The organism is Streptomyces sp. NPDC002669 (assembly GCF_042889165.1).
Lineage (GTDB): Bacteria > Actinomycetota > Actinomycetes > Streptomycetales > Streptomycetaceae > Streptomyces.
In genome coordinates this window covers 336,880-392,040 of the sequence record NZ_JBIAQQ010000005.1, presented here as the reverse complement: position 1 = coordinate 392,040, position 55,161 = coordinate 336,880, and the positions used below count along the sequence as shown (strand labels likewise).

Sequence of the window (55,161 nt, the reverse complement as noted above, 5' to 3'; positions counted from 1 at the left end):
TTGAACTCCGGCATCATGCGGCGCAGCAGGGCCGCGCTGCGCGGGTGGCGGACGTCGTGGACGTCCGAGACGTGTATGTCCAGGGCGTCGACGCTCGGGAAGTCGTTGTTCTGGTTCACGAACGCGGCGAACTCCTTGTACGCGATCTCGGCGAACTCGGCGTCCTCCTGGGCCCACTCGGCCGCGTCCGTCCCGGACTCCCGGGGCTGCTCGGCGGGCTGCTCCTCGAACTGTCCCTCGAAGTGCTCCTCGAAGTGCTCTTCGAGCTGTTCCTGGACCGGATCCCGGCCCGGCTCCTGGGGCGGGTGGCCCTGTGCGCCGGCGGGCCGGTGTTCCGCGGTGCGGGGGGCGGGGACGGCGCCGATGGTGCCCACGTTGCCCAGGGGGCGGGTGCGGCCGCCGGGGCCGGACGGCACCATGACCGGACCGGGCTCCGGGCCCTCGACGTATTCGGGGTCGTACGTGCCCTCGTACGCCTCGTTCGGCCCGCGGGACGCCGTGAACCAGGGGTTTCCCTGCGGGCCGGGGCCCTCCTCCTGCTGTTGCTGCGGGTGTTGCTGCTGCTGGTACTGGTACTGCGGGTCGTACTGCTGCTGCTCGTGCTGCTCGTGTTGTTGCTGCGCGTACTGGTGTTGCTGTTGCAGTTCGTGCTGGGGTGCGGGGGCGGAGGGGAGCTCGGGCTGGGACTCGCCCGACGCGACCTGGGCCGGTGCGGGTTCGGGGGCCGGGGCCGGGGGCAGCAGGGCCGGTTCGATGCCCGCGGCGGCGAGGCCGGCCGGGGCGGTGTCGGCCAGCGGCACCCCGTACTTCGCCAGGCGCAGCGGCATCAGGGCCTCGACGGGCGACTTGCGGCGCCAGTTGCGGCCGAAGCGGGCCTGGAGGCGGGCCTGGTAGATCAGCCGGTCCTGTTCGAGCTTGATGACCTGGTCGTAGCTGCGCAGTTCCCACAGCTTCATCCGGCGCCACAGCCGGAACGTGGGGACGGGGGAGAGCAGCCAGCGGGTGAGGCGCACGCCCTCCATGTGCTTGTCGGCCGTGATGTCGGCGATCCGGCCCACGGCGTGCCGGGCGGCCTCGACGGCGACCACGAACAGCACCGGGATGACCGCGTGCATGCCGACGCCGAGCGGGTCGGGCCAGGCCGCGGCGCCGTTGAAGGCGATCGTCGCGGCGGTCAGCAGCCAGGCGGTCTGGCGCAGCAGCGGGAACGGGATGCGCAGCCAGGTCAGCAGCAGGTCCAGGGCGAGCAGTACGCAGATGCCCGCGTCGATGCCGATCGGGAAGACCAGCGAGAAGTCCCCGAAGCCCTTCTTCTCGGCGAGTTCGCGCACGGCGGCGTACGAGCCCGCGAATCCGATCGCGGCGATGAGCACCGCACCGGCGACCACGAGACCGATGAGTATCCGGTGGGTGCGTGTCAGCTGCATCGCGGCCACCCGCGTTCCCTCCTCGTTCCCCGTATTCGATGGATCCGACGTGCCGGACGTACCCGATGTGTCAGATGTGTCGGATCTGCCCGACGTTCTGTGCGGACGTCCTGTTCATCGGTGCCCGCGGCGCCCTCCGGCGGGCACAGCCTGGCACATCGGGGTGCGGCGTGTTGCGCGGGGAGGGGCGGGAGCCCGGCCCCCGAGGGAGGGCCGGGCTCCGTGGAACCGCTCGTGGCCGGGGGATTCGGGCGCCCGGCCGGCCCGTCGGGAACGGCTCAGGTGGTCTTCCTGGTGGACGACTTGTGGGCCGAGGTCTTCCGGCTCTTCGGCTTGTCGTCCGAGTCGTCGTCGTCCTTGCCCGAGGAGCCGCCGGAGGTCGTGGAGCCGTTCGGATCGGCCGACTTGGAGGGTTCCGCGTCGGCGGCGGAGACCGCGGCCACCGCTTCCTTGGCGGCCTTCTCGGCACCCTTCACGATGTCCTCGGAGGACGGGGCCTTCGCGCCCGCGTAACCGGCGCCGTTGTAGGTGAGGGTGACGACGACGTTCCCCGTACGGGCCACGACCGTCGCGTACTTGAAGTCCTCGCTCGTCTTGGTGAGCTCGTAGGTGACCTTGGTGGCCTGCTCGCCGATGCCGTTGGCGGCCGCCTCGGCGACCTTCTTGGCGCCCGCGGTGTCCTTGGCCTTGGCGACCTGCTTCTCGAAGTCCTGCTGTGCGCGCTCGGCGCCGCTGCCCAGGGCCTGGTCGGAGTCGAAGCGGGTGAAGCCGACGTCGAGCCAGCGGTACTGGGAGCCCTTCACGCCCTTGTCGTCGAGGCCGTTCCACGAGCAGCCCGTGCGGTACGAGATGTCGCTGGAGGTGGCGGCCGTGCCGTTCTTGGACTTCGCTTCGGGCACCAGGGAGGTGATGGTCTTCTTGGTGATCGACTTGCACGGGTCGGGCAGCGCGGCGAACTTCGCGGGCTCGACGGTCGGTTCCTTCTTCTCCGGGGCCGTCGAAGCGGATGCCGAGGAGCCCGACTCCTTCTTGTCCTTGTCGCCGGAGTCCGACGAGCAGCCGGCGACGACGAGCATCACCGGAACGGCGGCGCAGGCGAGTATGCGGGTGAGTCGCGGGGCTGAACGGTGCATGGTTCCTTCACTCGGGTGGCGCGGCGGGCGGGCTGCCGGGCGGTCGGGCGGTCGGTCGGCCGGTCGGGCGGACCGGAGGTTCCGGAGGGCCACGGTACGACGGACCGGGGCCGGATGCCGCCTCGGCCGAGGACGCGGAGGCCGTGGGCGGGGCCGGTCGGGAGGCTCCCGGGGCGGGGCTACTCGTCGAACTCCTCGACCAGGTTCCGGGCCAGTGCCTGCGCCTTCTCCTGCAGTTCCTTGCTGTCGGGGACCACGGTGGAGACGGCCGGCTGCTCGGTGTACTCGACGGTCACGATGACGTTCGATGTGCGAAATACCACGCTGACCGTGCGGTGCCGCGCGGTGGAACCCGCCCGGGTGAGCAGATCGTTCAGGAACGCGCTGTCCCCGAGGTCGTCGAGCGTGCGCGGCTGGAGGTCCTCGCCGTCGCTCCCGTCGTCCCCGGCTCCGGCGGTGTCGTCGCCGTCGCTCTTCGGGTCGTCGCTCTTCGGACCGTCGGTCTTGGCGTCGTCGGTCTTCGGGTCGTCGCCGTGGGCGTCGCCCTTCCCGGCGGGGGAGTCGTCCTCGGAGGGCGGGCCGGCCAGGGGGTGCGAGGCCGCGCCGGACTCGGGGCCGGAATGGGGCCCGGCGGCGTCCGAGGCGTCGGCGTCGTCCGAGGGGGTCTGCTTCTTCGCGTCGTCGGGGCTCGCGGAGGCGGAGGGCGAGGAGAGGCCGGCGGCGGTCACCTTCTTCGTGTACACCTCGTCGGCGCGGTCGTCGTCGCTCACCGTGGGGTCGTAGGACACGACGCGCTCGAAGTCGATGAACAGGGTGCGCGAGGAGGAATGGTCCTCCGACTTCCAGCGGCAGCCGACCCGTCGGTCGGTGTCGTAGGTGACGGTGGCGGTGCCCTCGTACACCTTCTTCTGCTGTTCCTCGGAGAGTTCGGCGGAGCCCGGGAGCAGGTCCTTGAGCGTGGACGGCGCGACCGCGCGGCACGGCTCGGGGAGGGTGCGGTACTTGCCGGGGGCCGCCACGGCCTCGGTCGCCTCGCCCGGCTTGCTGTCGGCTGCGGAACCACCGGTTCCGGTGTCGGCGCTGCAACCGACGACGAGCGCTGCCAGCAGTGCGGCGCCGGGTACGTAGGCCATTCGTCGCACGGCCCTGGGCTCCCTTCGTGCGAAAAACGGTTGCCGCTCGATGGCGACCGGTGGAGACAATGTGTATCGCACGCGCCGCTGTGAATGCCGGTCGACCGACTCGTTTGCCGACCTTGGCACCGGTTTTGCGCTTTCAGACTTTTCGGGGGAATAGAGGGGCTATGTCGTATGTAGAGGTACCGGGCGCGAAGGTCCCGATCCGCATGTGGGCCGATCCGGCCTCGGTCGAGGACTCGGCCATGCAGCAGCTGCGCAACGTGTCCACCCTGCCCTGGATCAAGGGGCTGGCGGTCATGCCGGACGTCCACTTCGGCAAGGGCGCGACGGTCGGTTCGGTGATCGCGATGCACGGTGCGGTCTGTCCGGCGGCGGTGGGCGTGGACATCGGCTGCGGGATGTCCGCGGTGAAGACCTCGCTGACGGCCAACGACCTGCCGGGCGACCTGTCCCGGCTCCGGTCGAAGATCGAGCAGGCCATTCCGGTGGGTCGCGGGATGCACGACGACGCCGTGGACCCCGACCGGCTGTACGGCTTCCGCGCACCGGGCTGGGACGACTTCTGGGCGCGGTTCGGCGGTGTGGCAGAGGAGGTCCGGTTCCGTCGGGAACGGGCCACGAAGCAGATGGGGACGCTCGGATCGGGCAACCACTTCATCGAGTTCTGCCTCGACGAGTCGGGTTCGGTCTGGCTGATGCTGCACTCCGGGTCGCGGAACATCGGCAAGGAACTGGCCGACTTCCACATCGGCCAGGCGCAGAAGCTGCCGCACAACCAGGACCTGATCGACCGCGACCTGGCGGTGTTCATCGCGGACACCCCGCAGATGGCGGCCTACCGCAACGACCTGTTCTGGGCGCAGGAGTACGCGAAGCACAACCGCGCCATCATGATGGCCCTCTTCCAGAACGTGGTCCGCAAGGAGTTCAAGAAGGCCAAGGTGACCTTCGAACCGGTCATCTCCTGCCACCACAACTACGTGGCGGAGGAGCGGTACGAGGGCATGGACCTGCTGGTCACGCGGAAGGGCGCGATCCGTGCGGGCTCCGGGGACTTCGGGATCATCCCGGGGTCGATGGGCACCGGTTCGTACATCGTGAAGGGCCTCGGCAACGAGAAGTCCTTCAACTCGGCCTCGCACGGCGCGGGTCGGAAGATGAGCCGGAACGCCGCGAAGCGGCGCTTCTCGACGCGCGACCTGGAGGACCAGACCCGGGGCGTGGAGTGCCGCAAGGACTCCGGCGTCGTGGACGAGATCCCGGCCGCGTACAAGCCGATCGAGCAGGTCATCGAGCAGCAGCGGGACCTGGTGGAGGTCGTCGCCAAGCTCAAGCAGGTGGTGTGCGTGAAGGGCTGAGCACCGGTACGGGCGCCGCGCCGGGTTCTTCCGAACCCCGGCCGCGGCCCCGGTCCCGGGCTCATGGTGGGCCCTGTCGCGCATGTCGGCTCCGGACGCGGGTGGTGTGTCCGGGGCCTTCCCGCGTTCCGGTGCTCCGGTGTTCCGCGTGTCCGCGGTCCTGTGTTTCTGCGTTTCTGCCGGGGTGGTCCGTTTCCCGTCGGGGTCAGCCGGTGCGGTGGACCTTGGAGTTGGACGCCTGGGCGCGGGGGCGGACGACCAGGAGGTCGATGTTGACGTGGCTGGGCCGGGTGACGGCCCAGGTGATGGTGTCGGCCACGTCGTCGGCGGTGAGGGGTGCGTCGACGCCGGCGTACACCTTGGCGGCCTTCTCGGTGTCGCCGCGGAAGCGGGTGGTGGCGAACTCCTCCGTCTTGACCATGCCGGGGGCGACCTCGATGACGCGGACCGGGGTGCCGACGATCTCCAGGCGGAGCGTCTCGGCCAGTACGTGCTCGCCGTGCTTGGCGGCCACGTAACCGCCGCCGCCCTCGTACGTGCCGAGGCCCGCGGTGGAGGAGAGGACCACGATGGTGCCGTCGCCGCTCGCGGTGAGCGCGGGGAGCAGGGCCTGGGTGACGTTGAGCGTGCCGATGACGTTCGTCTCGTACATCTGGCGCCAGTCGGCGGGGTCACCGGTGGCGACGGGGTCGGCGCCGAGCGCTCCGCCCGCGTTGTTGACGAGGACGGCGAGGGTGCGGAAGGCCGTGGCGAACTCGTCCACCGCGGCGCGGTCGGTGACGTCCAGGGCGTAGGCCGTGGCCTGGTGGCCCGCCTCGTTGATCTCCTCGGCGAGCGCCTCGATGCGGTCCTTGCGGCGGGCGGTCAGTACGACGCGGTAGCCGGCGGCGGCCAGTTGGCGGGCGGTCGCGGCGCCGATGCCGCTGCTCGCTCCGGTGATGACGGCGATCGGGGTGGCGGCCATGGCGGACTCCTCGGGCGGACGATCTATGACGCGGCCAGGATAGGCAGGCGCGGATCGGTGGTCCGAAACGTGTCGGTGGGTGGACACGGGTCGGGGGCGGGCGGCGGGGATGGGCCGGACGAGGGGAAGGCGCGCGCCGAACCGATCGGTAAATAAGGATAATTCGGGTCGATCTGTATCTTCGGGGCATGGTAGTGACCCGTAGAAAAGCCGCGGCGCTGGTGCTGGTCGCGATGGCGACGCTGGGCGCGGGCGCCGCACCGGAGGCCGATGTGTCGCACCACGGGCATGTCCTGCTGTGGGGCTCGGGGCTCGGGGTCTGGATGCGGTCCGAGAACCGCGGCCCTTCGAACCTGGCGGACGTGACCGTGCGCGTGCGGACGTCGGTGGCGCTCGTCGGGCGGCAGGAGATCCCGGAGAACTGCATGCAGACCGGGCGGCAGACCGTGCTGTGCCGCACGGGCGAGCTGCGCGCCGACCGGGCGGAGGAGGCGGGGCGGCGGCAGTTCGCGTTCGAGCTGCAGCTTGCGGGGAAGCCGGACGAGGTCGTCGTACGGATCGACACGCTGTGGAACGGCGGGGCGACCGACCGGAACCCCCGCAACAACGACCACCGGGTACTGGCTCCGGCCACCGGCGACGAGTACGTCTTCTGACCCGCGGACGCCGCCCCGGGCCAAGTGCCCACCGGCCGCCCGCCGGGCCCGGACGTCCGCCGGCGCCGGGCACTCGTCGGCCGAGGGGGCGCCCGCCGGGCCCGGCCGCTCACCGGACCCCCGCCGGCCCCGGGTGCTCACCGGGCCCCGGCGGCCGTGGCGGCCGGGGTCAGCCGGGTGAGCGCGGTTTCCAGGGCCGCGGGGTCGGCGTGGTCGCTCGCCCAGGCGATGTAGCCGTCGGGGCGGACGAGCAGGGTGGTGCCGCGCTCGCCCTGCCAGTGGGCGTGCACCAACGGGGCCGGGGATGCCGGGGCGGTGGCGCCGGCCGGGGTGACGAGGACGAACGCGCCGTCGCGCAGCAGTTGGTACAGGCGGCCCTCCCGCAGGCTCAGATCGGGGGCGCGCTTCGAGGTGAGGGGGTGCGCGCCGCGCGGGGCGGGGTAGGCGATCGAGATGCCGGAGACCATGCCGATGAGCTTGTCGGAGGCGGGCCGGATGCCGGACAGCATCGTGGCGGCGGCGGTTCTGGCCGCCCGCTGGAGCGGGGTGTGGGCCATGGCGAGGCGGACGATCGCGCCGCTGGAGCGGAGCACTCTCGTGCCGACCGGGTGCCGCTCGGCGTGGTAGCTGTCGAGGAGCGCCTCCGGGTCGGCCGTGTGTCCCCGCAGCACGGCGGCGAGCTTCCAGGAGAGGTTGGCGGCGTCCTGGAGGCCGGTGTTCATGCCCTGGCCGCCCGCCGGTGAGTGGACGTGGGCGGCGTCGCCCGCGAGGAAGACCCGGCCGGTGCGGTAGGCGGGCACCTGGCGTTCGTCGCTGTGGAAGCGGGAGATCCAGCGGGCGTCGTGCATGCCGTAGTCGGTACCGAGGGAGCGGCGGGCGATCTCACGCATCTCGTCGAGCTCGACGGGGTCGCTGTCGGCGGCCTGGTGCGTGCGGTCCCACCCCATCACGCGGTACCAGCCGTCCCCGAACGGGACGATGAAGGCGAAGGTGTCTCCCCCGCCGCTGACCGTCAGGACGGAGGTGGGCTCCTCGGCGAACCGGACGTCGGCAAGGACGATCGACCGGATCACGGACTTGCCGGGGAAGGGGAGTCCGAGGGCGTGGCGCACGGGGCTGCGCATCCCGTCGGCGCCGACGAGATAGCGGGCGGTGAGGGTGGACCGGCTGCCGTCCGGCTCGCGCAGTTCGGCGGTGACGGACCCGGCGTCCTGGTGGAGCCCGGTCAGCTCCGTCCCGTACCGGAAGCGGACGCCGGCGGCGCGGGCCCGGCGCTCCAGCAGGTGCTCCACCTCGTACTGCGGGGTGATCAGCACGAAGGGGAAGCGGGTGCGCAGCTGGGAGAGGTCGATCGAGAGCGCGCCGAAGAAGCGCAGCGAGGTGATGGGGGTGCCCCTCCCGATCAGCTCGTCGGCCAGGCCGCGGCCGTCGAGCAGTTCGAGCGTGCGGGCGTGCACGGCGAAGGCGCGCGTCATGTTGTTCGTCCGGTGCGGGCGGCGCTCCACGAGCGTGACGGAGACGCCCTGGGCGGCGAGGTCCCCCGCGAGCAGCAGGCCGGTGGGGCCGGCGCCCACGACGAGCGTGTCGACGATCTCGGGTGTGGTGCTCGGGTTGGTGGTCATGGCTGCCTCCTGGGCCCGTTCATCAGCAGTGGCCGGTGGTCGCCGGCCGTCACCTTCGTGCCAACAGGCGTTGGTCAACGCTTGTTGGCAACGGTAACTCCGGCGTGACTGGCATGTCAACGCTTGTTGGCCTACATTTGTTGGCATGACGAAGCCCGCCGCCGCCCCCCGCCGTTCCGACGCCACCAAGGCCGCGATCCTCGCCGCCGCGCGCGAACGGTTCGCCGCCGACGGGTACGAGCGCGCCACCATCCGGGCCATCGCCCGGGACGCGAGCATCGACCCGTCGATGGTCATGCGCTACTACGGCAACAAGGAGGGGCTGTTCGTCGCCGCCTCCTCGATCGATCTGCGGCTGCCCGAGCTGGGGGCGCTGCCGTCCAAGCACGTCGGCGCGGCCCTCGTGGCGCACTTCCTGGACCGCTGGGAGGGCGACGACGTGCTCACGGCGATGCTGAGGGTCGGCGTCACCAACGAGGCGGGCGCGGAGCGGATGAGAGAGGTCTTCGCCCAGCAGATAGGGCCGGTCACCCTCGGCGTCTGCCCCGATCCGGCCGAGGCGTCCCACCGCGCGGCGCTCGTCGCCTCGCAGATACTGGGGATGGCGCTCACGCGCTACGTGCTGCGGTTCGCGCCCGCCGCGGAGATGTCGCGCGAGGAGGTGATCGCCTGGCTCGCGCCCACCATCCAGCGCTACCTGACCGCCGAGAAGCCGTAGGCTCCGTCCGGCGGACGCGCCTCGGCCCGGCCTGCTCGGGGGCGGTCCGTTCGGGCCCGTCTGGCGGGGAGGGGCGGTGCCCGATTCGTACACTCTCTGCATGTCGCAGAAGTCCCAGCCCCGCCGTCGTGCGCTGATGGCCGAGCTGACCGTCGAGTCGCGGCGGCACATGGCCGCGTACGCGCTCTTCAACCAGGCCGTCGCGGACCACCTGAGGCTCCACCCGACCGATCTGCAGTGCATCAACCTGCTCGGACTGGAGGCGGCCCCGGTCACCACCGGCCGCATCGCGGAGCTGACCGGGCTCACCACGGGGTCGGCGACCCGGCTGGTGGACCGGCTGGAACGGGGCGGCTACGTGACGCGCGAGCGCGACACGGTCGACCGGCGACGGGTGCTCGTCGCGCCCGTGCCGGAGCGGATGGCGGAGGTCGGCGCCGTGTGGAAGCGGCTGAGCGGCGCCTGGGCGGAGATGTTCGAGACGTACGACGACGACGAAGTGGCCCTGCTCATCGGCCACATGCGACGGACGATCGAGCTGAGCGCGCGCCAGGTCGAGGTGTTGCGGCGGAGCACCGCAGCGCCGGACCGGGCGGACCCGGCGTGCGGGGCCGACGTGCCGGATCCGGAGGGCGGGGGCGGGGGCGTCAGGCGTTGTCCGCAGGAGTGACGGAGGCCGGGGCGAACTCCTGGAGCGCCTTCGTGACGATCGCCTCCAGCCGGGTGTGGTGGGCGCCCCGCCAGTAGACGCGGTCGCACTCCGTGCACTGCGCGAAGACGTCGTACGACTGCCGGGTGCCGTGCTCCAGCCGGCCGCTGACGGTGTCCTTGTCGGCGCTCTTCAGCGGGCCGTTGCAGGCGGTGCACCTGGTCCACGGGGCCAGGTGCGGGGCGAACCGTTCCAGCACGTCGCGGAGTTGCTCCTCCGGATGGTTGCTGTAGACGTACGCCCCGGCCCAGAGCTCCCGTCGGTGCAGCAGTCCGCGGTCCCGGGAGAGCAGCACGCGGCGCTCCCGCGCCGAGCGGGTGGCCAGCGCGGGGTCGCCGATGTCCTCGCTCTCGTACGCCGCGTCCACGCCGAGCAGCCGCAGGCGCCGGGCGAGCGTGCCGAGGTGGACGTCGAGCAGGAACCGCAGCGGGGCGCCCGGGACGTGCTGGGGGCGCTCCACGGCCCGCACCTCGACCAGTTCGCCCGCCCTCGGGATGTGCGAGACCGGAACCGGGCGGCCGTCCACCAGGATCTGCCCGGCCTCGGTGAGCGGGATGCCGAGCGACTCCACCACGTGGCCGAGGGTGGAGGAGCCGTCGGTGACCACGGACGTGCGCCCCCGGCGGCGTTCATGAGCGACGAAAAGGCGCAGTTCGGGGGCGACTTCGAGGTGGATCTCCGGTCCGTTCACCTCGTCAGCATGTCATCGGGCCGGGCGGATCGGCCAGGGATTTCGGGCCGGCGGGCGCGCTGGGATCCCCTGGCGCTCCGGGTGCTCCGGCGCCCAGGGCGCTCCGGTGGCCAGGGGTCCCGGCACGCCCGGGTGCTCCGGTGGCCCGGGACGCTCCGGTGGCCCGGGTGCTCAGGGGCGGAAGGCGTCGGCGTGTTCCTCGGCCCAGGCGGCGAAGGTGCGGGCCGGGTGGCCGGTCAGCTTCTCGACCTCGTCGGTCACCTCGGCCGGGGAGCCCTCCGAGGCCGCCATGTACGCGAGCAGCGCGTCGGCGATCGGCTCGGGCACGAACGCGGCCACGGACTCCTTCCACGCCTCCCCGGACACGGCGTTGACGGCGATGGGGCGCCCGGACGCCGCCGCCAGGAGGTCGATCTGCTCGGCGGCGCTGAGCGACTGGGGGCCGGTCAGGTGGTACGCCGCGCCCTGCAGGCGGGGTTCGGTGAGAACGGCGAGGGCCGCCTCGGCGATGTCCCTCTCGTGGATGGGGCTGCTGTGGCTGCGGGGGTGGGGAAGGTCGACGGAACCGTGCTCCCGTACCGCGCGCGACCACTGGTGGGCGTTGGTCGCGAAGGCGCCGGGGCGGAGCAGCGTCGTGGTGAGGGGCGAAGCGGTCAGGGCCTGTTCCACCGCGTGGTGGGAGGCGGCGATCGGGTTGTCCAGGGCGTCGGGGGCTAGGACCGAACTGGAGGAGAGCAGCACGATGTGCCCGACCCCGGCGGCCTCGGCCGCGGCGAGGAAGGCGTCGATGCCGGAGGGTTCGGCGTAGAGGAAGACGGCGTCGACCCCGGCGAGGGCGGCCGCGAAGGTGGCCGGGTCGCCGAGGTCGCAGGCCACGACCGGCACGTCGGCGGGCAGTGCGGCGGCGCCCGGGCCGGAGAGCCGTTCGGGCGCGCGCGAGGCGGCGCGGACGGAGTGCCCGGCGCGGAGCAGCAGCGGGACGAGGGCGGAGCCGACCCGGCCGCGGCAGCCGGTGACGAGAGTGAGCATGGCGGAGGAACCTCTTCTCTGAGGATGTGACTGCGATACGCATAAGTTGTGCGACGCAGATAAATATCCTGGGGGAGCCCCCGGCCGTCAAACGTTTTCGGGGCGTGGCGGACGCACGGGCAGGAGCGGAGGAAGGGGCAGGAGCGGGGGAGAGGGGAGGCGGAAGCGGAGGTGGAGGCGGGTGTGCCTACAGTTCCCCCATGTCCCTCACGAAGATCATCGACCTCGAACCCGGCGACGCCCGACTGGCCGACGGCCTGCTCCCCGTCCTGCGCGAACTCCGTCCCCACCTCACCGAGGACCTCTTCCGGGAGGTGTACGAGCGGGGGTACGGGCAGGGCCTGCGGTTCAGCGCCGCCTACGACGACCGGGGCGTCTGCGTGGGCGCGGCCGGGTGGCGCGTCGTCGACAACACCAGCCAGATCCGGAAGCTGTACGTCGACGACCTGGTCACCACCGAGGGCGCTCGCTCCACCGGGGTCGGCCGGAAGCTCCTCGGGTACCTGGAGGAGCGGGCAAGGGAGGCCGGCTGCCGGTACCTCAGCCTGGACTCGGGCACGCACCGTACCGACGCCCACCGCTTCTACCTGCGGGAACGGCTGGACATCGTCGCGTTCAACTTCGACAAGGCCCTCGCCTCCGACTGAGTGCCGTGCGCCGGGCCGGTCCACCGGGCTGAACGGTTGGGCCGGGCCACCGGCCGGAACGGGCGGCCCGGGTCCGGCCGGTGGTGCTCAGTGCGGTGCGAACGCCGTCGGTGACACCCCGACCGTGGCCGTGAAGTCCCTGATCAGATGGGCCTGGTCGCTGTAGCCGAGTTCGGCGGCGAGCGCCGCCCAGTCCACTCCGGGGTCCGACTCGGCCCGCTCCAGCGCCTCGTGGATCCGGTAGCGGAGGATGACCCACTTGGGTCCGACGCCGACGTACGTGGAGAAGAGCCGCTGGAGGGAGCGCGGGGACAGCCCTCCGGCGCGGGCGAGTTCGTCGACGCGGCGCACCGTGCGGTCCGTGCGCACCAGGTCGACCAGGGCCATCGCGCGTTCGGCCTGCGGGTCCGGCCGGGGCGCGAGCGCCAGCAGGTACGCGTCGAGCGCCGCCACCCGCGCGTCCTCGTCCGCCGGGTCGAGCACGGCCGACGGCGGGGCGGGCGGGGCGAACACCTCGTCCGCGGGCAGCCGTTGGCCCGTCCACCGCGCGACCGGCTGCTCCGGTGCGAACGGCCGGAACCCGCCGGGCCGGAACTGCACGCCGCAGACCCGGCCCCGGCCCTCCAGCTTCTGCGTGAAGAGCTCCAGCCCGATCCCCGCGACCTCCACGAGGTCGGCCTCGTGCCCGTACCGCTGGAAGACCAGGTTCACGGACGGGTGCGGCACCAGGTGGGAGGCGTACGGCTGTGACAGGTCCCAGTCGATGAGCCAGTAGTGCTCCAGGTACGGCCGGAGTGCGGCGGCGGGTTCGCGGCGGCGGAAACGTACCTGTGCGAAGAGTTCGGGGGCGTCGACGATGCCCCGGGTGTCACGTCGAGGACCGGCCATGACGGCGATTTTATGGCGGCCCCGTGGCGTGTTTCGCGCTGTGCGGGTTTTTCGTGGGGCGATGGCGCGTTTCTTCAAGCGCCGGGCCGTCGCGGCGTGCAGGGTCGGCGGATGAAGAAGATGAGCGAACTGCTGGAGACGGCCGCGGCACGGGCCGTGCCGGTGCTGAACGGGATCGACGACAGCAGCCTCGGAGCGCCCACGCCCTGCGCGGAGTACGACGTACGGGCGTTGATCAACCACCTCTTCCACGTGGTCGTCAACTTCCAGGCCCTGGCGGCCCGGGAGCCGGTCGAGTTCGGCGAGGCGCCGGACGCCGTCACGGGGGACTGGCGGGCCCGCTTCGGCGAGGAGACCGACCGGCTGGTGGCGGCCTGGGCCGTGCCCGGTGCGGACGAGGGCACGGCGGGGACCATGGAGCTGCCGGCCAGGACCGTCGGGAACATGGTGCTGGGCGATCTGACCGTCCACGCCTGGGACCTCGCGCGGGCCACCGGCCAGGACTTCGCGCCGGACGCGTCGGTGCTGGACGAGATCGGCCCCGCGCTGGCCGCGATGGCGCCGATGGGCAGGGAGGCGAAGGTGTTCGGCGAGCCGCACCCCGTGCCGGAGGGGGCCGGACCCTTCGAGCGGGTGCTGGCGCTGACCGGCCGCGATCCGCACTGGCGGGCGCCCGGCGCGTGATGCGGTGACGCGCCCCGGGCGTACGGGCGGCGCCCCGCACGCCCGGGAGCGGGTCGGGGAGCGGCCTGCCCGTACGCCGGGGGCGGAGCGTGTCCAGACCGGTCAGCGGCTCCACACGTGCAGGGCGTCGCCCGATTCCGAGACCGTGTACCAGGTGCCGTCGCCCAGGGCGGTGGGTGCGCCGGAGACCGGGAAGGGGTACGCGAGCTGCGCGGTCACCCGCATCTCCTCCCCGGCCGTGCTCACCAGCCAGTGGCGCGCCTCGCCGTACTCCTCGTCCCGTTCCGACGTACCGACGACGACGGTCTCCTCGTCGAGGAAGCCGCACTCGTAGTCCCAGAGCGCCTCGTCGGCGTCCTCGTCGTCGGGGTCGGCCCCGGGGTGGCGCGGGACGGCGTGCTCGGTGTCGAGTTCGGCCAGGACGGAGCCGTCGTCGACGCGGTGCACGCCGAGGGTCTCCTCGTAGTGAGTCACCGTCAGGAAGCGGTCGCCCGAGGGGCTCACCGCCGTCAGGATGCGCTCGTCGTTGCAGAACCGCTGGACGGTGAGCTTCTCGCCGTCCCACCTGCCCCACAGCAGCGGCACCCCGTCCTGCCCCTCGCCCACGGCCAGGCCCATCCGGGCGGGGTCGGGGTGCGGGACGTGGTCCGAGCCGGCCGCCACCGTCTCCGCGTCCGCCCGGCCGAGGATCCGGCCGTCGGCGGCGTCGATGACCAGCCACTCGTCCAGCGCCTCCGGGTCGGGCCCCGAGGCGGCGACGGGGCCGCGGATGTGGGCCCACACGAGCGTGCCGTCCGCCGAGAACACGGCCGAGCCGCTGTCCGGGTACCGGTGCCGGGGATCGGTCGCGTACTCCTCGAACCCGGTGTGGAGCGTGCGGCAACTGCCCTCCCAGCAGCCGTGCGCGATCTCCCAGCGCACCGCGCCCGCCGGGTCCACCGCGCGCACCGCGTGCACCCCGGCGAAGACCGCGAGACCGGCGTCCGGCGCCACCGCGAAGGTGCCGAAGCGGCGGGGCCAGGGCGCGGGGAAGCGGACCGTCGCGGCGTCCGTCGGGGCAGCTGCTCCCGGCACGTCCGCCGCGTCCGGGGCGACCACGACCAGTTCGGTGTCGCCGCGCTGGACGAGCAGGCGCCGCCCGTCGCCGGGCCCCCCGCCGGGCCACCGGACCAGGTGCGGGACGTCCGCCGCGTCCCGCTCCCGCTCCAGCGGTGCGGCGAACGTGGTGACAAGGCGTGCGGTGGCGACGTCGACCATGGGCCGGGCCTCCCTCTCGTGCTTCGGTGCCGCGCCGGTACGGGGGGAGGGCCGCGCGGTCGGGCCGGCGGTCACGCGCGGCTGCGCCGCGACCGGGTCGCACCCGAACTTCCCCACCGTTCCCCGGGCAGCCGAGTGGTCAAGTGTTCGACGTAGTATCCCCGCCGGTGATCCTGCGGTCGGCCCGGGTCAGCGGGAGCGGGCGTCGGGGACGACGGCGACCGGGACGGGCGCGTAGTGCAGCATCGCGTGGCCCACCGGTCCGAGGCGGAACCCGTGCCACCCGGTGCTCCGGCGGGCCCCGACGACCAGGAGTTCCGCGCCCTCGGCGGCCTCGATGAGGCTCTGGTGCGTCGGCCCCCGCACCACCGACCGGTGGATGACGACGCCGGAGGAACCGGTCGGATCCAGCCGTTCCAGCACCTCCTCCAGGTGCTCCTCGGCCTCCCGGTGGCAGGAGGCGGCCGGGGAGCCCGAGATGAGCGGGTGGCCCATGGGCCCGTGGGCGGGGCTGCGCCAGACGCGTACGGCGACCAGCTCGCCGCGGCGGACCGCCGCCCGCTCCAGCGCGAAGACGGCGGCCGGTGCGGGCGTGACGGAATCGCTGATCCCGACGACGACGCGGCCGGGGTGCGCCGGGGGCCCGGACGGGTGCGCCGGGACGACCACGACCGGGCACCGGGACCGGCCGGCGAGCGACAGGCTGACGGACCCCAGCAGCATTCCGGCCACCCGGCCCCGGCCGCGCGACCCGAGGACGACCAGGGCGGCCTCCCGGCTCTCCTCGACGAGCGCCGTCACGGTGTCCTCGGCCAGCACGACGGCCTCCGCCTCGACCCCGGGGCCGAGCCGCCGGGCCCGCTCCGCGGCCTCGGCGACAAGACGCCCGGCGATGATCTCCTCCGAGGGGCGCTCGGTGTCGAAGACGTCGTGCACGCCCTCGTAGCGCTCCCACAGGGACGCGTGGACGACCCGCAGGGGCAGCCGCGAACGCGCCGCCTCCGCCACCGCCCAGTCCAGGGCGCGCAGACTCCCCTCCGACCCGTCCACCCCGACGACCACGGGGAGCGACATCGCTCCCACCGCCTTCCCTGCTCGGCTCTTCGGCGCTCTCGCGTCCGGCTGCCCGGCGTACCGCTACGGATCGATCGTCAGCACCTGGTCCATGGGCCGGCGCGGGGTGCGCGGCCCCGTGGGCCCGTACCCCAGCCGGACGATCATCTGGGCGTGGCCCGAGCCGTGCACCGGGTCGCGCAGCAGCCAGCGCAGGTCGGGCCATTCGAGGGGCTGGGTCGCGAACGACGTGGACACGTCGTGGAGCGTGGCCGTGAGCAGCATCCGCTCCAGTGCCTGACCGGCGCGGAGCCAGTCCACGGCGTGGTCGCCCGCGGTGGACAGCAGGGCCAGCTGCGGCCGTTCCTCGAACGGCACGCGGGCCCGGCCGGGCTGCGGGGCCGTCCCCAGGAAGTCACGGGCGGTCGCCCGCGCCGAGGCGTCGCGGGGGCCCATGGCGTAGTCCGTGATGCCGTCCACGGGGGCCTCGGCCCTCGTGTCCCGGGTCCAGCTCCGCTGTTCCGCCTCCCGCGCCGGGTCCTCGCGGGAGTAGCCCTCGGCGTCCCGGATCAGGTCCAGCACCTCCTCCAGGTGCGGGGAGGCCAGGAACGTGAAGTCCGCGCCCTCCGCCCGGGCCGCCCCGACGAGCAGCTCCCGGATGTCCGGCGGGATCCGCTGGTCGTCGAACGGGTAGCGGCTCGTGTGCCGTTCCCGGATCGCGGGGTACAGCGCGGCGAGTACCACGTCCCCGTCCCCGTCGGCGCGGGGGTCGAGCCGTACGGTGGCCAGCACCGCGGGGGCCGCCGGGTCGGGCAGCAGCGCGGTGACGGCGTGCAGCCCGCGGTGCGCGGCGGACACCCGCAGGTTCAGCAGCGCGGCGCCGCAGCCCACGTGCAGCGCCCGGGTGGCCGGGTCCTCCTCGGGCAGCGCGCGGTCGAGATCGGCGAGGAGCGTGACGGTCCGGTCCGCCCGGGTGGCGCGGAACCGCCAGGGCTGGACGTTGTGCATGGACGGGGCGGCAGCGGCGTCGGCGACAAGCCCGGTCAGCGTCGCGTCGTCGAGTGACTGGCTGGACATCAAGGACTCCCCGGGATCGGGAACGGTCGATGCCCCTCCAGCATGGAACAGATGGGGGACGGACGCGGTCCGAGAACACCGCGAAGGGCGGGGCCCGGGCCCCGCCCTCATTCGTTGTGCGCCGTGAAATCCCAGGTCAGGGCCATACCAGGCAGTACGCCTGGTGTCCGGCGTCGTGCAGCCGGTGGGAGAAGTCCTGCCATTCGTGGAGCAGCCGGTAGACGTTGAACGCGTCCTGCGGGCCGCCGCGGTCGGGGACCGTGGACCAGATGAACGCCGCGGCGCCCACCGACTCCTCGCCGACGCCGCGCAGCGGGTCGACGACCGTCATCGGGAGCTTGACCACCGCGTAGTCGGGGTGGAGCACGACCAGTTCCAGCGGGGGGACCCGGTGCAGGGGTATGCCCTGTATCCCGGTGAGGACCATCGCCGCCACCGTCTCCGGCTTGATCTTGGTGAACATGCCGCCCATGCCCAGCTCGTCCCCGCCGAGTTCCTCGGGGCGCATCGAAATGGGCACGCGTGCCGCGGTGGCCCCGTCGGGGGCACCGAAATACTTGTAGGTCACCCCCACCCGGCCACCACTCCTGCTCCCGACCTCGCCGTCCTGCGCACCACCGGACCGTATGGCCTGCTCGCGCTTCGCCTCACGCCGGTGCCGACCCCGCCGGGCAGGCTCGGGCCCCAGGTCGCCGGTCCCCTCGCCCACTCCGCCACCGCGATGCATATCTCATCCACCCGACTGCTACTCAGGAGACACAGCCCCTACTCAGGAGGCACAGCTCTGCCGCGCAACCCGATCATCGTGTCAGTGACCTCCCCCGCGGACGTGCGGTGAAACACCTGTCCGCAAGTCCGTCCGGGGCTCTGACACCATGGCGTATGTGAGCTTTCCCTATGACGCCCCAGTTTCGCAGACGCTTTTCGACCGCGCGTCCCTCGTGACGCCCGGCGGCGTGAACTCTCCCGTCCGTGCTTTCCGGGCCGTGGGCGGTACGCCCCGGTTCATGGTGTCCGGTACCGGTCCGTACCTCACGGACGCCGACGGCCGGGAGTACGTCGACCTCGTGTGCTCGTGGGGGCCGATGATCCTCGGCCACTCCCACCCGGAGGTCATCGCCGCAGTCCAGGAGGCCGTCGCCCGCGGCACCTCGTTCGGTACGCCGGGCGAGGGCGAGGTCGCGCTCGCCGAGGAGATCGTGGCCCGGGTCGAGCCCGTGGAGCAGGTGCGGCTGGTGTCCTCCGGCACCGAGGCGACCATGTCCGCGATCCGGCTGGCCCGCGGGTTCACCGGCCGGGCCAAGGTGGTGAAGTTCGCCGGCTGCTACCACGGCCACGTGGACGCGCTGCTGGCCGCCGCCGGGTCCGGGGTCGCGACCTTCGGCCTCCCGGACACCCCGGGGGTCACCGGTGCGCAGGCCGGCGACACGATCGTGCTGCCGTACAACGACCTGGACGCCGTCCGCGAGGCGTTCGCCGCGCACCCCGGCGAGATCGCCTGCGTGATCACCGAGGCGTCGCCGGGCAACATGGGCGTCGTGCCGCCGCTGGACGGTTTCAACGCCGGGCTCAAGGAGCTCTGCGCCGCGAACGGGGCGCTCTACATCTCCGACGAGGTCATGACCGGTTTCCGTACCTCGAAGGCCGGCTGGTTCGGTGTCGACGGGGTGCGGCCCGACCTGATGACCTTCGGCAAGGTCATGGGCGGCGGCTTCCCGGCCGCGGCCTTCGGCGGGCGCGCGGACGTGATGGCGCACCTCGCCCCGGCCGGCCCGGTCTACCAGGCGGGCACCCTCTCCGGGAACCCGATCGCCACCGCCGCCGGTCTCGCCCAGCTGCGGCTGCTCGACGACGCGGCGTACGCCGGGGTGGACGCGGTCTCCGCGGAGATCCGCGGGCTGGTCGGCGAGGCGCTCGCCAAGGAGGGCGTGGCGCACACGGTGCAGGCGGCGAGCAACATGTTCTCCGTCTTCTTCACCGACCGGCCGGTGCGGAACTACGAGGACGCGAAGCGGCAGGATGCCTTCCGCTTCACCGCGTTCTTCCACTCGATGCTGTCGCAGGGCGTCTACCTGCCGCCGTCGGCCTTCGAGTCCTGGTTCGTCTCCACCGCCCACGACGCGCGGGCCGTCGAGCGCGTCGCCGCCGCCCTGCCCGCCGCAGCCCGGGCCGCAGCGGAGGCCACCGCATGAGCGAGAACGCGAGCTCCGGCGGCGGTCGCGAGGGCAAGGACATCACCGTCGTCCACCTGATGCGGCACGGCGAGGTGCACAACCCGGAGGGCGTGCTGTACGGGCGCCGCCCCGGCTACCACCTCTCCGAGCTCGGCCGGCAGATGGCCGACCGGGTGGCCGAGCACCTGGCGGGCCGCGACATCACACACGTCGTCGCCTCCCCGCTGGAGCGGGCCCAGGAGACGGCCGCGCCGATCGCCGGGGCGCACGAGCTGGACCTGGCCACCGACGAGCGGCTCATCGAGGCCGCCAACGTCTTCGAGGGCAAGACCTTCGGCGTCGGGGACGGCGCGCTGCGCAAGCCGGACAACTGGAAGCACCTGACGAACCCGTTCCGGCCGTCGTGGGGCGAGCCGTACATCGAGCAGGTCGTGCGGATGATGGGCGCGCTGGACGCGGCGCGCGACGCGGCGCGCGGTCACGAGGCGGTGTGCGTCAGCCACCAGCTGCCGATCTGGATCGTGCGCAGCTTCGTGGAGCGGCGGCGGCTGTGGCACGACCCGCGCAAGCGGCAGTGCACCCTCGCCTCGCTGACCAGTTTCACGTACCAGGGCGACAAGATCGTGTCCGTCGGGTACTCGGAACCGGCGCGGGACCTGGTGCCGGCGCATCTGCTGGCCGGGGCGAAGCCGGTGAAGGGCAAGTCGAAGGCGTTCGGCGCGTAGCCGTCCGACGCGCAGTCGACCCACCGGCCGGGAGGCCGGACGGAGCGGGGGGGGGGGGGGGGGGGGGGGGGGGGGGGGGGCGGCGGCGGCGGGGCGGGGGGGGGCGGCGCGGGCGGGCGGCCGGGGGGGGGGGCCCGGGCGCGGGGGGCGCGGCGGGCGGGGCGGGGGGGCCGCGCGCCCGCCCCCCCCCGGCCGGGGGGGCGGGGCGCGGGGGGGGGGGGCGGGGGGCCCCCCCCCCCCCCCCCCCCCCCCCCCCGCTCCGTGCTGTTGCCTCGCGCAGCCCCGCCCCCCGACACTCTGCTAGGTCATGCGTTCGAGCACGGTCCGGGTCTGGTCACATAAAGAATCATGTGCTAATTCACGGAACCCCCGTGTTGGTTCCGCCATCTAAGCCTTCGCCAGTTTGTATGGACTTGAGGCAAAACGACCGCAGATGGGGTAATCATGCGCGATATCAGCCGAAGGGGTCTGCTCGGGGCCGGCCTCGGAGCCGCCGCCGCTGTCGGGGTGGCGGGCTGTGGCACCTTCGGCTCCTCCGGCGGGAGCCAGTCGGGAACCACGGGGGAGAGGGGGACCGACGGGAACCCCCGGGGGACCGGGCCCGCGGAGAAGGACGTCCGGAAGATCGGGGACGGTTCCACGGCGGACACCGGCAAGCAGCCGCACCAGCCCGCCAAGCCGGTCCCGCTCGAACCCGGTCAGACGCCGCCGCAGTTCGTGATCTTTTCCTGGGACGGTGCGGGCGAGGTCGGCAACGGGCTCTTCCCGCGCTTTCTGGAACTCGCCAAGGACCATGACGCGGCGATGACCTTCTTCCTGTCCGGGATCTATCTGCTGCCCGAGTCCAAGAAGTCCATGTACCGGCCGCCCAACAATCCGATCGGCGCCTCCGACATCGGTTATCTCACCGACGACCACATCAAGGAGACGCTGAAGAACGTCCGCCAAGCATGGCTCGACGGGCACGAGATCGGCACCCATTTCAACGGGCATTTCTGCGCGGGTTCCGGATCGGTCGCGAACTGGTCGCCCCAGCAGTGGCGCAGCGAAATCGACCAGGCGGTCTCCTTCGTCACCGAATGGCGCACCAACACCGGCTGGAAGGACCTCGACCCGCTGCCTTTCGACTACCGGAAGGAACTGGTCGGCGGACGCGCCCCCTGCCTGCTCGGCCAGGACAACCTGTTGCCCACCGCGAGCAGGCTCGGCTGGCGCTACGACGCCAGTTCGCCCGGCGGAACCCAGGTCTGGCCCAAGAAGCGCGAGGGTGTCTGGGACCTGCCGCTCCAGGCCATGCCCTTCCCCGGGCACACCTTCGAAGTCCTCTCGATGGACTACAACATCCTGGCCAACCAGTCGCTCAATTCGACCAAGGGGATGCCCTCGCGCTATCCCGGATGGCGCGAACAGGCCACCCAGTCGTATCTCGCCGGATTCAACCGCGCCTACACGACGAATCGCGCACCCTTCTACATCGGAAACCACTTCGAGGAGTGGAACGGCGGCATCTACATGGACGCGGTCGAAGCGGTGATCAAGAAAATCGCCGGGAAACCGGACGTGCGCCTGGTCTCCTTCCGGCAGTTCGTCGACTGGCTCGACGTACAGACCCCGGCCGTCCTCGACAAGCTCCGTTCCCTGGGAGTCGGCGAGGCACCCGCGGGCGGCTGGAACGCCTTCTTTAAACAAGCCTGACAACGGGCTTTACGGGCACCGAGGGGGGTGCCCGAGATCGCCTGAACCGCCATGCGAAACTTTTCACATGAGCCATGGCCGCGCACCCCGACGCCGCTTCACCCTGCTCGCCGCCCCCGCAGCGGTCGTCGCCCTCGCCCTCACGCTGACCGCGTGCGGCGGCGACGACAACAAGACCGGCGGAGGCGGCAACACGAACTTCGTCACGGGAAGTGGCGGAATCTCCACCGTGGCCAAGGGTGACCGCGTCGCCGCCCCGAAGCTGGACGGCGAGACCCTCGACGGCAAGCAGCTCGACGTCGCCGACTACAAGGGCAAGGTCGTCGTGCTGAACATGTGGGGCTCGTGGTGCGGGCCCTGCCGCCTGGAGGCCCAGTACTTCTCGCGGGTGTCCAAGGAGACGAAGGACAAGGGCGTCCAGTTCGTCGGGATCAACACGCGGGACGCCCAGAAGGGCCCCGCGATCAGCTTCGAGAAGGACTACGGGGTTCCCTACCCCAGTCTCTTCGACCCGACGGGCAAGCTCATGCTCCGCTTCCCCAAGGGGACGCTGCGCCCGCAGGCCATTCCGTCGACCGTGGTCCTGGACCGGGACGGGAAGATCGCCGCCCGCTCCCTGGCCGCGCTCGACTCCGAGCAGCTGCACAAGATGATCGACCCGCTGATCGCGGAGAAGTGACCAGGTGATCGCCCTCGCCGTCGCCGGCCAGAACGAGACCGTGATGAGCGGGGCCCTGCTCGTCGCCCTGCCCATCGCCGTGCTCGGCGGGCTCGTCTCCTTCTTCTCGCCGTGCGTCCTGCCGCTCGTGCCCGGCTACCTCAGTTACGTCACCGGCGTGAGCGGCACCGACCTGGCGCAGGCCCGGCGGGGCCGGATGGTCGCGGGCGCCTCGCTCTTCGTGCTCGGCTTCACCGTCGTGTTCGTCTCCGGCGGCGCGCTCTTCGGCTTCTTCGGCCAGACCCTCCAGGAGAACAGCGGGATCCTCACCAAGGTCCTCGGCGTGCTGATGATCCTGATGGGCGCCTTCTTCATGGGGCTGATGCCCTGGATGACGCAGCGCGAGTTCCGCATCCACAAGCGGCCGGTGACCGGTCTGGCGGGCGCCCCGCTGCTGGGCGCCCTCTTCGGGATCGGCTGGACCCCGTGCCTGGGCCCGACGCTCAGCTCGGTGAGCATCCTCGCGATGGAGCAGGGCACCGCCGGACGCGGGGCGATACTGACCGTCGCGTACTGCCTCGGCCTCGGCATCCCCTTCGTCCTCGCCGCCGTCGCCTTCCGCAAGGCGCTCGGCGCGTTCGGCTGGGTCAAGAAGCACTACGCCTGGGTGATGCGGATCGGCGGCGGAATGATGATCGTGACCGGCCTGCTTCTGCTCACAGGTGTGTGGGGCACGATGATGCAGCAGGTGCAGGGCTGGTCCGACGGCTTCACGGTGGGGATCTGAGTTCCATGAGCAACACCAAGTCCAACCCCGCCCCGGAGCGGGAGCGCCGGGACGAGGAGGGTTCCTCCGAGTCGGGCGCCGCCGGAGCCCGGCTCTCCACCGCCCCGCGCGAGGAGAACGAGACCGGTCTGCCCGCGATGGGCGTCATCGGCTGGGCCCGCTGGTTCTGGCGGCAGCTCACCTCGATGCGGGTCGCGCTGATCCTGCTCTTCCTGCTGTCGCTCGGCGCCATCCCCGGCTCGCTGATCCCGCAGAACAGCGTGGACGAGCTGAAGGTGGAGGCGTTCAAGAAGGCGCACGCCACCCTCACGCCGGTCTACGAGAAGCTCCAGTTCTTCGACGTCTACAGCTCGGTGTGGTTCTCCGCGATCTACATCCTGCTGTTCGTCTCGCTCATCGGCTGCATCGTGCCGCGCACCGGCCAGTTCGTGGGCCAGCTGCGCAGCCGCCCGCCCGGCGCCCCCAAGCGCCTGACCAGGCTGCCCGCGTACACCACCTGGCGCACCGAGGCCGATCCCGAGCAGGTCCACGGGGCCGCGCTCGCGATCATCCGGAAGCGCCGCTACCGGGTGCACGCCGTGGACGGCGCGGTGGCGGCCGAGAAGGGCTATCTGCGCGAGGCCGGGAACCTGATCTTCCACGTCTCCCTGATCGTGATGCTGGTCGCGTTCGCCTGCGGGCAGCTCTTCAAGTCCGAGGGCGGCAAGCTGATCGTCGAGGGCGACGGCTTCGCCAACACGCTCACGCAGTACGACGACTTCAAGTCCGGCTCGCTGTTCGACAACGACTCGCTCGCCCCGTTCAGCTTCACGCTCGACAAGTTCACCGGCACGTACGAGCGCCGCGGCCCCCAGCGGGGCACGCCCCGGACCTACGAGGCGCACGTGACGTACGCGGAGGGCGCGTACGGCAAGCCGAAGAAGACCGTCATCAGGGTCAACGAGCCCCTCGTCATCGGCAGCACCAAGGTCTACCTCAACGCCCACGGCTACGCGCCGGTCGTCTCCGTCAAGGACGGCAAGGGCAAGGAGGTCTACCGGAACGCGGTGCCGCTGCTGCCGATCGACAACAACGTCACGTCGAGCGGGGCGATCAAGGTCCTGGACGGCTACCGCGACAAGAGCGGCAAGAAGACCCAGCTCGGCTTCCAGGCGTTCTTCGTGCCGACCTTCGCGGGCAACGGCAAGGGCACGATGTTCTCGCAGTTCCCGGCCGCCGACTTCCCCGTACTGGCCCTCAACGGCTTCCACGGCTACCTCGGACCCGACTCCGGACTGGCGCAGAACGTGTACCAGCTCGACAAGACCAAGATGACGGAGTTCAAGGACGCCGACGGCAAGCAGCTCAAGCAGCGGCTGCTGGTCGGCGAGACCATGAAGCTGCCCGACGGCGCCGGCTCCATCACGTTCGAGGGCCTCCAGGAGTGGGCCAGCTTCCAGATCACCGAGCAGCCGGCCAGCGGCTGGGCGCTCGGCGGTTCGGTCGCCGCGATCGCCGGACTCGCGGGCTCGCTGTTCATCCAGCGGCGCCGGGTCTGGGTGCGGGCGGTGCGCGGCGCGGACGGCGTCACCGTCGTCGAGATGGCGGGCCTGGGCCGCAGCGAGTCCGCGAAGCTGCCCGAGGAACTGGCCGACCTCGCGGTCGAGCTCGTCGCCTCGGCACCCCCGGCGCCCGACCCCGAACCCGGTACCGACGCCGAGTCCGGCACCGCATCCGAGTCCGAGTCCGAGCCCGGTTCCGGGTCCGAGTCCGGAACCGACCCCGACGCCGGACCCGAATCGGATTCCGACGCCGTCGAAGAATCCTCCGAAGATCCTGCCGAAGGGGCTGAGAAGTGAATCTCGCCGCCGCTACCAACGAGAACCTGGCGCACACCAGCAATGTGCTGATCTATTCGGCGATGGCCGTCTACACCCTGGCCTTCCTCGCACACATCGCGGAATGGGTGTTCGGCAGCCGCAGCAAGGTCGGCCGCACCGCCGCCGCCCTGACCGGGGACAAGGCCGCCGCCCCCCAGGTGAAGGTGCAGGTCGCGCAGAAGGGCGGCGGCACCGCCGTACTGGACCGCCCGAAGATCGTCACCCGCGCCGCGGCCGGTTCCCGGGACGTCCCGGACGGGCCCGGCGCGGCCGGCGGCACGTTCAAGGGCGACCTGTACGGGCGGGTCGCGGTCTCCATGACCGTGCTCGCCTTCCTCGTGCAGGCCGGCGGCGTCATCGCCCGCGCGATGTCCGTGCAGCGCGCCCCCTGGGGCAACATGTACGAGTTCTCCATCACCTTCTCCACGGTGGCGGTCGGCGCGTACCTGGTCCTCCTGGCCCTGGGCAAGAACGTCCGCTGGATGGGGCTGCTCCTGGTCACCACCGTCCTGCTGGACCTCGGCATCGCGACCACGTGGCTCTACACCGACAGCGACCAGCTGGTGCCCGCGCTGCACTCGTACTGGCTGTGGATCCACGTCTCCACCGCCATCTTCTGCGGCGCCGTCTTCTACCTCGGCGCGGTCGGCACCCTGCTCTACCTCTTCCGCGACAGCTACGAGAACAAGCTCGCCAACGGGGGCGAGCCCGGCGCGTTCGCCCGCTCCGTGCTCTCCCGGCTGCCCGCCGCCGCCTCGCTCGACAAGTTCTCGTACCGCATCAACGCCGCGGTCTTCCCGCTGTGGACGTTCACGATCATCGCGGGCGCCATCTGGGCGGGCGACGCCTGGGGCCGCTACTGGGGCTGGGACCCCAAGGAGGTCTGGTCCTTCATCACCTGGGTCGCGTACGCCTGCTACCTGCACGCCCGCGCCACCGCCGGCTGGAAGGGCCGCAAGGCCGCCTACCTGGCGCTGATCGCCTTCGGCTGCTGGCTCTTCAACTACTACGGCGTGAACATCTTCGTCACCGGCAAGCACTCCTACGCGGGCGTCTGACCGGCCCGCCCCCGCAAGGGCTCCGTACCCCGTACGGGTGCGGAGCGCCCACCGCGGGGCCACGCTGGAACCATGACCGATGCGACCCCCGTCATCGAGTACGGCACCAGCGAGACCCGCGGTGACCTGCACGTCCTGCGGTTCACCCTACGGCTGCCCCACCCCGTTCCACGGGTGTGGGCAGCCGTTGCCGATTCCGGTGGACTGAGCGGCTGGCTGGCCGGGGCCGAGCCGTTCCAGCGGCGCATGGGCGGCGCGATCACGCTCCACCGACTGAACGCCGAACGGGGCGGGGACGCCGCCCCCGTCCCGGGCACCGTCACCGCCTGGGACGTCGAGCGGGTCGCCGAGTACACCTTCGAGGAACCCTTCGGCCGGGTTCGCTTCCACCTGGAGCCACCGCGCGGCGACCACGTGCTGCTGCGCTTCACCAACGAGTTCCGGGGCGACGACGCCCTGGCCCTGGACCGCCTCGCGAGCTGGCACGACCACTTCCAGTACCTCGTGGAGGCCCTCGACGGCTATCCGGCCGACTGGTCGAGGTGGACCCCGGTGCGCTGGGCCGGGCTGCGCGAACAGTACGCGGCCCGGCACTGAGCCGCGCCCCGGGCGTTACGGGGCCACGGCCGGCGGCAGGCACGTGGCGTCCGGCGGCCTCCCCTCCGGCCAGGCGAGCGCCACGAACCGCTGGAGGGCGGCGTCGGCCGACAGCTCCACCACCGGGACCGCCTTGTTGTACGGGTTGCCGTGGTTGTCCAGGCAGATCCAGCCGCCGGCACCCGACACCTTCAGCGAGCCGTTCACCCGGGACCACTGCTCGCCCACGTCCGCGAGCTCCGGCAGCCGGCCGCCCGGACTCGCCCGCCGGACGGCCTGCACGGCCAGCGTCATCGCGTCGTGGGCGATGATGAGCTGGCCGTCGGTGAGGTCCTCGTGCCCCGTCGGCCCGATCGGCCCGGCCGGTGCCTTCGACAGCGTGGTCAGCAGGTCCAGGAAGTCCTGGTAGTCCCGCGGGGAGCCGCCGGTCGTCGCCTTCCCCTTCGCGGGCGCCGTCGCCCAGGCGTCGGGGTGGGCCAGCGAGGCGTAGCGGACGGTGACCTTGTGGCGCAGCGCGTTCCGGTCGAGCTTCTTGTCGCTGCCCAGGTACGAGCCCTCGTCGCCGGTCAGGATCGTGAACGGGCGGTCCTGGCAGCCGCGCCCGCCGAGCGCGTTGATGAACTGCCGCAGCTGGACGTGGCGGCCGGCGAAGAACACCGTGTCCGCGTCCTCGGTGTCGCAGATCAGATGGGTGATGTCACGGAAGGCGTTGGCCGTGTTGCCCTCGTCGTTGGGGTCGCTGCGCGAGGTGAACAGCTGCGGCTTGTAGCGGGTGCCCCGGACCAGCCGGGTGAAGGCGCCGCGCAGGGTGTCGGTGTAGTGGTCGCCGGTCCGGGTGTCCTGGACCAGCAGCGCCTTCTCCGCCTTGACCCGCCCGAAGTGGGCCAGGGCGGCGGCCTCGTCCCGGTTGGTGGGGGAGACCCGGGCCAGACCGGGGAACGGGTCGGACCGCGGGCCGTTGGCGATGTCGTCGGCGGTGATGGTGGTGCCGACGACCGCGATGTGCGCCGCGGTCAGCTCCCGTACCGCCGACTTGATCTCGGTGCTGCTGGTGGCGACGCCCGACACGGCCCGCAGGTGGTCGGGGGCGCCGGTCATCGTCTTCAGCCGCTCCACGGCCGGGCGCCACAGCAGGCTGTTCTTCCCGGTGTTGGCGAGCACCAGCCGGATCTTCGGCACCTGGTCGTTGGAGAGCCGGTTGGCCCGGTACTGCGCGGCGAACGCGCCCTGCAGCTCGTGCTGCATCTTCGTCCGCATCGCCGGGTCCGGCGAGGTCAGCGGCAGCAGCAGCGCGACCGTGGCGTATCGGCCGTTCTTCAGGGTGGCGTTCTCCCGGGCGATGGCCGCCACGACGTCGGTCAGCTGGGACTGGCCGAAGTCGTAGGTGCCGCCGTCGGCGACGCCGACGCACTCCTCGCTGCCGAAGGGCCGCTCGACGCCCTTCGCGCAGGAGCGGTCCTCGGGAGCGGTGAGCCGGCCGAACGCGTACCAGCCCCCGGTGAAGGCCAGGGCGCCGGCCACCACGGAGGAGACGACCTTCTGCCGGGCGGTGTACCAGAGCCGGTAGCGCAGCGGGTTACGCATCGTCGCCTCCCGGCGGCATGGACAGCGGGCGCCAGGCCCGGATGTCGCGCGGCCAGTGCTTCGCCGCGTCCCACAGATCGCTGTTGCCGGTCGGATGGCGGCCGGAGAGCTGCCGCAGTTCGTGTGCCATCTTGTCGATCACCTCTTCGTCCGGCAGGGCAAGCGGGTCGGACAGCAGCCAGAGGCCGTGCAGCAGCCGGCGCAGCCGCGTGTGCAGCTCCGCAGCCGCCGGTTCGAGCCCCGGGGGCGGCGCGTGGCCGGCCCGGCCGAGCGCGACGGCGCGCCGGGGGTCGGGGCCGGTGGACCCCGGGGCGCGGGGGTACGGGGCCGAGACGGTGAAGCACAGCGCGCCCAGCCACCCCCGTACGTCCGGCTCGTCGAACCGCAGCCGCAGATGGGTCACGCACGCCTCCGCGTCGCCCAGCACCAGCTTCTGGTGCAGCAGGTGCGGGACGCTCGGCAGGCGCCCGCCCGGGGCGTACGCCCCGCGCAGCGTGACGTGCACCGCCTGCCACACCCCGTGCGAGGGGTGGGCGTCGTCCTGGAAGCGCAGCCGGTGCAGGAGCAGGGCCCGCAGCAGCGGATCGGCGACGAAGTGTCCGGGCCCGACCGGCCAGCCGTCGGCCCGCAGCGCGTCGCGCATCCGCAGCGCCACGTCGCCGTCCGGCGCGGCCCGGCCCAGCCGGTCCTCCGCGAGCAGCCGGGCGGAGTCCTCGCCGTGCGCGGCGGCCAGCACGCCGAGGTGGTCGAGCCGTTGCACGGGCCCCGGCACCAGCCGGGCCAGCAGTTCGTCGGCGACCCGGGCGGGCGCCCGGTCCTCGCGCACCTCCACCACGGCGTCCAGCAGCGACCCCGGCACCAGCGGGGCGGGATCGGGCGACCGGCCCGCCGCCAGCGCCAGCAGCTCCACGGCCAGCGGGCGCCCGCCGGTCAGCCGGTGCACCCCGCGGGCCAGCCCGGCCGGGGTGCGCCCCCGGGGGTCGTGCCGGTCGAAGGCGGAACGCACCTGCTCCGGATCGAGTGGGGTCAGCTCCACGGCCAGGATGCCGGACGTCACGCCGGTGGTCCGGGACCAGTGCGAGGCGTGCGCCACCTCCGGCAGCCGCCGCCGCACGGCGTGGGTCAGCCCCTCGTGGTCCCGCACCCGCGAGGTGGCGAACACCGCGATCCGGTCGTGCGTCCCGGCGGCCCGCTGCCGCAGCAGCGGCCCCACCAGCTGCCGGCCGAGCGGCACGTGCGCGTTGTCGACGAGCAGCACCGGGCGGCCCCGGCGGGCGCCCCGGGCCAGCCCCCCGTACGCCCGGACCAGGTCCTCCGCCATCGCCAGCACCAGATGGTCCTCGGCGCGGCGGCGCAGGTCGCCGCCGCGTTCGAAGTCGACCGCCAGCTGGCGCAGCCCGACCCGGCCGTTGCCGCCCGCGTGCGGATAGCGCCCGTACCAGTCCGCCGAACGCCGCTGGAACCGGCTGAACGATTCCTCCATGACCGTCTCGACCGTGGCCTCGGCGACCATCCCGGCCATCGGGGCCACCGCGTCGAAGGCGCTGGCGGCCAGCTTCGTCAGCACCTTGGTGACCCAGCCGGTCGCCGCGTCACCGCGGCCGTCCACGGTCGCCAGGAGCGGGCCGAGCGACTGGAGGTCGCGCTGCGCCCGGGTCTCGTCCTCACGGGTCCAGGAGATGGAGGCGACGGCCACCAGCCCGAGGCTGAGGCGGGGGAACTGCACCGGACGCGCGGCCCGTACCCGCGCCGTCAGCTGGGCGGCGAGCTGCGGCAGCGCCCCGGTCACCGGGGTCCAGCCGGGGCCCGGGTCCTCGGGCGGCAGGACGGCCTCGCAGTCGACCAGGGCGACCGGGGTGACCTCCCGGTACAGGTGGCGCAGTTGCTTGAGCACGGCCGTCTTGCCCATGCCGCGCCCGCCGGTCAGCACGGCGACCGGCGGATCGACGGGGTGCTCGTAGGCGGCCCGGGCGGAGCCGTACGGGGTGAGACCGGTCAGTCGCGCCGCGAGTCCGTCGTTGCCGAAAATCGCCTCGCGCCCGTACAGCTCTCTGTCCACAGCACCCCCAGCTTCGACGCCCCATTCGATCTGTCACACCGTCAACACAAGGGTATCGGGAGGGCGTTGGGTAAAGGAGAGGATTTTCGAACGATCAGGGGCGGGGCCGTACGACCGGCCGGTACCGGGCACTTCGCACACCGGTACGCATGACGACGCCGCCCCCCGCCCGGACGACGGGCGGGGGGCGGCGGCAGCGGTGTGGGGGCTCCTTCGGCCTACGAGGCGGGCGGCGTCGGCTCCTCAGGCCCCGTCCCGCTCTCGCGGCGCTTCAGCTCCTCCTCGCGGCGGCGCAGGTCCGCCTCCCAGTCCTTGAGGAGCGACTCGTCCTTCTTGTTCTCGTCCTTCAGCGCCTTCAGGAACTCCGGGTTGTCGTCCGGCGCCACCCACTGCGTGCGGTGGTTGCGGTGCCACTCGGACGGCGTGCGGCCCCCGGCGGGCGCGGTACGCATCTTGCCCGCGGCCAGCCAGACGATCGGTCCCACGATCCAGAACAGCAGGATGATGAAGACCCAGGCGATCTTCGGCAGGTGCTTCGCCTCGTCCTCGGGGGTGTTCAGGCAGTCGATGAACGCGTAGATCGTCAGTGCCAGAGGCAGGAGATAGATCAGGGCCCGAAGCATGATGGAGAGGTCCCCCCGCGGAGAGATGGCGGGGCTTTGTCCTGCCCCGGTGTGGGGCCAGGGTAACCGGTACGCGCGACATCCCACGGCGAGCCGGTTCCCGTCACGGCGGAAGCCCTCCGGCGCGGCCCCGCGACCGGGCCGCGCACGGTCCGTGAACCCGGCACGGTGACGCCGGAGCGGGTGGCTCCGGGCCGCCCGCGGGTGGGGCAGTCCGGGTGATCCACGGGCGTGGTGACAAACTGGACGGCATGGCTTACGACGATCTTCGTTCCCTCCTCCGGGCCCTGGAGCGCGAGGGCGAGCTCAAGCGCATCAAGGCCGAGGTCGATCCTCACCTGGAGGTCGGCGAGATCGTCGACCGGGTGAACAAGGCGGGCGGGCCCGCGCTGCTCTTCGAGAACGTCAAGGGGTCCTCGATGCCCCTGGCCATGAACGTCTTCGGGACCGACCGGCGGTTGCTCAAGGCGCTCGGGCTGAAGTCGTACTCCGACATCTCCGACAAGATCGGCGGGCTCCTCAGGCCGGAGCTGCCGCACGGCTTCGTCGGGGTGCGGGAGGCGTTCGGCAAGCTCGGCTCGATGGTGCACGTTCCGCCGAAGAAGGTGAAGGGGGACAGCGCCCCGGTCCAGGAGGTCGTGCTCACCGGCGACGACGTGGACCTCGACCGGCTGCCCGCGCTCTTCACCTGGCCCGAGGACGGCGGTTCCTTCTTCAACCTGGGCCTCACCCACACCAAGGACCCCGAGACCGGCATCCGGAACCTGGGGCTGTACCGCCTCCAGCGCCACGACCGCCGCACCATCGGCATGCACTGGCAGATCCACAAGGACAGCCGCAACCACTACCAGGTCGCCGCCCGGCGCGGGGAGCGGCTGCCGGTCGCCATCGCCTTCGGGGCCCCGCCCGCCGTCACGTACGCCTCCACCGCGCCGCTGCCCGGGGACATCGACGAGTACCTCTTCGCCGGCTTCCTCCAGGGCAAGCGGATCGAGATGGTCGACTGCAGGACCGTGCCGCTCCAGGTCCCGGCGCACGCCGAGGTCGTCCTGGAGGGATGGCTGGAGCCCGGGAAGATGCTGCCCGAGGGGCCGTTCGGCGACCACACCGGCTTCTACACGCCGCAGGAACCGTTCCCCGCACTGACCATCGACTGCGTGACCATGCGCAGGCGCCCGCTGCTCCAGTCGATCGTGGTGGGCCGGCCGCCGACCGAGGACGGGCCGCTGGGACGGGCCACCGAGCGGTTCTTCCTGCCGCTCCTCAAGATCATCGTGCCGGACATCGTGGACTACCACCTGCCGGAGGCGGGCGGCTTCCACAACTGCGCGATCGTCTCGATCGACAAGAAGTACCCGAAGCACGCCCAGAAGGTGATGAGCGCCATCTGGGGCGCGCACATGATGTCGCTGACCAAGCTGATCGTGGTGGTGGACTCCGACTGCGACGTCCACGACCTGCACGAGGTGGCCTGGCGGGCGCTCGGCAACACGGACTACGCCCGCGACCTGACCGTCACCGAAGGCCCCGTCGACCACCTCGACCACGCCTCCTACCAGCAGTTCTGGGGCGGCAAGGCGGGCATCGACGCGACCCGGAAATGGCCCGAGGAGGGCTACACCCGGGACGGCGGCTGGCCGGAGATGGTCGAGTCCGACCCGGAGACGGCGGCACTGGTCGACCGCCGCTGGAAGGAATACGGACTGTGAGCGCGGCCGAAGCAGCGCTGGGCCCCGGCCCCGCGCGGCCGAACAGCAGGGTCAAGGCGTTCCTGCGGCTGGTGATGATCGAGCACTCGGTCTTCGCGCTGCCCTTCGCGTACATCGCCGCCCTGACCGCGATGTTCCTGGACGACGGGTCGATCCACTGGCTCACGCTGCTGCTGGTCACCGTCGCCATGGTGGGGCTGCGGACCTTCGCGATGGCCGCCAACCGGATCATCGACCGGGAGATCGACGCCCGCAACCCGCGCACCGCGAACCGGGAGCTGGTCACCGGGGCGGTCTCGGTGAAGTCGGCGTGGACCGGGGCGCTCGTCGCCGTCGTCTTCTTCCTGGGCGCCGCGGCGCTGCTGAACCCGCTCTGCCTGGCGCTCGCCCCGGTCGCCGTCGTGCCGATGGTGGTCTATCCGTACGGGAAGCGGTTCACCCACTACCCGCACGCCATCCTCGGGATCGCGCAGGCCATGGGGCCGGTCGGGGCCTGGCTCGCGGTGACCGGAAGCTGGTCGTGGGACGCGGTGATCCTCGGTCTCGCGGTGGGGATCTGGATCGGCGGCTTCGACCTGATCTTCGCCTGTCAGGACGTCCAGGCGGACCGGGCGCACGGGGTGCTGTCGGTGCCGGCCCGGTTCGGCGTCCCGGCCGCGCTGTGGGGCGCCCGGGTCTGCCACGTGATCACGACCGGGCTGCTGGTCTGGTTCGGGCTGGCCACGGAGGCCGGACTGTTCTACTGGGTCGGCATGGTGATCGTCGCCGTCGCCTTCGTGTACGAGCACCGGGTGGTGCGTCCGCACGACCTGTCCCGGCTGAACCGGGCGTTCTTCTCGGTCAACGGGTTCATCGGCATCGCCCTGTTCGCGTGCGCGCTGCTGGACCTGCTGGTGCGGGGCCTGACGGTCTGAGCAGGCCGCCGCGGGCCGTGCCCGGCGGTGTGTAACAGGGGTGTATTAGCGGGAGGCCGGACGGAACGTGCCGTCCGGCCTCCCGCTCTTGGTGATCAGGAACGCGCGCTTGGTACGACCCGTACCGGGCGGCCGGCACTCCCCACCGACACCGAGGAAGCAACGATGCGTTCAAACAAGATCACCTTCGCCGCCCTGGTCGTTGCCGCGGGCCTCTCGCTCACGGCCTGTCAGAACGGCGAGGACGACCTGGGGCAGGACGCCCCGCCCTCCGCGTCCGCGTCCGGCGGTTCCGCCGCGTCCGGCGGTTCGGGCTCGGGCGGTTCGGACGAGGGCGGGAAGGACTCCGGCGGCAAGGGCTCCGGCGGGCAGGGCACGGCCGCCGGGACCGGTTCGGGCGGGGGCGGGAACGGCAAGTGCCGTACCGACGAGCTGGAGGTCACCGCGACGGACAGCACCATCGGCGGCGACACCGAGGGGACCGTCGCGGTGGAGTTCAAGAACGGCGGCGGCCGGGACTGCACGCTCTCCGGGTACGCGGGCGTCGACCTGAAGACCGCCTCGGGAACGGTGTCCGCGCAGCGCACCGGTGAGAAGTCCGAGCCGATGGTCCTCAAGGACGGGAAGTCGGTGTACTTCGGCATCACCTACCCGGTCAACGATTCGGGCGGCTCCGGCGTCCGGATCACGGGGCTGGTGGTGACCCCGCCGAACGAGACGAAGTCGGTCACCCTCGACTGGCCGGGCGGCGCCACGCTGCCCGTCACGGACGGCTCCGGCGCCCAGGTGAAGGTCGGTCCGATGGGGAGCGCGGGCCAGGGCGAGGGCTGACCCCCGCCCCGGGGTCCTAAGGGCGGGCGGGTGGCACGGCGCTCGGGCCGTGCGCGCGGCGGCGGAAGACGAACGCCGCCGCGACGCCCGCCGCCAGTCCGAACAGATGGCCCTGCCAGCTGACCGAGGTGTTGGCCGGTGAGATCCCCAGCAGGATCGACGAGCCCCAGGTCGCGCCGACGGCCAGGCCGACGAGCACGTCGAGGAACCGGCGGTCCACGAAACCGCGCACGAGCAGGTAGCCGAAGAGGCCGAAGACCAGCCCGGACGCGCCCGCCGTGTTGGAGTGCTCCGGCGAGACCAGCCAGACGCCGAGGCCGTCGATCACGATGATCATCGCGGCCACGGCGGCGAACCGGCGGATGCCGCCGAGCGCGGCGAGGAAGCCGAGGACCAGCAGCGGCACGCTGTTGGACGCGACGTGGCCGAAGCCGAAGTGGACGAAGGACGCGGGCACGACGTCCAGCAGCTCGGCGGCCCGGCGCGGCTCGATCCCGAAGCCGTCCAGCGCGTGACCGGTCGCCGCGTCGACGGCCTCCAGCAGCCAGAGGAACGCCACCCACCCCAGCATCAGCTTCGCCGCGGTTCTCGCCCGGTCGCCGGCGTTCCACACCGGTGCCGCACGCCTCGAGGTCGCGGTCATGGTGGCCCCCCTGCCGTTCCGTGTCGCCCCGTTGCCGTTCCTGTCCCGGACCTGGAAACGCCTGGGGCCCCTTCCCCGGTTCCGGTTCCGGGCGGGCGGATAGGCTCAGGAGTGTGGATTCCGGGACATCAGTGAGCCAACACCAGCGTCAGCCTTGGATTGTCGGGGTTTCCGGAGCATCGGGTACCCCTTTCGCCGCCGCCGTGCTGCGCGGGCTGCTGGCGGCGGGGGAGAGCGTCGATCTGGTGGTGAGCCGGGCCTCGCGGCTGACCCTGCTGGACGAGACCGGGATCGCGTTCCGCGACGCGCACTGGCGGGATGATCTGCGCGCGTGGCTGGCGCGCGGCGCGGACGGGAAGCCGCACACCTTCGACACCGACGTCGAGGGCGTACGGCACTGGGCGGCCGGTGACCTCGCGGCCGGGCCGTCCTCGGGGTCGTACCCGGCGAAGGGGATGCTGATCGTCCCGGCCTCGACGGCGTGCGTGGCCGGGGTGGCGCTCGGACTCTCGAAGGACCTGCTCCAGCGGGCGGCGAGCGTGACGCTGAAGGAACGGCGGAGACTGGTCGTCGCCGTCCGGGAGACGCCGCTGAACGGGCAGACGCTGAAACATCTGGTGAGCCTGGACGAGGCGGGTGCCGTGGTGCTGCCCGCCTCTCCGGCGTTCTACGCGGGGGCGACGCACATCCAGGATCTGGTGGACTTCGTCGCCGGGCGGGTGCTGGACGCGGCAGGGGTGCCGCACGACCTGTACCGCCGGTGGGAGGGGGAGCTCGGTGGTGGCTCCCGCGACTCCGGGGACTGACCTCGTGGTCAGCGCTTCTTCATCGTGCGCGGCTTGCGGGCCCGGTCGACCCGGTGGGCGGCGGCGGGCTGGTGGGCACGCGAGCGGTTGGCCAGGTCCTGCAGCTCGCGCATACGGGCGTAGGCCATCTCGATCGAGTACACGGTGTTCTCACTCCTGAAGATTCGAAAGCATATTTTGGATGTTCGAGAAGATTTGCAGGCGATGAAGCCTGCATGCCTTAGATTCTACACACAGACTCGCGATACTGCTGAACAATGGAAGGTTTCAGTCACATGGACGCGGTGGACAGGCAGCTCATCCAGGCACTCAGGGAGAACGGCAGGGCCTCGTACGCCGAGCTGGGACGGCTCGTCGGGCTCTCCGGGCCCAGCGTCACCGACCGCATCAACCGGCTGGAATCCGCCGGGGTCATCACCGGCTACCGCGCCACCGTCGACGCCGCGTCCCTGGGGCTCGGGGTCACGGCCCTGATCGGCATCTCGCTCTCCGACGCGGCCGACCACGAGGACGTGGCGCGCCGGCTGAAGGACCTCGCGGAGATCGAGGACGCCTGGTTCATCGCGGGCGACGACTCGTACATGCTCAAGGTGCGCGTCGGCGACGTGGACGGGCTGGAGAAGACCATCCGCCGGCTCAGCGGCACGAAGGGCGTCTCGCGCACCCGTACCACGATCGTGCTCTCCACGAAGTGGGAGAACCGGGTCGGGGAACTCCCCGAGGAGGTGTAGGCGTACGGTGGTGGAGCCCCCGGTGATACCGGGGGTTTCTCCCGGTATCACCGGTTGCCGGGAGGGCACCCAGCACGTCGACACATTGGAGGCAGCCGCATGGACGTCGGGCTCAAGCGCGAACTGGAGGAGAAGGTCCGCGCGGGGGAGCGGCTGACCCGGGAGGACGGCGTCGCCCTCTACGAGTCGGACGACCTGGCCTGGCTCGGCGGTCTGGCGCACGAGGTGCGGACGCGCAAGAACGGCGACGTCGTGCACTTCAACGTCAACCGGCACCTCAACATGACCAACGTGTGCACCGCGTCGTGCGCGTACTGCTCGTTCCAGCGCAAGCCGGGCGAGAAGGACGCGTACACCATGCGCATCGAGGAGGCCGTCCGCCTCGCGAAGGCGATGGAGGGCGAGAACCTCACCGAGCTGCACATCGTCAACGGGCTGCACCCCACCCTGCCGTGGCGCTACTACCCGCGCTCGCTCAGCGCGCTGAAGGAGGCCCTGCCGCAGGTCTCCCTCAAGGCGTTCACCGCCACCGAGATCCACCACTTCGAGACGATCTCCGGGCTGTCCGCCTCCGAGATCCTCGACGAGCTGATCGAGGCCGGTCTGGAGTCGCTGACCGGCGGCGGCGCGGAGATCTTCGACTGGGAGGTCCGGCAGCACATCGTGGACCACGACACCCACTGGGAGGACTGGTCGCGCATCCACCGCCTGGCGCACGAGAAGGGGCTCAAGACCCCGGCGACGATGCTCTACGGACACATCGAGGAGCCCCGGCACCGCGTCGACCACGTGCTGCGGCTGCGCGAGCTCCAGGACGAGACCGGTGGTTTCCAGGTCTTCATCCCGCTGCGCTACCAGCACGACTTCGTGGACATGAAGGACGGCAAGGTCCGCAACAGGCTCCAAGCGCGGACGACGATGGCGACCGGCGCCGAGGCGCTGAAGACCTTCGCGGTCTCGCGGCTGCTGTTCGACAACGTCCCGCACGTCAAGGTCTTCTGGGTGATGCACGGCGTGCAGACCGCCCAGCTGGCGCTCCAGCACGGCGCGGACGACATGGACGGCTCGGTCGTGGAGTACAAGATCACGCACGACGCGGACAACTACGGCACGCCGAACAAGCTCGGCCGTGACGACCTGCTGGAGCTGATCCGTGACGCGGGCTTCCGGCCCGTCGAGCGCAACACCCGGTACGAGATCATCCGCGAGTACCCGGGCCCGGACGCCGGGCGGCGCGAGTCGCCGCAGCCGATGCGCGTCTGACGCCGTACCGCGCGACGGGACGCCCCGCGCGCGACGTGAGGGACCCGCGAGGAGAGCCCCGGCCGCCCGGCCGGGGCTCTCTCACGTTCCGGACACCGTTTGAGGCGCCGGGCGGTAATGGTTAATCTGCCACTATGGCACTTACATTCGAGCTGGACCCCAAGTTCGACCGCGCGCTGCGGGACGGCATCGCCGAGCTGTGGACCGACGTCTCCAACGCGGGCGGCGCGGTCGGCTTCGTCCCGCCCGTCACGTCCGACGACATCCGGCCCGAACTGGTCAAACACCTGGTCTCCATGGCCGAGGGCCGCACCCGGCTGCTGGTCGGCCTCGACGAGGAGGGCGCCGTGGCCGCCACCGCCTTCCTCACCCTGAACACGCACCGGCTGATGGCCCACTGGCTCTGGCTCTACACGGTGATGGTCCACCCCCGGCACCAGGGCAAGGGCTACGGCCGCGACCTGATGGACGCCGTGGCCGGGGCCGCGCGCGGGATCGACGGGATCGAGGCCGTCCGGCTCACCTGCCGCGGCGGCACCGGCGTCGACCGGTTCTACGCCTCGTGCGGATACAAGGAGGTCGGACGGGTGCCCGACGCGATCCGGGTCGCCGAGGGGGACGACCGCGACGACATCATCATGCTGCTGCTGCTCGGCCGGTGACCGCGGGGCGCGTCGCCGGCGCCCCGGCCGGCCGGTTACGGGCGGCGCGGCGGCGTGGGAGTGCGTCGGCGCGGCGGCGCCTTTGGCGGAGCCCTCCGAAGTGATCGATTCCGGGGCATGCTTCACTGGTCGGGCAGGATCGAAGGACTGTCACACGTCGAGAGAGGGGCCAACTGTGTCCGCTGCCAAGCCGAGCGCGACAATCCGGTACACCGTGATGCGGCTCGGCATCTTCGTCGGATGCTTCGCCGTCGCGGCCGTGGCCGTCCACTTCGGTCTGCTGCCCTCCGGGACGAACGGCTCCAATCTCGTCTGGGTGATTCTGCTCGCGCTGGTCCTCTCCGCGCCGCTCAGCTACGTGCTGCTGCGCAAGCAGCGCGACGAGATGTCCGAGCAGATCGTGTCCACGGTCGACCGCGCCAAGGGGCGCCTGGAGGCGAACCGGACCCGCGAGGACCACGTCACCCCGTGACCGTTCCCGTGGCCGCCTTCACGCGGCCGGCGGACGGCGCCGAGGGGCCCGTAAGGGCTCTGTAAGCTTCCTCACGGCCGCACGCTTTTCACCCGAAACCCCAGCGCCGGAGCGCCCGCTCCTGTACTGGGGTTTTGTCGTGCCCGCAGGCTTTCGGGCGGCCGGCGCCGAGGTTGCCGACGGGCCGGGATCAAAGAATTACTTTGAGAACCTCAAAGTTCAAGTGTTAACGTATTCATCATGAAGACCGCAGTGCGCCACCGATCCGCCGCGAGCGTCCCGCTCGTGGTGCGCCTGCACGTCGATCTCTGCCGCTGTATGTCCGCGGCCTGTTGCCGCAACGTCTGAACCGGCACCATGCAGCGGCGCCGCCCCCGACGCGGGCGCCGCACCCCCGTCCCCCTCCGCGCCACCGTCCCCGTGCGCCCCGATGCGTCACATCTGGAGTGTGTCCGTGTCCGCGAATCCCGCGTCCACCGCAGCCGACAGCAAGCCCGGCTCCGGCTTCCGCATACCCAAGGTCCCGTTCTGGGCCCAGATAGTCGCCGGTCTCGTCCTCGGCGTCGTACTCGGCTGGCTCACCCGCACGTACGACATCGGCTGGCTCTACACCACGCTCGACAAGGTCGGCCACATCTTCATCCAGCTGCTGAAGCTGGCCGTCGCGCCCCTCGTCTTCTTCGCGATCCTGGTGTCGATCACCAACCTGCGCAAGGTCAACAACGCCGCCCGGCTGGCCACCCGCACCCTGCTCTGGTTCATGATCACCTCGCTGATCGCGGTCGCCATCGGCCTCACGATCGGCCTGGTCACCAACCCGGGCTCCGGAACCGGCCTCACGCCGAAGGACGGCAAGCTGCCGGAGCACGCGGGCTCCTGGCTCGACTTCCTCACCGGCATCATCCCGGACAACGTGATCACGCCGTTCACCGAGCTGAACGTGCTCCAGATCGTCTTCATGGCCGCCGTCGCCGGCATCGCCGCACTCCAGCTCGGCGAGAAGGCGCAGCCCATCCTCAGCCTCAGCGAATCCGTCCTGGAGCTCCTCCAGAAGGCCCTGTGGTGGGTCATCCGGCTCGCCCCCGTCGGCACCGTCGGCCTCATCGGCTACGCGATCGCCGACTACGGCTGGGACCTGATCGGCAAGTACGCGACGTTCACCGCCGACGTCTACATCGGCTGCGCCCTGGTGCTGTTCGGCGTGTACCCGCTGCTGCTCGCCACCGTCGCCAAGCTCAGCCCGCTGCAGTTCTTCAAGGGCGCCTGGCCCGCGATCCAGCTGGCCTTCGTCTCCCGCTCCTCGGTCGGCACCATGCCGGTCACCCAGAAGGTCACCGAGCGCCTCGGCGTCCCGAAGGAGTACGCCTCCTTCTCCGTCCCGTTCGGCGCCACCACCAAGATGGACGGCTGCGCCGCGATCTACCCGGCGCTGGCGGCGATCTTCATCGCGCAGATCTTCGACGTGCAGCTGGGTGTCGGCGACTACCTCCTGATCGCGTTCGTCTCGGTCATCGGCTCGGCGGCCACCGCCGGTCTCACCGGCGCGACGGTCATGCTGACCCTCACCCTCTCGACGCTGGGCCTCCCGCTGGAGGGCGTCGGCCTGCTCATGGCCATCGACCCGATCCTGGACATGATGAGGACCGCCACGAACGTCGCCGGCCAGGCGCTGGTACCGGTGATCGTCTCGGCCCGCGAGAACATCCTCGACCGCAAGGCGTACGACTCGGCCTCGTCCTCCCCGGTCGACGACGAGGTGCTCGACGCCGAGCAGCGGCGGGTGCCGGTCGCGGCGTAGGACCCGCACGGACCACGGTCCTTTCGTGGGCCCCTTCCCCGGTCTCGGGGGAGGGGCCCGCGGTGCGTCGTGGGGGAGTGCCGGTGACCGGTCGTCGTGCGGTGGGAGGGGCTTCGCGCCGTACTCTTGACCGGGAGTGGTCCACGGGGGTGGGAGGAAGTCGACGTGGGTGCTGTGAAGAGCAAACGGATGCCTCGGGCCGTGCGCGAACAGCAGATGATGGACGCCGCGGTGCGGACCTTCGGGCAGCGCGGGTACCGGGCGGCGTCGATGGACGAGATTGCCGAGCTGGCCGGGGTGTCCAAGCCGCTCGTCTACCTGTATCTCAACTCCAAGGAAGAACTCTTCACGGCCTGCATCAGGCGTGAGGCGAAAGCGCTGGTCGAAGCGGTGCGGGCCGGGGCGGAGCCGGGGCTTCCGGCCGATCGGCAGCTGTGGTCGGGGCTGCGGGCGTTCTTCACGCACACGGCGGAGCACCCGGACGGCTGGGCGGTGCTGCACCGCCAGGCGCGCACGCACGGGGACCCCTTCGCCAACGAGGTGACGGTGATGCGGGACGAGATCGTTGCTTTCGTGACGGAGCTGATCGGGGCCGCGGCGCGCGAGGCGCACCACGATCCGGCGCTTCCCGACCGGGACGTGTCGGGGCTCGCGCAGGCGCTCGTGGGGGCCGCGGAGTCGCTCGCCGGCTGGGCGAACGAGACCCCGGGCGTCTCGGCGAAGGAGGCCGCGGCCACCCTGATGAACTTCTCCTGGGCGGGGCTGGAGAACCTGATGAACGGCCGTCCCTGGCTGCCCCCGGCCTCTTCCTAGGTCCTTGGTTCTCTTTCTCCGAGAGCTCGTCTCAATTGGTGAGGTGCCGTCGGATGAACGGTGCCGCTCCCAGGACGAGTGCGGCGAAGACGGTCAGCCGCTGAAGGCCGGGCTGGGCGGCGAGGTTGCTGTGCTGGATGCCGTAGACCGCGTACCAGTTGGCGGCCAGATCGGTCACCATGACGGCGCAGGCCAGGAAGTGCTCGGCCTTGCGCTCGTATCGGGGGTGCAGGCGTCGGCAGCCGCCGTCCCGACGGCCCGGCCCGCCGGCTGCCGGCGACTCGACCACCGCTACGGACGCCACCTCCGCAACTACCCGGCCTTCCTCGGACTCGCCGCCACCCTCTGCTGCTACGACACGGTCCAGGTGCCGGGTTCGGCTTTCGGGGCCGAGGTGCGCAGGGTCCGGCCGGTGAGGTGGACGCGGCCGTCGGCGCCGCGCAGTCGGAAGCCGGTGGCGTCCGCCGCGTGGGTGACGGTGGAGGGCAGCAGGACCGGGGCCCTGAAATCGGCCCGTACCCCGTGGACCTCGGCGGGCCGGGGGGCCTCGGCCAGGCAGCGGGCGAGGGTCCACATGCCGTGGGCGATGGGGCGGGGGAAGCCGAGGAGCCGGGCGGTGAGCGGGTACAGGTGGATGGGGTTCCGGTCACCCGACGCGGCGCCGTAGCGCCGTCCCAGATCGCCGGGCAGCCGCCACTCGGCCAGGGCGGGGGGTTCCGGGGCCGTGCGGTCGGGTGCGGGGGTGGTGGCCGGGTCGGGCGTGGGGGCGGCAGGGGTGCGGGGGCGGTGGCGGGAGAGGTAGCCGCTGCGGGACTCCCAGACCAGTTCGCCCGCCAGTCGGGCCTCGGTCACCACCGTGACCTCGGTGCCGCGCCGGTGAGGGGCCAACTCATCGGCGTACACCGTGAGTTCGAGCGGGTCGGCGGGGTGCGGCGGCCGGTGGCGGGTGATCTCGATCCAGGTGTGGACGAGTCCGACGACCGGCAGCGGGAACCTCCGGGCGGTCATCAGCCGCAGGGCGGCCGGGAAGCCCAGGACGTGCGGGTAGGTGAGCGGCAGCGGGCCCGGGTCGGTGAAGCCGCAGATCCGGCGGTACGCGTCGAGCGGTCCGGGGGCGGCGGGCGCGGCCGGGAGGACGATCCGGTCGGCGGGCAGGGCGGCGCCGGGGCGGCCCGCCCTCTTGAACGGGGAGGTGACGGCTCCCCGTACGAGTGCCACGTTCGGGTTCGGCACGGGTCATGCCCCCAGCAGGCTCTGGCCGCAGACGCGCACGATCTGGCCGTTCACGGCCGTCGAGGCGGGCTGGGCGAACCAGGCGGTCGTCTCGGCGACGTCGACCGGGAGGCCGCCCTGCGCCAAGGAGTTCATGCGGCGGCCGGCCTCCCGGATGAGGAGGGGGACGGCCGCGGTCATCTTCGTCTCGATGAAGCCGGGGGCCACCGCGTTGACCGTGACGCCGTGGTCGGCGGCGGCCTGCGGGGCCAGCGCGCGGACCAGGCCGATGATGCCGGCCTTGCTCGCGGCGTAGTTCGTCTGGCCGTTGTTGCCCGCGATGCCCGCGATGGAGGCGGTGGCGACGATCCGGCCGCCGCGGTTGACGGTGCCCGCCTTCAACAGGGCGTCCGTGGTGCGCAGCACGCTGTCGAGGTTGACGTCGAGGACCGAGGCCCAGCGCTCGGCCGGCATGTTGGCGAGCCGGCGGTCGCGGGTGATGCCCGCGTTGTGCACGAGGACGTCCAGGCCGTCGGGGGCCGCCGCGGCGATCCGGTCCGCCGCGTCCTCCGCGGTGATGTCCAACGGCAGCGCGGTGGCGCCGAGTTCCCCGGCGGTGCGGGCCAGCTCGTCCCGTACCCCCGGGACGTCCAGGCAGATCACCCGGGCGCCGTCCCGGGCCAGCACCCCGGCGACCGAGGCACCGATGCCCCGGGCCGCGCCGGTGACCAGCGCGGTGCGTCCGGCGAGCGGGGCCGTCCAGTCGGCCACCGGGTCGGGGGCGGCCGCAGTCAGTTCGATCACCTGGCCGCTGAGGTACGCGGACCGGGGCGAGAGCAGGAAGCGCAGGGTGGACTCGGCCGGGGCGACGGCGTCCGGGGCGATCCGGAGCAGTTGCACGGTGGCGCCCCGGCCGACCTCCTTGCCCAGTGAGCGCGTGAACCCCTCCAACGCCTGCTGGGCGGCGGCCTGGTGGTGGTCGTCGGCCGACGGCCGCACCCCCACCACCACGACGCGCCCGCCCGGCGCGAGGGAGCGGATCACCGGGTGCAGCGCCGCGTGGACGGCGGTGAGCCCGCCGGGAGCGGTCACGGCCGTGGCGTCCAGCACGATCCCCGCAGGCCGTGCGGCGTGCTCGGCACGGTCGGTGACGTCGAGGCCGGTGGCCGCGAGGAGCGCGCCGAGCTCCTGCGTGATCGCGGAGTCCCCGGCGGTGAGGTGCAGCAACGGGCCGTCCAGCGACGGAGTTCCGGGCGACCAGCGGCGCAGCGGGGCGGGGCGGGGGAGCCCGAGCCGGCGGGTGAGGAAACGGCCGGGTGCTGTGCCGGTGAAGTGCAGATAGCGGTCGGCCATTGTCCGGACTCCCTGCTCGGTCGTAGATTTACCAAGGAGTAAGGTTACTCAGGAGTCAGGAGTTGGTCGAGATGGTCCCCCTGGAACTCCCGCGGCCCCGCCGGGTCGCGGTCATCGGCGGCAGCCGCATCCCGTTCGCGCGCGCGGACGGCCCGTACGCCCAGGTCTCCAACCAGCAGCTGCTCACCGCCGCACTGGACGGGCTGGTCGAACGGTTCGGACTCCAGGGGGAGTTGATCGGGGAGTTCGTCGCGGGGGCGGTGCTCAAGCACAGCCGCGACTTCAACCTGGCCCGGGAGACCGTGCTCGGTTCGGCGCTCGACCCGCGCACTCCGGCGTACGACGTCCAGCAGGCGTGCGGCACCGGCCTCCAGGCCGTCGTCGCCGCCGCGAACAAGATCATGCTGGGGGCCGTCGACTCGGCGATCGCGGGCGGCGCGGACACCGCGAGCGACGCGCCCCTCGGGGTCAACGACGAGCTGCGCGGGCTGCTGCTCGCCGCCCGGCGGGCGCGGTCGACGGGCGCCCGGCTGAAGGCACTCGCCGGAGTGCGCCCCCGCCACCTCGTGCCGGACATCCCGCGCAACGCGGAACCCCGCACCGGCCTCTCGATGGGCGAGCACGCGGCGATCACCGCCCGCCGCTGGGGCATCACCCGCGAGGACCAGGACCTCCTGGCGGCCACCAGCCACCAGCGGCTGGCGGCGGCGTACGAGCGCGGCTTCCTGGACGACCTCGTCGTCCCGTTCCGCGGACTGACCCGCGACCAGAACCTGCGCCCCGGCTCCACGGTCGGGAAACTCGCCGCGCTGAAGCCGGTGTTCGGCACCGACCACCCCGACGCGACGATGACGGCGGGCAACTCGACCCCGCTCACGGACGGCGCCGCGACCGTGCTGCTGGCGAGCGAGGAATGGGCCCGCGCGCACGGCCTGGAACCGCTCGCCTACCTCTCCCGGTACGAGACGGCCGCCGTCGACCACGTGAACGGTGACCGTGCGAACGGCGAGGACGGGCTGCTGATGGCCCCCGCGCACGCCGTGCCGCGGATGCTGGAGCGGGCCGGGCTCACCGTCGAGGACTTCGACCTGTTCGAGGTCCACGAGGCGTTCGCCTCCCAGGTGCTGGCCACCCTCGCGGCCTGGGAGGAGCAGGGGTTGGCCCCCGTGGACCGGGACCGGCTCAACGTCGCCGGCTCGTCGCTCGCCACCGGCCATCCGTTCGCCGCGACGGGCGCGCGGATCGTCGCGACCCTCGCGCAGCTCCTGGCCGAGCGCGACGGCCCGTCCCGGGGCCTGATCTCGATCTGCGCCGCGGGCGGACAGGGGGTCACGGCCATCCTCGAACGCCCGTGAGGGCCCGCCCCGACCCCTCGCACCGGACGGCACCGGAACTCCGGCCGGTCCGCCGGAACACCGCACCGGACGGCACCAGAGCTCAGCCGGTCCACCGGAAGGCCCCGGTGGCACCGCCGAACCCACGTTGAGGAGCCGCACATGCCCACGCCACCCACCGCCCCCGCGCCCCCCGTCCTCGTGGAGCCGACCGTGGTCAGGGCCACGGACGGTTCGGTGCGGCAGGTCTCCGTACCGGCCGCCGCCCCTCCCGTCCGGCGCGGCTCGCTCGCCGAGATCCCGTTCGACAACGCCCGCGAGGCCCCCGACGACGCCGTCCTCAGCCGCAGGCTCCCGGACGGCGGCTGGCAGGACGTGACGGCCGCCGAGTTCGCCGACGAGGTGCTGTCCCTGGCGAAGGGCCTGGTCGCGGAGGGCCTCGAAGCCGGCGACCGGATCGCGATCATGGCCCGTACCACCTACGAGTGGACGCTGCTCGACTTCGCCGCCTGGGCCGCCGGGCTCGTCACCGTCCCCGTCTACCCGACCTCCTCCGCCCACCAGGTCCGCTGGATACTCCAGGACTCCGGCGCCGTCGCGTGCGCCGTCGAGACCGCGGACCAGGGCCGGCTGGTCAGCCAGGAGCGCAGACAGCTCGGCGGCCTGGTCCATCTGTGGCAGCTCGACACGGGGGTGATCGGGCGGCTGAGGCGGCTGGGCCGGGACGTTCCCGACGAGGTGGTGGCCGCCCGGCGCGGCACGCTCGAACCGGAGACCCCCGCCACCCTCATCTACACCTCCGGCACCACCGGCCGCCCCAAGGGCTGCGTGCTGAGCCACGGCAACTTCTTCGCCGAGGTCGACAACGCGATCGAGCTGCTCCACCCGGTCTTCAAGTCGGTCAGCAAGTACCCCGCCTCCACCCTGCTCTTCCTGCCCCTCTCGCACGTCTTCGGACGCATGGTCGCGATCGGCTGCCTGCGGGCCCGGGTCCGGCTGGGCCACGCCCCGTCGATCCGGACCGAGGACCTGCTCGCCGACCTGGCGGGGTTCAAGCCGTCGTTCCTGCTGGCCATCCCGTACGTGCTGGAGAAGGTGTACAACACGGGCCGGGCCACCGCGGAGAAGATGGGCCGGGCCGCGTCGTTCGACCGCGCCGCGCGGATCGCCCAGCGCTACGGCCAGGCCCTGGAGGCCGCCGAGCACGGCACCGGACCCGGCCCCGGCCCGGCCCTCAGGGCGGCCCGCGCGCTGTACGACCCGCTGGTCTACCGCCGCATCCGGGCGGCGCTCGGCGGCCACGTCCGGTACGCGATCTGCGGCGGCTCCCCGCTGGGCCGACGGCTCGCCGCGTTCTACGCGGGCGCGGGCATCGAGATCTTCGAGGGCTACGGCCTGACGGAGACCACCGCCGCCGCCACCGTCACCCCGCCGCTCCGGCCCCGGCTGGGCACCGTCGGCTGGCCGCTGCCCGGCACCGCCGTACGGATCGCGGACGACGGCGAGGTGCTGATCGGCGGCGGCCAGGTGTTCCAGGGCTACTGGGATGCCGCCGCCGGCCGGGCCGTCCCCGCGCAGGACGGGGGCTGGTTCGCCACCGGCGACCTGGGCGCGCTCGACGACGACGGCTACCTCACGATCACCGGCCGCAAGAAGGACATCATCATCACCTCCGGCGGCAAGAACGTCGCCCCGGCCCCGCTGGAGGACTGGCTGCGCGCCCATCCGCTGGTGGGGCAGTGCATGGTGGTCGGCGACAACCGCCCGTTCGTCACCGCGCTGATCACCCTGGAGCCGGACGGGCTCGCCCACTGGCGGCAGATGAAGAAGAAGCAGGGCGTGCCGATCCGGGAACTGGTCGAGGACGACGAGCTGCGCACGGCCCTGCGGCGCGCGGTCGACGAGGCGAACCGGCTGGTCTCCCGGGCGGAGTCGATCCGCGAGTTCGCCGTCCTGCCCGTGGACTTCACCGAGGAGGGCGGCCATCTGACGCCCTCGCTGAAGCTGCGGCGCGACGCGATCGCGCGGGACTTCGCGGCGGAGATCGAGGCGCTGTACCGGAAGTGAGGGCACCGTACCGGTGGCGGCGGCGTCGCGCCCGGCCCCCGCCGGTGGGTCCGGAAGAAGGCGTCGAGCAGGCAACTTCCCCGCCACGGACCCATTTTGGGCCCACCGATTGGGCCCGGTGGGTCTACTGCCGGGGCGGTGGGTCCGGCACGCTTGCGTCCGTCCGACCCGCAGTGCTGCCCACCCCCCACGACCCGACCCCGACACGGAGGATGACCGCGCATGCGCTTGCGTCCGATACGTATCGCCCTGCTGGCCCTGGTGGCCCTGGTCGCGGGCCTGCTGACCGCGACTCCCGCGGCCGCGGCCCCCAACTTCAAGGCGCCGTTCCCCTGCGGCCAGACCTGGACCTACAGCCACCACTCGGCGGAGGTCCGATCGGCCCTGGACTTCGTCCGCACCGACGGCGGCTCCACCGCCGGCAGCCCCGTCCTCGCCTCGTCCGGCGGGACCGCGCACCGCTACTCCCAGCCCAGCGGCGCGGGCAACTACATCGTCATCGACCACGGCGGCGGCTGGCAGACCTACTACTTCCACCTCTCCTCGTACTCGGTCGGCGACGGCGCCTCCGTGGCGCAGGGGCAGCAGATCGGCGTCACCGGCTCCACCGGCAACAGCAGCGGCGCCCACATCCACTACGAGCAGCTGTACAACGGCGTGGGCCAGGCCATCGCGATCAACGGCCAGTCGCTCGCCCCGTACCCCGGCTCGTACTACAGCAAGTACCTGACCAGCGACAACGGCTGCGGAGGCGGTGGCACCGGAAAGTACTGGGTCGACACCTTCGCCAACGCCACCGGCTACGCGGGACCGAACACGAACGACGCGCAGGGCGTGCTGAACGCCGGTACGAACTACGTCTACTGCAAGGTGTGGGGCGCCCAGGTCGGCTCCGGCTCCAGCTACAACCACTGGTGGCTGAAGACCGACCTGGACGTCGTCTACGCGGGCAAGAACGGGCGCGGTGCGTACGTCTCGGCGTACTACCTGTCCCGTTGGGGCAACGACGAGGCCCGTGACAACAACGGGACGGTCATCCCGAACTGCTGACGTTCCGCAGGGCCGAGGGGGGGGGGGGGGGGGGGGGGGGCCGCGCCGCCCCCCCCCCCCCCCCCCCCCCCCCCCCTCGGTACGCTCCCCGCATGGGTGAAACGGCGGACGACTGGCCGGACCGGGCGACATGCGCGTGGGTCGGGAAGCAACTCGGGCCCGGGGAGCGGATCGTGAGCGCCCGGCGGCTGCGCGGGGGCTGGACCTCCTGGATGCGCCGGCTGCGCGTCTCCGGTCCGCGGGGCGACCGTTCGCTGGTGCTGCGCTCCTTCGTCAAGCCCTTCTACGTGCGCCACGCGCCGGGGCTGCTCACCCGGGAGGCGGACGTCCTGCGGCTGCTGGAGGGCACCGGCGTACCGGCGGCACGGCTGGTGGCCGTCGACGCGGTGGGCGAACACTGCGACCACCCCTCGCTGTTGATGACCCTGCTGCCCGGCGAGGTGCGGGTCGACGACGCCGGGGCGGCGGAGCGTGCCGGGCTGCTGGCGGGGCAACTGGCCGCCGTGCACCGGATCGAAGTCACGGACCGGACCCGCCCGCGCGACTACCAGGCGTGGACCGCGCCGGACCGGGTGCGGGTCCCCGAGGGCACCGGCCGGCCGCTGCTGTGGCGGCGCGCGATCGAGGCGATCCGGCGCGAACCACCCGCGTACGAGGCGTGTTTCCTGCACCGCGACTTCCATCCGGGCAATGTGCTCTTCACCGGGCAGGGGTCCGGGACGCGGATCGGCGGGGTGGTCGACTGGGTCGAGACCTCCTGGGGCCCGGCCGATCTGGACGTCGCCCACTGTTCGACCGCGCTGGCGCTGCTGCACGGGGTCCCGGCCGGGACGGACTTCGCCGAACGGTACGCCGAGGCGGGCGGCCGGCCGGTCGCGAGCGGGGCGGACCACCTGTACTGGCGGCTGCTGGACGCGCTCGCACATGCGCCCGACGCGGAGAAGGTGGCGACCCCGTGGCGGGAGCTGGGGCGGGTGGATCTGACGCCCGAGCTGCTCACGGAACGCCTGGAGAACTATGTGGAGTGCCTTCTCGACCGGTTCGGATGATCCACGACCGAACCGGACCGGGTGATGCCCAACTCCGTTACTGGGAAAGGGATTCAACGAATTTCGCACGGAGGATTTCCCGGTGCTCCGGGAGTGAAACGTTCCCGCTTCCGGGGTGCCGTCAACCCCGTTCCCGACGGTTACCCGCGGGGTGTCGTACACAAGGTCAGGAGCGGCGTGTCCCGGAGTAAAGAGACGGTCATGTCTGTATAGGTATACGCGTCTTCGCAAAGAGGGCAGACCTTTTGCGTCCCGTGCGGGGTGGGCACTGCCAGCCCCTCCGCGTGGCCGGGGCGGGCGCGGTGCCTCCGCGCCCGCCGCATCAGTGAACCGCTGAACCGCCGAACCATCGACATCCATGGGCCTCCGACGCACTCTCCCGTGCCGCGGCGGCTCCATGACCCGATGCCGTCGGGGTCCGCACGCACGGGACGTCGTTGCGCAACACCCGTTCCATCCAACGAAATCACCGGAGATCCGAACCGCCGACCCGGCACGTCACCGATGCGCCGGGCGCCGGTCCGTGAATCGACCACCCGATGACAAGGAGACGCTGTGCGTTATGGAAGTGCGCTGAGGGAAGAAGTCCGCTCACCGGGAACGACTCCCCTCATCGGTATCTACGACATGTACTCGGCCTCCGTCGTGGCCCGGCACTACGACGGATTCTTCGTGTCCGGCTTCGGCTTCGCCGCCTCCCACTACGGGCTCCCCGACATCGGCTTCATCGCCTGGCCGGACATGGTGGCCTTCGTGGAGCGGCTGCGGCTGGCCTTCCCCTCCCACCACCTGCTGGTGGACATCGACGACGGCTACGTCGACCCCGAGGTCGCCTGCCACGTGGTGCAGCGGCTGGAGCGGATCGGTGCCTCCGGCGTCATCCTGGAGGATCAGAAGCGCCCGCGCCGGTGCGGACACGCGGACGGCAAGCAGGTACTCCCCCTGGAGGAGTACCTGGAGAAGCTCAACCTCGTCCTGGAGAGCAGGCGCGACCTGGTGGTCGTCGCCCGCACGGACGCCACGGAGGAGGACGAGATCCTGCGCCGGGCGGAGGCGTTGGCCGGGACGGACGCCGACGTCGTCCTGGTCGACGGTGTGCGCAGCGTCGAGTGGATCAAGCGCATCCGGAAGGTGGTCGGTGACAAGCCGCTGCTCTTCAACCAGATCGCGGGCGGCAAGTCCCCCCGGCTCTCGCTCTCCGAGCTGACGGACCTGGAGTGCCAGGTGGCCATCTACAGCACCCCGTGCCTCTTCGCCGCGCACGCCGCGATCGACTCCGCGCTGACGGACCTCAAGGAGGCCGACGGACGGCTTCCCGAGTTCGTGCCCGCCGAGGGGATCGGGGTGCAGCGTTCGACGGAACTGCTGGAGAAGAACATCAGCAGGCACCACCCCGTCCGCGAGACCGTGTCCGTATGACGCGGACGACGGTCCGGGAGCGGGTGGCCGTGCGCCATCGGCGCGTCCCGGCCGTGAGTTCCTGACCGTTTCGCCCGCACACCGGGGCCTCGGTGGTGGACCCCCACGCTCCACCGCGGCCCCGGCCCGCGCGGCCCGTGCACACCGCACGGGCCGTGCCGGCTCCGCGGACCGCTCGAACCGACACGACCGTACGCATCACACGAAGCGGGCCGCGCCCGGTCCGGGACCGCGCGGCCGGGAAGAGGAACACCGCATGGGATTCACCTCGTCCGGGGCGCGTGCCGCCCTGGCGATCGCGCTCGGGGCGCTCTGCCAGGGCCAGTTGGCCGCGGGCACCGCCTGGGCCGATGCCCCCGACGGCGGCATGGAGACGCACCACGGACCGTCGCTGATCACCATCGACAACTCCAACGCCGACTCCTGGCTGGAGGTGGACCGGACGCTGAACGTGCTGGGCCCCTTCAGCAAGGGCACGGCGGGCAGCGACCACGACGGCGGCGGGGGCGCGATCGACCAGAACGTGTCGTCCTCGCAGGGCGTGGGCGTCCAGGCCGCCCCCGACGAACAGTCCGACGAGGACGAGGAGGAGGACGAGGAGCCCTGGGGCGGCGACGGAGCCGGAGCCGGCAGCGGTGCCGCCCCGGCCCCGGCCCCCAGGACCACCGCCCCCGAGAGCGCGGCGACCGGCGGGGACGACGACGAGGGCGACGCCGACCGCGACGCCGCGTACGGCCCCCGCACGACCGGCGCCCCGTCAGGCCCCTGACGGCACGGCCCCGACTTCTGGTTCGGAACCGCAGGGCCGTGACCGGCCGACGTGCCACCGCCGCGTCGATGGAGCCGGGGACCGGCACCGGTCCCCCGTCCGGCGTCGGGTCGTCAGGGGCGGTCAGGGCGGTCAGGGCAGGAGGTAGCCGAGCGTGCCGCCGTGGATCTGGCCCTCGCAGTCGGGCTGGTGGGACTCGAAGATCTGCCGGTTCTCCTTGCGCAGGCAGCGCAGCAGCGGCAGGCTCGGCACCCCGGCGGGCGGTGCGCCGTACAGCCAGCCGAGACGCGTCACGTACGTCTGGCCCTCGCAGCCGACGTCGGTGGTGGCGAAGTGGTCGCCGCGCACCTGGCAGAGGTAGAGAGGCCGGGTGTCCGGGTTAGGCGCGGTGTACAGGGTGCCCAGGGGGCCCTGCAGGTCGTAGCCGACGGGGGCGTCCCACGGGGTGCTCAGGGTGTCGGAGCTCTTGTGGTAGCGCTTGAGCACGAAGGTCGGGGAGCCCACGACCGGCTCGCCGGTGCACAGGTACTCGATGTGGACCTGCACCCAGCCGTTCGGGAGGGTGTTGACGACGGCGGGACCGGCGCTCACCCGGCAGTCGGAACGGGCGAAGCCCCGGGCGACCGCGGCGTCGAGGCCGGTCTCCCGGGCGGACTGCTCGGCGACGTTCAACGGACCGCTGCCGAACCCCTTGACGTAGAGCTTGACGGGGCCGACGGCCGCGTCGGCGGGGGCCGCGGCGGCCGTGCCGCCGAGCGAGGTGAGGGCGAGCACGGTGGCCAGGGCGGTGGCGGACCATCCGATGGCGCGTCGGAGCGATCTCACGGGCATACCTCGTTCCGGTGGGCCGGTGCGTGCGCTCCCGACGGGCCGCGCGCACCGGCGGGATCAGTACGGCTGGCGTATGCCTATCAGTCGGTATCGCGTGTGTTCGCGCGCATCATGCGGTATGTCCTGTTCCGTGAGGGTGGCTGACCGAAGGGGCGCCCTTGACCGTGCGGGCCGCGGGTCCACCGGGCGTCGCGCCCGACCCGGCCCGAGGTCCCCGCTCCCACCCCTTGTCTGATGCAGCATCAGGTACGACGATGGCCCCGCACCTTGAAGTGACGATGCGTCAGATCCGATCGGGGAGGAGGCGTCCGGTGCCGATACCGCTCACCGGGCCGCTGTCGTACGGGATGCAGCTGCCGGTCCAGTCGCAGAGCACCATCTACGCCGAGGGGTGGGAGGCCGGGGCCGGGCCCGAGGATCTCGCCGCCGTCGCCCGCACCGCCGACCGCACCGGCTTCGCCTATCTGGCGAGCTGCGACCACGTCGCGATCCCGCGGCGGCTCGCCGGGGTCATGGGCACCGTCTGGTACGACCCGGTCGCCACGCTCGCCTTTCTCGCCGGGATCACGGAGCGGGTCCTGCTGATGAGCCATGTCGCGGTCGTCGGGCTGCGGCATCCGCTGGCCACCGCGAAGCAGTACGCCACCCTCGACCACCTCAGCGGCGGCCGGCTGATCCTCGGGGTCGGGGCCGGGCACGTGCCGGAGGAGTTCGAGGCGCTCGGGGCCGACTTCGACGGGCGCGGCGGGGTGCTCGACGAGACCATCGACGCGCTGCGGGCGGCGCTCGGGCCCGAGGAGTACCCGGAGTTCGCGGGGGAGCGGTTCTCCTTCTCCGGGCTCGGCCAGCTGCCGCGCCCGGCCCGGGAGCGGGTGCCGGTCTGGGTGGGCGGGTCCTCGCCCGCCGCCGTGCGCCGGGCGGCGGTGCGGGGGGACGGCTGGCTGCCCCAGGGCGACCCGCGGGAGAAGCTGCCCGCGCAGATCGCCCGGTTGCGGCGGCTGCGCGAGGCGGCCGGGGTCGAGGAGCCGATCGTCGTCGGCGCGATCACCGAGCCGCTGTACGTCGGCGAGCCCGGCTGGCCCGTCGGGCGGCGCACCCTCACCGGCAAGCCGGAGGCCGTCGCCGAGTCGCTGCGCGCGTACGCGGCCATGGGCGTCCACCAGATCCAGGTGCGGTTCCGCAGCCGGAGCCGTACCGAACTCACCGACCAGATGGCGGCGTTCGCCGCCGAGGTCGCACCCCATCTCGACAGGTAGGAGGGTCCCGGTCATGGGCAAGCTGGACGGGCGGGTCGTGCTGATCAGCGGCGCGGCGCGCGGGCAGGGCGAGCAGGAGGCGCGGCTGTTCGCCGCGGAGGGCGCGCGGGTGGTGATCGCCGACGTGCTCGACGAGCAGGGCGGGGCGCTGGCCGAGGAGCTGCGGGGCGAGCTGGGGAAGGACGCCGCCCGGTTCGTCCACCTGGACGTGGGCCGGGAGGAGGACTGGCAGGCCGCGGTGGCCGCCGCGAAGGACGCGTACGGGAAGGTCGACGGGCTGGTCAACAACGCGGGCATCCTCCGGTTCAACGAGCTGGTGGCCACCCCGCTGGAGGAGTTCCAGCAGGTGGTGCGGGTCAACCAGGTGGGGGCGTTCCTCGGGATCAGGAACGTGGCGCCGGAGATCGAGGCCGCGGGCGGCGGGACGATCGTGAACACCGCCTCGTACACCGGGCTCACGGGCATGGCGTTCGTGGGCGCGTACGCCGCCACCAAGCACGCGGTGATCGGGCTGACCCGGGTGGCGGCGGTGGAGCTGGCCGCGAAGGGCATACGGGTCAACGCGCTCTGTCCCGGGGCGGTGGACACCGCGATGACCAACCCGGCTGCGCTGGACCCGGGCGCGGACCCGGAGGAGTCCCGGGAGGCGGTGGCGGAGCTGTACCGCAAGCTCGTGCCGCTGGGGCGGATCGGGCGGCCGGCGGAGGTGGCGGCGCTGGCGCTGTTCCTGACCTCGGAGGACTCCTCGTACATCACCGGGCAGCCGTTCGTCATCGACGGCGGCTGGCTGGCGGGCGTCAGCCTGTTCTGAGCGGGCGGACCGGGCCGGGCCCTTCGAACTCTTCTGACGATGCGTCAGCTATTGACGGGTCCGGGTGCCGGTGGAACAGTCGGACGCATCACGATCTGACGATGTGTCAGAAACGATTGAGGACGGTGAACTCCCTTGGAATTCGGACTCTTTGTACAGGGGTACGTGCCTGCCGCGCGGGCCAGGGTCGACCCGGAGGCGGAGCACAAGGCGCTGATCGAGGAGACCGAGTACGTCATCCAGGCGGACAAGTCCGGCTTCAAGTACGCCTGGGCCTCCGAGCACCACTTCCTGGAGGAGTACTCGCACATCTCGGCCAACGACGTGTACCTGGGCTACCTCGCCCACGCCACCGACCGCATCCACCTCGGCTCCGGCATCTTCAACCCGCTGGCCCCCGTCAACCACCCGGTGAAGGTGGCCGAGAAGGTCGCCATGCTCGACCACCTCTCCGAGGGGCGCTTCGAGTTCGGCTCCGGGCGCGGGGCCGGCAGCCA

Annotated in this window: 54 protein-coding genes and 1 pseudogene (2 of these 55 cut by a window edge); 34 read left to right on the top strand and 21 right to left on the bottom strand. The window is 72.2% G+C overall.

The genetic code is table 11. The features are described from left to right. The 3 genes from ACFYW1_RS10860 to ACFYW1_RS10850 all read right to left on the bottom strand — a co-directional run. Positions 1–1,427 carry the 5' portion of a DUF2637 domain-containing protein gene (locus ACFYW1_RS10860; RefSeq protein WP_388990061.1) on the bottom strand. 43 nt of this gene lie to the left of the window's left edge, so only the first 1,427 of its 1,470 coding nucleotides appear in the window; its start codon is at positions 1,425–1,427; the stop codon falls past the left edge of the window. A gap of 278 nt (positions 1,428–1,705) precedes the next feature. Beyond that, the gene (locus ACFYW1_RS10855) at positions 1,706–2,560 is read right to left on the bottom strand and encodes a DUF3558 family protein (RefSeq protein ID WP_388990059.1); all 855 of its coding nucleotides are present in this window, start codon (positions 2,558–2,560) and stop codon (positions 1,706–1,708) included. Between the two features lie 179 nt (positions 2,561–2,739). Next, the gene (locus ACFYW1_RS10850) at positions 2,740–3,693 is read right to left on the bottom strand and encodes a DUF3558 domain-containing protein (protein WP_388990197.1); all 954 of its coding nucleotides are present in this window, start codon (positions 3,691–3,693) and stop codon (positions 2,740–2,742) included. 170 nt (positions 3,694–3,863) lie between these two features. On the opposite strand from ACFYW1_RS10850, the gene ACFYW1_RS10845 reads away from it, so the two are divergent. Beyond that, entirely contained in the window at positions 3,864–5,057 is a 1,194-nt protein-coding gene (locus ACFYW1_RS10845; RefSeq protein ID WP_388990057.1) for an RtcB family protein, read from the top strand. 205 nt (positions 5,058–5,262) lie between these two features. Here the strand turns inward: ACFYW1_RS10845 and ACFYW1_RS10840 are convergent, their stop codons facing one another. Further along, positions 5,263–6,021 carry an SDR family NAD(P)-dependent oxidoreductase gene (locus tag ACFYW1_RS10840; protein ID WP_388990055.1) on the bottom strand — a complete coding sequence of 253 codons (759 nt, stop codon included), beginning with the start codon at positions 6,019–6,021 and terminating at the stop codon, positions 5,263–5,265. 188 nt (positions 6,022–6,209) lie between these two features. Between ACFYW1_RS10840 and ACFYW1_RS10835 the strand changes: the two genes are divergently transcribed. Further along, positions 6,210–6,677 carry a hypothetical protein gene (locus ACFYW1_RS10835; protein ID WP_388990053.1) on the top strand — a complete coding sequence of 156 codons (468 nt, stop codon included), beginning with the start codon at positions 6,210–6,212 and terminating at the stop codon, positions 6,675–6,677. A gap of 137 nt (positions 6,678–6,814) precedes the next feature. Here the strand turns inward: ACFYW1_RS10835 and ACFYW1_RS10830 are convergent, their stop codons facing one another. Next, positions 6,815–8,299, bottom strand: a complete 1,485-nt coding sequence (locus tag ACFYW1_RS10830; protein ID WP_388990051.1) for an FAD-dependent monooxygenase — start codon at positions 8,297–8,299, stop codon at positions 6,815–6,817. Between the two features lie 145 nt (positions 8,300–8,444). Here ACFYW1_RS10830 and ACFYW1_RS10825 point away from each other — a divergent pair, with 145 nt between their 5' ends. Together ACFYW1_RS10825 and ACFYW1_RS10820 are read left to right on the top strand one after the other, a co-directional pair. Next, entirely contained in the window at positions 8,445–9,017 is a 573-nt protein-coding gene (locus ACFYW1_RS10825; protein WP_388990049.1) for a TetR family transcriptional regulator, read from the top strand. A gap of 100 nt (positions 9,018–9,117) precedes the next feature. Beyond that, entirely contained in the window at positions 9,118–9,687 is a 570-nt protein-coding gene (locus ACFYW1_RS10820; RefSeq protein ID WP_388990047.1) for a MarR family winged helix-turn-helix transcriptional regulator, read from the top strand. Here ACFYW1_RS10820 and ACFYW1_RS10815 read toward each other — a convergent pair. Together ACFYW1_RS10815 and ACFYW1_RS10810 are read right to left on the bottom strand one after the other, a co-directional pair. Further along, positions 9,665–10,417: a Mut7-C RNAse domain-containing protein gene (locus ACFYW1_RS10815; protein WP_388990045.1), complete on the bottom strand. Its 753-nt coding sequence runs from the start codon at positions 10,415–10,417 to the stop codon at positions 9,665–9,667. The two genes, ACFYW1_RS10820 and ACFYW1_RS10815, sit on opposite strands and share 23 nt — an antisense overlap. A 171-nt stretch (positions 10,418–10,588) precedes the next feature. After that, a complete protein-coding gene (locus ACFYW1_RS10810; RefSeq protein ID WP_388990043.1) occupies positions 10,589–11,446 on the bottom strand; it encodes an NAD(P)H-binding protein in 858 nt (285 codons plus the stop codon). A gap of 200 nt (positions 11,447–11,646) precedes the next feature. Here ACFYW1_RS10810 and ACFYW1_RS10805 point away from each other — a divergent pair, with 200 nt between their 5' ends. Then, positions 11,647–12,093 carry a GNAT family N-acetyltransferase gene (locus tag ACFYW1_RS10805; protein ID WP_388990041.1) on the top strand — a complete coding sequence of 149 codons (447 nt, stop codon included), beginning with the start codon at positions 11,647–11,649 and terminating at the stop codon, positions 12,091–12,093. An 87-nt stretch (positions 12,094–12,180) separates the two neighbouring features. Here the strand turns inward: ACFYW1_RS10805 and ACFYW1_RS10800 are convergent, their stop codons facing one another. Continuing rightward, on the bottom strand, positions 12,181–12,981 hold the full coding sequence (locus tag ACFYW1_RS10800) for a DUF6597 domain-containing transcriptional factor (RefSeq protein ID WP_388990039.1): 801 nt from the start codon (positions 12,979–12,981) through the stop codon (positions 12,181–12,183). A 111-nt stretch (positions 12,982–13,092) separates the two neighbouring features. Here ACFYW1_RS10800 and ACFYW1_RS10795 point away from each other — a divergent pair, with 111 nt between their 5' ends. Then, positions 13,093–13,665 (top strand): TIGR03086 family metal-binding protein, encoded by a 573-nt coding sequence (locus ACFYW1_RS10795; RefSeq protein ID WP_388990037.1) that lies wholly within the window; start codon positions 13,093–13,095, stop codon positions 13,663–13,665. A gap of 102 nt (positions 13,666–13,767) precedes the next feature. Here the strand turns inward: ACFYW1_RS10795 and ACFYW1_RS10790 are convergent, their stop codons facing one another. The 4 genes from ACFYW1_RS10790 to ACFYW1_RS10775 form a co-directional block, all read right to left on the bottom strand. Continuing rightward, on the bottom strand, positions 13,768–14,922 hold the full coding sequence (locus tag ACFYW1_RS10790) for a hypothetical protein (protein WP_388990035.1): 1,155 nt from the start codon (positions 14,920–14,922) through the stop codon (positions 13,768–13,770). Between the two features lie 189 nt (positions 14,923–15,111). Further along, positions 15,112–15,996 (bottom strand): universal stress protein, encoded by an 885-nt coding sequence (locus tag ACFYW1_RS10785; RefSeq protein WP_388990033.1) that lies wholly within the window; start codon positions 15,994–15,996, stop codon positions 15,112–15,114. 63 nt (positions 15,997–16,059) lie between these two features. After that, entirely contained in the window at positions 16,060–17,052 is a 993-nt protein-coding gene (locus tag ACFYW1_RS10780; RefSeq protein WP_388990030.1) for an Acg family FMN-binding oxidoreductase, read from the bottom strand. 136 nt (positions 17,053–17,188) lie between these two features. Further along, positions 17,189–17,779 (bottom strand): hypothetical protein, encoded by a 591-nt coding sequence (locus ACFYW1_RS10775; protein WP_148840795.1) that lies wholly within the window; start codon positions 17,777–17,779, stop codon positions 17,189–17,191. A 148-nt stretch (positions 17,780–17,927) separates the two neighbouring features. Between ACFYW1_RS10775 and hemL the strand changes: the two genes are divergently transcribed. The 8 genes from hemL to ACFYW1_RS10735 all read left to right on the top strand — a co-directional run bounded on the left by hemL (position 17,928) and on the right by ACFYW1_RS10735 (position 26,605). After that, positions 17,928–19,244 (top strand): glutamate-1-semialdehyde 2,1-aminomutase, encoded by a 1,317-nt coding sequence (gene hemL / locus ACFYW1_RS10770; protein ID WP_388990028.1) that lies wholly within the window; start codon positions 17,928–17,930, stop codon positions 19,242–19,244. Next, entirely contained in the window at positions 19,241–19,951 is a 711-nt protein-coding gene (locus ACFYW1_RS10765; protein ID WP_388990026.1) for a histidine phosphatase family protein, read from the top strand. Before hemL ends, ACFYW1_RS10765 begins: the two co-directional genes overlap by 4 nt. A gap of 444 nt (positions 19,952–20,395) precedes the next feature. After that, complete coding sequence (locus ACFYW1_RS10760; RefSeq protein WP_388990024.1) at positions 20,396–21,646, top strand: hypothetical protein; 1,251 nt, start codon at positions 20,396–20,398, stop codon at positions 21,644–21,646. A gap of 67 nt (positions 21,647–21,713) precedes the next feature. Beyond that, positions 21,714–22,325, top strand: a complete 612-nt coding sequence (locus tag ACFYW1_RS10755; RefSeq protein WP_388990022.1) for a TlpA family protein disulfide reductase — start codon at positions 21,714–21,716, stop codon at positions 22,323–22,325. Between the two features lie 43 nt (positions 22,326–22,368). Continuing rightward, the gene (locus tag ACFYW1_RS10750) at positions 22,369–23,091 is read left to right on the top strand and encodes a cytochrome c biogenesis CcdA family protein (protein WP_388990195.1); all 723 of its coding nucleotides are present in this window, start codon (positions 22,369–22,371) and stop codon (positions 23,089–23,091) included. Positions 23,092–23,096: 5 nt separating this feature from the next. Then, the gene (locus tag ACFYW1_RS10745) at positions 23,097–24,929 is read left to right on the top strand and encodes a cytochrome c biogenesis protein ResB (RefSeq protein WP_388990020.1); all 1,833 of its coding nucleotides are present in this window, start codon (positions 23,097–23,099) and stop codon (positions 24,927–24,929) included. Further along, positions 24,926–26,008, top strand: a complete 1,083-nt coding sequence (ccsB, locus tag ACFYW1_RS10740) for a c-type cytochrome biogenesis protein CcsB (RefSeq protein WP_388990018.1) — start codon at positions 24,926–24,928, stop codon at positions 26,006–26,008. Before ACFYW1_RS10745 ends, ccsB begins: the two co-directional genes overlap by 4 nt. Before the next feature lie 72 nt (positions 26,009–26,080). Beyond that, entirely contained in the window at positions 26,081–26,605 is a 525-nt protein-coding gene (locus ACFYW1_RS10735) for an SRPBCC domain-containing protein (RefSeq protein WP_388990016.1), read from the top strand. 15 nt (positions 26,606–26,620) lie between these two features. Here the strand turns inward: ACFYW1_RS10735 and ACFYW1_RS10730 are convergent, their stop codons facing one another. From ACFYW1_RS10730 to ACFYW1_RS10720, 3 genes are all read right to left on the bottom strand, one after another. Beyond that, positions 26,621–28,189: an ABC transporter substrate-binding protein gene (locus ACFYW1_RS10730; RefSeq protein ID WP_388990014.1), complete on the bottom strand. Its 1,569-nt coding sequence runs from the start codon at positions 28,187–28,189 to the stop codon at positions 26,621–26,623. After that, on the bottom strand, positions 28,182–30,248 hold the full coding sequence (locus ACFYW1_RS10725; protein WP_388990012.1) for a hypothetical protein: 2,067 nt from the start codon (positions 30,246–30,248) through the stop codon (positions 28,182–28,184). Before ACFYW1_RS10725 ends, ACFYW1_RS10730 begins: the two co-directional genes overlap by 8 nt. Positions 30,249–30,466: 218 nt before the next feature. Further along, positions 30,467–30,871: a PLD nuclease N-terminal domain-containing protein gene (locus ACFYW1_RS10720; protein ID WP_388990010.1), complete on the bottom strand. Its 405-nt coding sequence runs from the start codon at positions 30,869–30,871 to the stop codon at positions 30,467–30,469. Positions 30,872–31,122: 251 nt separating this feature from the next. Here ACFYW1_RS10720 and ACFYW1_RS10715 point away from each other — a divergent pair, with 251 nt between their 5' ends. The 3 genes from ACFYW1_RS10715 (at position 31,123) to ACFYW1_RS10705 (ending at position 34,325) form a co-directional block, all read left to right on the top strand. Next, complete coding sequence (locus tag ACFYW1_RS10715; protein WP_388990008.1) at positions 31,123–32,580, top strand: menaquinone biosynthesis decarboxylase; 1,458 nt, start codon at positions 31,123–31,125, stop codon at positions 32,578–32,580. Then, the gene (mqnP, locus tag ACFYW1_RS10710) at positions 32,577–33,494 is read left to right on the top strand and encodes a menaquinone biosynthesis prenyltransferase MqnP (protein ID WP_388990005.1); all 918 of its coding nucleotides are present in this window, start codon (positions 32,577–32,579) and stop codon (positions 33,492–33,494) included. The genes ACFYW1_RS10715 and mqnP overlap by 4 nt, the downstream gene beginning before the upstream one ends. A 165-nt stretch (positions 33,495–33,659) precedes the next feature. Next, the gene (locus ACFYW1_RS10705; RefSeq protein ID WP_388990003.1) at positions 33,660–34,325 is read left to right on the top strand and encodes a DUF4232 domain-containing protein; all 666 of its coding nucleotides are present in this window, start codon (positions 33,660–33,662) and stop codon (positions 34,323–34,325) included. A gap of 16 nt (positions 34,326–34,341) precedes the next feature. Here the strand turns inward: ACFYW1_RS10705 and ACFYW1_RS10700 are convergent, their stop codons facing one another. Next, a complete protein-coding gene (locus ACFYW1_RS10700; protein WP_388990001.1) occupies positions 34,342–34,968 on the bottom strand; it encodes a rhomboid family intramembrane serine protease in 627 nt (208 codons plus the stop codon). A gap of 131 nt (positions 34,969–35,099) precedes the next feature. Between ACFYW1_RS10700 and ACFYW1_RS10695 the strand changes: the two genes are divergently transcribed. Next, complete coding sequence (locus ACFYW1_RS10695; protein WP_388989999.1) at positions 35,100–35,774, top strand: UbiX family flavin prenyltransferase; 675 nt, start codon at positions 35,100–35,102, stop codon at positions 35,772–35,774. 8 nt (positions 35,775–35,782) lie between these two features. Here the strand turns inward: ACFYW1_RS10695 and ACFYW1_RS10690 are convergent, their stop codons facing one another. After that, the gene (locus ACFYW1_RS10690; RefSeq protein WP_388989997.1) at positions 35,783–35,917 is read right to left on the bottom strand and encodes a hypothetical protein; all 135 of its coding nucleotides are present in this window, start codon (positions 35,915–35,917) and stop codon (positions 35,783–35,785) included. Positions 35,918–36,049: 132 nt separating this feature from the next. Between ACFYW1_RS10690 and ACFYW1_RS10685 the strand changes: the two genes are divergently transcribed. The 6 genes from ACFYW1_RS10685 to ACFYW1_RS10660 all read left to right on the top strand — a co-directional run bounded on the left by ACFYW1_RS10685 (position 36,050) and on the right by ACFYW1_RS10660 (position 41,513). Then, entirely contained in the window at positions 36,050–36,505 is a 456-nt protein-coding gene (locus tag ACFYW1_RS10685) for an Lrp/AsnC family transcriptional regulator (protein ID WP_148840816.1), read from the top strand. Between the two features lie 99 nt (positions 36,506–36,604). Beyond that, positions 36,605–37,768 (top strand): aminofutalosine synthase MqnE, encoded by a 1,164-nt coding sequence (gene mqnE / locus ACFYW1_RS10680; protein WP_388989995.1) that lies wholly within the window; start codon positions 36,605–36,607, stop codon positions 37,766–37,768. A 134-nt stretch (positions 37,769–37,902) separates the two neighbouring features. Then, positions 37,903–38,430, top strand: coding sequence for a GNAT family N-acetyltransferase (locus ACFYW1_RS10675; RefSeq protein WP_388989993.1), 528 nt, complete (start codon positions 37,903–37,905; stop codon positions 38,428–38,430). A gap of 217 nt (positions 38,431–38,647) precedes the next feature. Further along, a complete protein-coding gene (locus ACFYW1_RS10670) occupies positions 38,648–38,902 on the top strand; it encodes a DUF4229 domain-containing protein (RefSeq protein ID WP_388990192.1) in 255 nt (84 codons plus the stop codon). A 454-nt stretch (positions 38,903–39,356) separates the two neighbouring features. Next, positions 39,357–40,700, top strand: coding sequence for a dicarboxylate/amino acid:cation symporter (locus ACFYW1_RS10665; protein ID WP_388989991.1), 1,344 nt, complete (start codon positions 39,357–39,359; stop codon positions 40,698–40,700). Between the two features lie 189 nt (positions 40,701–40,889). Then, positions 40,890–41,513 (top strand): TetR/AcrR family transcriptional regulator, encoded by a 624-nt coding sequence (locus tag ACFYW1_RS10660; RefSeq protein ID WP_388990190.1) that lies wholly within the window; start codon positions 40,890–40,892, stop codon positions 41,511–41,513. Between the two features lie 31 nt (positions 41,514–41,544). Here ACFYW1_RS10660 and ACFYW1_RS10655 read toward each other — a convergent pair whose 3' ends face one another. After that, positions 41,545–41,817 carry a hypothetical protein gene (locus ACFYW1_RS10655; protein ID WP_388989989.1) on the bottom strand — a complete coding sequence of 91 codons (273 nt, stop codon included), beginning with the start codon at positions 41,815–41,817 and terminating at the stop codon, positions 41,545–41,547. On the opposite strand from ACFYW1_RS10655, the pseudogene ACFYW1_RS10650 reads away from it, so the two are divergent. Continuing rightward, positions 41,779–41,868: pseudogene (locus ACFYW1_RS10650) on the top strand (IS5/IS1182 family transposase); the annotation flags it as partial. The gene ACFYW1_RS10655 and the pseudogene ACFYW1_RS10650 overlap by 39 nt on opposite strands. On the opposite strand, the gene ACFYW1_RS10645 reads toward ACFYW1_RS10650, so the two are convergent. After that, a complete protein-coding gene (locus ACFYW1_RS10645; RefSeq protein ID WP_388989987.1) occupies positions 41,865–42,746 on the bottom strand; it encodes a MaoC/PaaZ C-terminal domain-containing protein in 882 nt (293 codons plus the stop codon). The pseudogene ACFYW1_RS10650 and the gene ACFYW1_RS10645 sit on opposite strands and share 4 nt — an antisense overlap. 3 nt (positions 42,747–42,749) lie before the next feature. Next, entirely contained in the window at positions 42,750–44,078 is a 1,329-nt protein-coding gene (locus ACFYW1_RS10640) for a 3-oxoacyl-ACP reductase (RefSeq protein ID WP_388989985.1), read from the bottom strand. A 71-nt stretch (positions 44,079–44,149) separates the two neighbouring features. On the opposite strand from ACFYW1_RS10640, the gene ACFYW1_RS10635 reads away from it, so the two are divergent. The 6 genes from ACFYW1_RS10635 (at position 44,150) to ACFYW1_RS10610 (ending at position 51,766) form a co-directional block, all read left to right on the top strand. Beyond that, positions 44,150–45,433, top strand: a complete 1,284-nt coding sequence (locus ACFYW1_RS10635) for an acetyl-CoA C-acetyltransferase (protein WP_388990188.1) — start codon at positions 44,150–44,152, stop codon at positions 45,431–45,433. Between the two features lie 141 nt (positions 45,434–45,574). Continuing rightward, entirely contained in the window at positions 45,575–47,479 is a 1,905-nt protein-coding gene (locus tag ACFYW1_RS10630; protein WP_388989983.1) for an AMP-dependent synthetase/ligase, read from the top strand. A 222-nt stretch (positions 47,480–47,701) separates the two neighbouring features. Continuing rightward, positions 47,702–48,529 carry a M23 family metallopeptidase gene (locus ACFYW1_RS10625; protein ID WP_388989981.1) on the top strand — a complete coding sequence of 276 codons (828 nt, stop codon included), beginning with the start codon at positions 47,702–47,704 and terminating at the stop codon, positions 48,527–48,529. Between the two features lie 92 nt (positions 48,530–48,621). Then, a complete protein-coding gene (locus ACFYW1_RS10620) occupies positions 48,622–49,578 on the top strand; it encodes a phosphotransferase family protein (protein WP_388989979.1) in 957 nt (318 codons plus the stop codon). 555 nt (positions 49,579–50,133) lie between these two features. Further along, complete coding sequence (locus ACFYW1_RS10615) at positions 50,134–50,997, top strand: oxaloacetate decarboxylase (protein ID WP_388989977.1); 864 nt, start codon at positions 50,134–50,136, stop codon at positions 50,995–50,997. A 256-nt stretch (positions 50,998–51,253) separates the two neighbouring features. Further along, entirely contained in the window at positions 51,254–51,766 is a 513-nt protein-coding gene (locus tag ACFYW1_RS10610) for a hypothetical protein (protein WP_388989975.1), read from the top strand. A 132-nt stretch (positions 51,767–51,898) separates the two neighbouring features. Here ACFYW1_RS10610 and ACFYW1_RS10605 read toward each other — a convergent pair whose 3' ends face one another. After that, positions 51,899–52,591 carry a hypothetical protein gene (locus tag ACFYW1_RS10605; protein WP_388989973.1) on the bottom strand — a complete coding sequence of 231 codons (693 nt, stop codon included), beginning with the start codon at positions 52,589–52,591 and terminating at the stop codon, positions 51,899–51,901. A gap of 353 nt (positions 52,592–52,944) precedes the next feature. Here ACFYW1_RS10605 and ACFYW1_RS10600 point away from each other — a divergent pair, with 353 nt between their 5' ends. The 3 genes from ACFYW1_RS10600 to ACFYW1_RS10590 all read left to right on the top strand — a co-directional run. Continuing rightward, positions 52,945–53,853 (top strand): LLM class F420-dependent oxidoreductase, encoded by a 909-nt coding sequence (locus tag ACFYW1_RS10600; protein ID WP_388990186.1) that lies wholly within the window; start codon positions 52,945–52,947, stop codon positions 53,851–53,853. A gap of 13 nt (positions 53,854–53,866) precedes the next feature. Beyond that, the gene (locus ACFYW1_RS10595) at positions 53,867–54,664 is read left to right on the top strand and encodes an SDR family NAD(P)-dependent oxidoreductase (RefSeq protein ID WP_388989971.1); all 798 of its coding nucleotides are present in this window, start codon (positions 53,867–53,869) and stop codon (positions 54,662–54,664) included. Between the two features lie 135 nt (positions 54,665–54,799). Further along, positions 54,800–55,161, top strand: the start of a protein-coding gene (locus ACFYW1_RS10590) for an LLM class flavin-dependent oxidoreductase (RefSeq protein ID WP_356934843.1). It continues 760 nt past the right edge of the window; only the first 362 of its 1,122 coding nucleotides appear in the window; the start codon lies at positions 54,800–54,802; the stop codon falls past the right edge of the window.

Coding starts and splice junctions, on each gene's coding strand:
- ACFYW1_RS10855 (WP_388990059.1), bottom strand. CDS start 2,560: ATGCACCGTTCAGCCCCGCGACTCACCCGCATACTCGCCTGCGCCGCC.
- ACFYW1_RS10850 (WP_388990197.1), bottom strand. CDS start 3,693: ATGGCCTACGTACCCGGCGCCGCACTGCTGGCAGCGCTCGTCGTCGGT.
- ACFYW1_RS10845 (WP_388990057.1), top strand. CDS start 3,864: ATGTCGTATGTAGAGGTACCGGGCGCGAAGGTCCCGATCCGCATGTGG.
- ACFYW1_RS10840 (WP_388990055.1), bottom strand. CDS start 6,021: ATGGCCGCCACCCCGATCGCCGTCATCACCGGAGCGAGCAGCGGCATC.
- ACFYW1_RS10835 (WP_388990053.1), top strand. CDS start 6,210: ATGGTAGTGACCCGTAGAAAAGCCGCGGCGCTGGTGCTGGTCGCGATG.
- ACFYW1_RS10830 (WP_388990051.1), bottom strand. CDS start 8,299: ATGACCACCAACCCGAGCACCACACCCGAGATCGTCGACACGCTCGTC.
- ACFYW1_RS10825 (WP_388990049.1), top strand. CDS start 8,445: ATGACGAAGCCCGCCGCCGCCCCCCGCCGTTCCGACGCCACCAAGGCC.
- ACFYW1_RS10820 (WP_388990047.1), top strand. CDS start 9,118: ATGTCGCAGAAGTCCCAGCCCCGCCGTCGTGCGCTGATGGCCGAGCTG.
- ACFYW1_RS10810 (WP_388990043.1), bottom strand. CDS start 11,446: ATGCTCACTCTCGTCACCGGCTGCCGCGGCCGGGTCGGCTCCGCCCTC.
- ACFYW1_RS10805 (WP_388990041.1), top strand. CDS start 11,647: ATGTCCCTCACGAAGATCATCGACCTCGAACCCGGCGACGCCCGACTG.
- ACFYW1_RS10800 (WP_388990039.1), bottom strand. CDS start 12,981: ATGGCCGGTCCTCGACGTGACACCCGGGGCATCGTCGACGCCCCCGAA.
- ACFYW1_RS10795 (WP_388990037.1), top strand. CDS start 13,093: ATGAAGAAGATGAGCGAACTGCTGGAGACGGCCGCGGCACGGGCCGTG.
- ACFYW1_RS10790 (WP_388990035.1), bottom strand. CDS start 14,922: ATGGTCGACGTCGCCACCGCACGCCTTGTCACCACGTTCGCCGCACCG.
- ACFYW1_RS10785 (WP_388990033.1), bottom strand. CDS start 15,996: ATGTCGCTCCCCGTGGTCGTCGGGGTGGACGGGTCGGAGGGGAGTCTG.
- ACFYW1_RS10780 (WP_388990030.1), bottom strand. CDS start 17,052: ATGTCCAGCCAGTCACTCGACGACGCGACGCTGACCGGGCTTGTCGCC.
- ACFYW1_RS10775 (WP_148840795.1), bottom strand. CDS start 17,779: ATGCATCGCGGTGGCGGAGTGGGCGAGGGGACCGGCGACCTGGGGCCC.
- hemL (WP_388990028.1), top strand. CDS start 17,928: ATGGCGTATGTGAGCTTTCCCTATGACGCCCCAGTTTCGCAGACGCTT.
- ACFYW1_RS10765 (WP_388990026.1), top strand. CDS start 19,241: ATGAGCGAGAACGCGAGCTCCGGCGGCGGTCGCGAGGGCAAGGACATC.
- ACFYW1_RS10760 (WP_388990024.1), top strand. CDS start 20,396: ATGCGCGATATCAGCCGAAGGGGTCTGCTCGGGGCCGGCCTCGGAGCC.
- ACFYW1_RS10755 (WP_388990022.1), top strand. CDS start 21,714: ATGAGCCATGGCCGCGCACCCCGACGCCGCTTCACCCTGCTCGCCGCC.
- ACFYW1_RS10750 (WP_388990195.1), top strand. CDS start 22,369: ATGAGCGGGGCCCTGCTCGTCGCCCTGCCCATCGCCGTGCTCGGCGGG.
- ACFYW1_RS10745 (WP_388990020.1), top strand. CDS start 23,097: ATGAGCAACACCAAGTCCAACCCCGCCCCGGAGCGGGAGCGCCGGGAC.
- ACFYW1_RS10735 (WP_388990016.1), top strand. CDS start 26,081: ATGACCGATGCGACCCCCGTCATCGAGTACGGCACCAGCGAGACCCGC.
- ACFYW1_RS10730 (WP_388990014.1), bottom strand. CDS start 28,189: ATGCGTAACCCGCTGCGCTACCGGCTCTGGTACACCGCCCGGCAGAAG.
- ACFYW1_RS10720 (WP_388990010.1), bottom strand. CDS start 30,871: ATGCTTCGGGCCCTGATCTATCTCCTGCCTCTGGCACTGACGATCTAC.
- ACFYW1_RS10715 (WP_388990008.1), top strand. CDS start 31,123: ATGGCTTACGACGATCTTCGTTCCCTCCTCCGGGCCCTGGAGCGCGAG.
- ACFYW1_RS10705 (WP_388990003.1), top strand. CDS start 33,660: ATGCGTTCAAACAAGATCACCTTCGCCGCCCTGGTCGTTGCCGCGGGC.
- ACFYW1_RS10700 (WP_388990001.1), bottom strand. CDS start 34,968: ATGACCGCGACCTCGAGGCGTGCGGCACCGGTGTGGAACGCCGGCGAC.
- ACFYW1_RS10685 (WP_148840816.1), top strand. CDS start 36,050: ATGGACGCGGTGGACAGGCAGCTCATCCAGGCACTCAGGGAGAACGGC.
- mqnE (WP_388989995.1), top strand. CDS start 36,605: ATGGACGTCGGGCTCAAGCGCGAACTGGAGGAGAAGGTCCGCGCGGGG.
- ACFYW1_RS10675 (WP_388989993.1), top strand. CDS start 37,903: ATGGCACTTACATTCGAGCTGGACCCCAAGTTCGACCGCGCGCTGCGG.
- ACFYW1_RS10670 (WP_388990192.1), top strand. CDS start 38,648: ATGCGGCTCGGCATCTTCGTCGGATGCTTCGCCGTCGCGGCCGTGGCC.
- ACFYW1_RS10660 (WP_388990190.1), top strand. CDS start 40,890: ATGCCTCGGGCCGTGCGCGAACAGCAGATGATGGACGCCGCGGTGCGG.
- ACFYW1_RS10640 (WP_388989985.1), bottom strand. CDS start 44,078: ATGGCCGACCGCTATCTGCACTTCACCGGCACAGCACCCGGCCGTTTC.
- ACFYW1_RS10635 (WP_388990188.1), top strand. CDS start 44,150: ATGGTCCCCCTGGAACTCCCGCGGCCCCGCCGGGTCGCGGTCATCGGC.
- ACFYW1_RS10630 (WP_388989983.1), top strand. CDS start 45,575: ATGCCCACGCCACCCACCGCCCCCGCGCCCCCCGTCCTCGTGGAGCCG.
- ACFYW1_RS10625 (WP_388989981.1), top strand. CDS start 47,702: ATGCGCTTGCGTCCGATACGTATCGCCCTGCTGGCCCTGGTGGCCCTG.
- ACFYW1_RS10620 (WP_388989979.1), top strand. CDS start 48,622: ATGGGTGAAACGGCGGACGACTGGCCGGACCGGGCGACATGCGCGTGG.
- ACFYW1_RS10610 (WP_388989975.1), top strand. CDS start 51,254: ATGGGATTCACCTCGTCCGGGGCGCGTGCCGCCCTGGCGATCGCGCTC.
- ACFYW1_RS10600 (WP_388990186.1), top strand. CDS start 52,945: ATGCAGCTGCCGGTCCAGTCGCAGAGCACCATCTACGCCGAGGGGTGG.
- ACFYW1_RS10595 (WP_388989971.1), top strand. CDS start 53,867: ATGGGCAAGCTGGACGGGCGGGTCGTGCTGATCAGCGGCGCGGCGCGC.